The organism is Dyadobacter luteus (assembly GCF_003383615.1).
In the GTDB taxonomy this organism is placed as follows: Bacteria; Bacteroidota; Bacteroidia; order Cytophagales; family Spirosomataceae; genus Dyadobacter; species Dyadobacter luteus.
The window spans coordinates 1-57,671 of sequence record NZ_QNUL01000016.1 but is presented as its reverse complement, the minus strand read 5'-3'; the positions used below and the strand labels follow the sequence as shown (position 1 = coordinate 57,671).

53 protein-coding genes (1 of these 53 running past the window's edge) are annotated in these 57,671 nt (G+C 42.6%); 38 read left to right on the top strand and 15 right to left on the bottom strand.

Going from position 1 to position 57,671, the window contains the following annotated elements; translation table 11 throughout:
• Both porT and ubiE read right to left on the bottom strand, forming a co-directional pair.
• Positions 1–18, bottom strand: the 5' portion of a protein-coding gene (porT, locus tag DSL64_RS18275; RefSeq protein WP_229217137.1) for a type IX secretion/gliding motility protein PorT/SprT. 657 nt of this gene lie to the left of the window's left edge; only the first 18 of its 675 coding nucleotides appear in the window; it begins with the start codon at positions 16–18; its stop codon lies beyond the left edge, outside the window.
• An 8-nt stretch (positions 19–26) separates the two neighbouring features.
• On the bottom strand, positions 27–749 hold the full coding sequence (gene ubiE / locus DSL64_RS18270; RefSeq protein WP_115832366.1) for a bifunctional demethylmenaquinone methyltransferase/2-methoxy-6-polyprenyl-1,4-benzoquinol methylase UbiE: 723 nt from the start codon (positions 747–749) through the stop codon (positions 27–29).
• Between the two features lie 160 nt (positions 750–909).
• Between ubiE and DSL64_RS18265 the strand changes: the two genes are divergently transcribed.
• Positions 910–1,686 (top strand): hypothetical protein, encoded by a 777-nt coding sequence (locus DSL64_RS18265; RefSeq protein WP_115832365.1) that lies wholly within the window; start codon positions 910–912, stop codon positions 1,684–1,686.
• 30 nt (positions 1,687–1,716) lie between these two features.
• The gene (locus DSL64_RS18260; RefSeq protein ID WP_115832364.1) at positions 1,717–2,292 is read left to right on the top strand and encodes a hypothetical protein; all 576 of its coding nucleotides are present in this window, start codon (positions 1,717–1,719) and stop codon (positions 2,290–2,292) included.
• Between the two features lie 6 nt (positions 2,293–2,298).
• Here the strand turns inward: DSL64_RS18260 and DSL64_RS18255 are convergent, their stop codons facing one another.
• Both DSL64_RS18255 and DSL64_RS18250 read right to left on the bottom strand, forming a co-directional pair.
• Complete coding sequence (locus tag DSL64_RS18255) at positions 2,299–2,811, bottom strand: DUF6265 family protein (RefSeq protein WP_115832363.1); 513 nt, start codon at positions 2,809–2,811, stop codon at positions 2,299–2,301.
• 123 nt (positions 2,812–2,934) lie between these two features.
• Positions 2,935–4,827, bottom strand: a complete 1,893-nt coding sequence (locus tag DSL64_RS18250) for an amidophosphoribosyltransferase (protein WP_115832362.1) — start codon at positions 4,825–4,827, stop codon at positions 2,935–2,937.
• Between the two features lie 274 nt (positions 4,828–5,101).
• Between DSL64_RS18250 and recO the strand changes: the two genes are divergently transcribed.
• Both recO and DSL64_RS18240 read left to right on the top strand, forming a co-directional pair.
• Entirely contained in the window at positions 5,102–5,797 is a 696-nt protein-coding gene (recO, locus tag DSL64_RS18245) for a DNA repair protein RecO (RefSeq protein ID WP_115832442.1), read from the top strand.
• Between the two features lie 68 nt (positions 5,798–5,865).
• Positions 5,866–6,570 (top strand): DUF4488 domain-containing protein, encoded by a 705-nt coding sequence (locus tag DSL64_RS18240; protein WP_115832361.1) that lies wholly within the window; start codon positions 5,866–5,868, stop codon positions 6,568–6,570.
• Between the two features lie 365 nt (positions 6,571–6,935).
• Here the strand turns inward: DSL64_RS18240 and lptB are convergent, their stop codons facing one another.
• Positions 6,936–7,670: an LPS export ABC transporter ATP-binding protein gene (lptB, locus tag DSL64_RS18235; protein WP_115832360.1), complete on the bottom strand. Its 735-nt coding sequence runs from the start codon at positions 7,668–7,670 to the stop codon at positions 6,936–6,938.
• A gap of 35 nt (positions 7,671–7,705) precedes the next feature.
• Complete coding sequence (recJ, locus tag DSL64_RS18230; RefSeq protein ID WP_115832359.1) at positions 7,706–9,418, bottom strand: single-stranded-DNA-specific exonuclease RecJ; 1,713 nt, start codon at positions 9,416–9,418, stop codon at positions 7,706–7,708.
• 123 nt (positions 9,419–9,541) lie between these two features.
• Here recJ and ruvX point away from each other — a divergent pair, with 123 nt between their 5' ends.
• The 3 genes from ruvX to DSL64_RS18215 are packed head-to-tail and all read left to right on the top strand — an operon-like array spanning position 9,542 to position 11,390.
• Positions 9,542–9,955 (top strand): Holliday junction resolvase RuvX, encoded by a 414-nt coding sequence (ruvX, locus tag DSL64_RS18225; RefSeq protein ID WP_115832358.1) that lies wholly within the window; start codon positions 9,542–9,544, stop codon positions 9,953–9,955.
• A 49-nt stretch (positions 9,956–10,004) separates the two neighbouring features.
• On the top strand, positions 10,005–10,592 hold the full coding sequence (gene def / locus DSL64_RS18220; RefSeq protein ID WP_115832357.1) for a peptide deformylase: 588 nt from the start codon (positions 10,005–10,007) through the stop codon (positions 10,590–10,592).
• Between the two features lie 12 nt (positions 10,593–10,604).
• Complete coding sequence (locus DSL64_RS18215; RefSeq protein ID WP_115832356.1) at positions 10,605–11,390, top strand: amidohydrolase; 786 nt, start codon at positions 10,605–10,607, stop codon at positions 11,388–11,390.
• On the opposite strand, the gene gatC is transcribed toward DSL64_RS18215, so the two are convergent.
• On the bottom strand, positions 11,380–11,667 hold the full coding sequence (gene gatC / locus DSL64_RS18210; protein ID WP_115832355.1) for an Asp-tRNA(Asn)/Glu-tRNA(Gln) amidotransferase subunit GatC: 288 nt from the start codon (positions 11,665–11,667) through the stop codon (positions 11,380–11,382). The genes DSL64_RS18215 and gatC overlap by 11 nt on opposite strands.
• Before the next feature lie 629 nt (positions 11,668–12,296).
• On the opposite strand from gatC, the gene DSL64_RS18205 reads away from it, so the two are divergent.
• From DSL64_RS18205 to DSL64_RS18175, 7 genes are all read left to right on the top strand, one after another.
• The gene (locus DSL64_RS18205) at positions 12,297–13,136 is read left to right on the top strand and encodes a MotA/TolQ/ExbB proton channel family protein (protein WP_115832354.1); all 840 of its coding nucleotides are present in this window, start codon (positions 12,297–12,299) and stop codon (positions 13,134–13,136) included.
• Between the two features lie 64 nt (positions 13,137–13,200).
• Complete coding sequence (locus DSL64_RS18200; RefSeq protein WP_115832353.1) at positions 13,201–13,812, top strand: ExbD/TolR family protein; 612 nt, start codon at positions 13,201–13,203, stop codon at positions 13,810–13,812.
• Between the two features lie 34 nt (positions 13,813–13,846).
• Entirely contained in the window at positions 13,847–14,428 is a 582-nt protein-coding gene (locus DSL64_RS18195) for an ExbD/TolR family protein (protein ID WP_115832352.1), read from the top strand.
• A 25-nt stretch (positions 14,429–14,453) separates the two neighbouring features.
• On the top strand, positions 14,454–15,278 hold the full coding sequence (locus DSL64_RS18190) for an energy transducer TonB (RefSeq protein ID WP_115832351.1): 825 nt from the start codon (positions 14,454–14,456) through the stop codon (positions 15,276–15,278).
• A 3-nt stretch (positions 15,279–15,281) separates the two neighbouring features.
• Entirely contained in the window at positions 15,282–15,500 is a 219-nt protein-coding gene (locus DSL64_RS18185) for a hypothetical protein (protein WP_115832350.1), read from the top strand.
• Between the two features lie 3 nt (positions 15,501–15,503).
• Positions 15,504–16,460, top strand: coding sequence for a PstS family phosphate ABC transporter substrate-binding protein (locus DSL64_RS18180; RefSeq protein WP_115832349.1), 957 nt, complete (start codon positions 15,504–15,506; stop codon positions 16,458–16,460).
• Between the two features lie 80 nt (positions 16,461–16,540).
• A complete protein-coding gene (locus DSL64_RS18175) occupies positions 16,541–18,265 on the top strand; it encodes a tetratricopeptide repeat protein (protein WP_115832348.1) in 1,725 nt (574 codons plus the stop codon).
• A 74-nt stretch (positions 18,266–18,339) separates the two neighbouring features.
• On the opposite strand, the gene DSL64_RS29305 is transcribed toward DSL64_RS18175, so the two are convergent.
• Entirely contained in the window at positions 18,340–18,546 is a 207-nt protein-coding gene (locus DSL64_RS29305) for a hypothetical protein (protein ID WP_115832347.1), read from the bottom strand.
• 106 nt (positions 18,547–18,652) lie between these two features.
• Between DSL64_RS29305 and DSL64_RS18165 the strand changes: the two genes are divergently transcribed.
• The 3 genes from DSL64_RS18165 (at position 18,653) to DSL64_RS18155 (ending at position 22,123) form a co-directional block, all read left to right on the top strand.
• Positions 18,653–20,050: a BatD family protein gene (locus tag DSL64_RS18165; RefSeq protein ID WP_115832346.1), complete on the top strand. Its 1,398-nt coding sequence runs from the start codon at positions 18,653–18,655 to the stop codon at positions 20,048–20,050.
• 7 nt (positions 20,051–20,057) lie between these two features.
• A complete protein-coding gene (aroC, locus tag DSL64_RS18160; protein WP_115832345.1) occupies positions 20,058–21,137 on the top strand; it encodes a chorismate synthase in 1,080 nt (359 codons plus the stop codon).
• Positions 21,138–21,241: 104 nt separating this feature from the next.
• Positions 21,242–22,123: an FAD:protein FMN transferase gene (locus DSL64_RS18155; protein WP_229217136.1), complete on the top strand. Its 882-nt coding sequence runs from the start codon at positions 21,242–21,244 to the stop codon at positions 22,121–22,123.
• A 50-nt stretch (positions 22,124–22,173) separates the two neighbouring features.
• Here the strand turns inward: DSL64_RS18155 and DSL64_RS18150 are convergent, their stop codons facing one another.
• Entirely contained in the window at positions 22,174–23,517 is a 1,344-nt protein-coding gene (locus DSL64_RS18150) for a Gfo/Idh/MocA family protein (RefSeq protein WP_115832343.1), read from the bottom strand.
• A 32-nt stretch (positions 23,518–23,549) separates the two neighbouring features.
• Positions 23,550–24,533 carry a formylglycine-generating enzyme family protein gene (locus DSL64_RS18145; protein WP_115832342.1) on the bottom strand — a complete coding sequence of 328 codons (984 nt, stop codon included), beginning with the start codon at positions 24,531–24,533 and terminating at the stop codon, positions 23,550–23,552.
• Positions 24,534–24,670: 137 nt separating this feature from the next.
• Between DSL64_RS18145 and DSL64_RS18140 the strand changes: the two genes are divergently transcribed.
• Positions 24,671–26,554 carry an ABC-F family ATP-binding cassette domain-containing protein gene (locus DSL64_RS18140; protein ID WP_115832341.1) on the top strand — a complete coding sequence of 628 codons (1,884 nt, stop codon included), beginning with the start codon at positions 24,671–24,673 and terminating at the stop codon, positions 26,552–26,554.
• 49 nt (positions 26,555–26,603) lie between these two features.
• A complete protein-coding gene (locus DSL64_RS18135; protein WP_115832340.1) occupies positions 26,604–27,233 on the top strand; it encodes a DedA family protein in 630 nt (209 codons plus the stop codon).
• On the opposite strand, the gene DSL64_RS18130 is transcribed toward DSL64_RS18135, so the two are convergent.
• Positions 27,230–27,754, bottom strand: a complete 525-nt coding sequence (locus DSL64_RS18130; RefSeq protein ID WP_115832339.1) for a gamma carbonic anhydrase family protein — start codon at positions 27,752–27,754, stop codon at positions 27,230–27,232. The two genes, DSL64_RS18135 and DSL64_RS18130, sit on opposite strands and share 4 nt — an antisense overlap.
• A 131-nt stretch (positions 27,755–27,885) precedes the next feature.
• Here DSL64_RS18130 and DSL64_RS18125 point away from each other — a divergent pair, with 131 nt between their 5' ends.
• The gene (locus DSL64_RS18125; RefSeq protein ID WP_115832338.1) at positions 27,886–28,446 is read left to right on the top strand and encodes a YqgE/AlgH family protein; all 561 of its coding nucleotides are present in this window, start codon (positions 27,886–27,888) and stop codon (positions 28,444–28,446) included.
• On the opposite strand, the gene DSL64_RS18120 is transcribed toward DSL64_RS18125, so the two are convergent.
• On the bottom strand, positions 28,439–28,660 hold the full coding sequence (locus tag DSL64_RS18120) for a hypothetical protein (protein ID WP_199539438.1): 222 nt from the start codon (positions 28,658–28,660) through the stop codon (positions 28,439–28,441). The genes DSL64_RS18125 and DSL64_RS18120 overlap by 8 nt on opposite strands.
• A 199-nt stretch (positions 28,661–28,859) precedes the next feature.
• Between DSL64_RS18120 and DSL64_RS18115 the strand changes: the two genes are divergently transcribed.
• From DSL64_RS18115 to DSL64_RS18100, 3 genes are all read left to right on the top strand, one after another.
• Positions 28,860–30,116: a metallophosphoesterase gene (locus DSL64_RS18115; protein WP_115832337.1), complete on the top strand. Its 1,257-nt coding sequence runs from the start codon at positions 28,860–28,862 to the stop codon at positions 30,114–30,116.
• A 429-nt stretch (positions 30,117–30,545) separates the two neighbouring features.
• Positions 30,546–33,434: an aminomethyl-transferring glycine dehydrogenase gene (gene gcvP / locus DSL64_RS18105; RefSeq protein ID WP_115832335.1), complete on the top strand. Its 2,889-nt coding sequence runs from the start codon at positions 30,546–30,548 to the stop codon at positions 33,432–33,434.
• 218 nt (positions 33,435–33,652) lie between these two features.
• Positions 33,653–34,351 (top strand): hypothetical protein, encoded by a 699-nt coding sequence (locus DSL64_RS18100; RefSeq protein ID WP_115832334.1) that lies wholly within the window; start codon positions 33,653–33,655, stop codon positions 34,349–34,351.
• A 121-nt stretch (positions 34,352–34,472) separates the two neighbouring features.
• Here the strand turns inward: DSL64_RS18100 and DSL64_RS18095 are convergent, their stop codons facing one another.
• Positions 34,473–37,109 (bottom strand): valine--tRNA ligase, encoded by a 2,637-nt coding sequence (locus DSL64_RS18095; protein WP_115832333.1) that lies wholly within the window; start codon positions 37,107–37,109, stop codon positions 34,473–34,475.
• Between the two features lie 87 nt (positions 37,110–37,196).
• Positions 37,197–39,017, bottom strand: coding sequence for a sensor histidine kinase (locus tag DSL64_RS18090; protein ID WP_115832332.1), 1,821 nt, complete (start codon positions 39,015–39,017; stop codon positions 37,197–37,199).
• Positions 39,018–39,200: 183 nt separating this feature from the next.
• Between DSL64_RS18090 and DSL64_RS18085 the strand changes: the two genes are divergently transcribed.
• The gene (locus DSL64_RS18085; RefSeq protein WP_115832331.1) at positions 39,201–39,995 is read left to right on the top strand and encodes a T9SS type A sorting domain-containing protein; all 795 of its coding nucleotides are present in this window, start codon (positions 39,201–39,203) and stop codon (positions 39,993–39,995) included.
• A 59-nt stretch (positions 39,996–40,054) separates the two neighbouring features.
• Here DSL64_RS18085 and DSL64_RS18080 read toward each other — a convergent pair whose 3' ends face one another.
• On the bottom strand, positions 40,055–41,551 hold the full coding sequence (locus tag DSL64_RS18080) for a glycosyltransferase family protein (protein ID WP_158547945.1): 1,497 nt from the start codon (positions 41,549–41,551) through the stop codon (positions 40,055–40,057).
• 406 nt (positions 41,552–41,957) lie between these two features.
• On the opposite strand from DSL64_RS18080, the gene DSL64_RS18075 reads away from it, so the two are divergent.
• The 14 genes from DSL64_RS18075 (at position 41,958) to DSL64_RS18010 (ending at position 57,563) form a co-directional block, all read left to right on the top strand.
• Complete coding sequence (locus DSL64_RS18075; protein ID WP_115832329.1) at positions 41,958–42,530, top strand: adenylate kinase; 573 nt, start codon at positions 41,958–41,960, stop codon at positions 42,528–42,530.
• Between the two features lie 44 nt (positions 42,531–42,574).
• Positions 42,575–43,579, top strand: coding sequence for a GTPase ObgE (obgE, locus tag DSL64_RS18070; protein WP_115832328.1), 1,005 nt, complete (start codon positions 42,575–42,577; stop codon positions 43,577–43,579).
• A 64-nt stretch (positions 43,580–43,643) separates the two neighbouring features.
• Entirely contained in the window at positions 43,644–46,847 is a 3,204-nt protein-coding gene (locus DSL64_RS18065) for a sialate O-acetylesterase (RefSeq protein ID WP_229217135.1), read from the top strand.
• 167 nt (positions 46,848–47,014) lie between these two features.
• A complete protein-coding gene (locus DSL64_RS18060; protein ID WP_229217134.1) occupies positions 47,015–49,171 on the top strand; it encodes a T9SS type A sorting domain-containing protein in 2,157 nt (718 codons plus the stop codon).
• 165 nt (positions 49,172–49,336) lie between these two features.
• Positions 49,337–49,711, top strand: a complete 375-nt coding sequence (locus tag DSL64_RS18055; RefSeq protein WP_115832327.1) for an NADH-quinone oxidoreductase subunit A — start codon at positions 49,337–49,339, stop codon at positions 49,709–49,711.
• A 110-nt stretch (positions 49,712–49,821) separates the two neighbouring features.
• Complete coding sequence (locus tag DSL64_RS18050; protein ID WP_115832326.1) at positions 49,822–50,364, top strand: NADH-quinone oxidoreductase subunit B; 543 nt, start codon at positions 49,822–49,824, stop codon at positions 50,362–50,364.
• Positions 50,365–50,372: 8 nt separating this feature from the next.
• Positions 50,373–50,873: an NADH-quinone oxidoreductase subunit C gene (locus DSL64_RS18045; RefSeq protein WP_115832325.1), complete on the top strand. Its 501-nt coding sequence runs from the start codon at positions 50,373–50,375 to the stop codon at positions 50,871–50,873.
• Between the two features lie 25 nt (positions 50,874–50,898).
• Complete coding sequence (gene nuoD / locus DSL64_RS18040; RefSeq protein ID WP_115832324.1) at positions 50,899–52,125, top strand: NADH dehydrogenase (quinone) subunit D; 1,227 nt, start codon at positions 50,899–50,901, stop codon at positions 52,123–52,125.
• Positions 52,126–52,220: 95 nt separating this feature from the next.
• The gene (locus tag DSL64_RS18035; protein WP_115832323.1) at positions 52,221–52,718 is read left to right on the top strand and encodes an NADH-quinone oxidoreductase subunit NuoE family protein; all 498 of its coding nucleotides are present in this window, start codon (positions 52,221–52,223) and stop codon (positions 52,716–52,718) included.
• A 27-nt stretch (positions 52,719–52,745) separates the two neighbouring features.
• Entirely contained in the window at positions 52,746–54,083 is a 1,338-nt protein-coding gene (gene nuoF / locus DSL64_RS18030; protein WP_115832322.1) for an NADH-quinone oxidoreductase subunit NuoF, read from the top strand.
• Positions 54,084–54,147: 64 nt separating this feature from the next.
• Positions 54,148–55,263 (top strand): NADH-quinone oxidoreductase subunit G, encoded by a 1,116-nt coding sequence (locus DSL64_RS18025; RefSeq protein ID WP_115832321.1) that lies wholly within the window; start codon positions 54,148–54,150, stop codon positions 55,261–55,263.
• Between the two features lie 48 nt (positions 55,264–55,311).
• Positions 55,312–56,391, top strand: a complete 1,080-nt coding sequence (gene nuoH / locus DSL64_RS18020) for an NADH-quinone oxidoreductase subunit NuoH (protein WP_115832320.1) — start codon at positions 55,312–55,314, stop codon at positions 56,389–56,391.
• Positions 56,392–56,414: 23 nt separating this feature from the next.
• Positions 56,415–57,008 (top strand): NuoI/complex I 23 kDa subunit family protein, encoded by a 594-nt coding sequence (locus tag DSL64_RS18015; RefSeq protein WP_115832319.1) that lies wholly within the window; start codon positions 56,415–56,417, stop codon positions 57,006–57,008.
• Between the two features lie 36 nt (positions 57,009–57,044).
• Positions 57,045–57,563: an NADH-quinone oxidoreductase subunit J family protein gene (locus tag DSL64_RS18010; protein WP_115832318.1), complete on the top strand. Its 519-nt coding sequence runs from the start codon at positions 57,045–57,047 to the stop codon at positions 57,561–57,563.
• The last annotated feature ends 108 nt before the right edge of the window (positions 57,564–57,671 follow it).

Here is a 57,671-nt window from a genome sequence, read left to right as displayed (position 1 = left end):
AACGCTCAATAGGAGCATTACTAAAATTACTTTTGGCCAATGTAAATGGTACAGATCCCGAAGGTAAGTGGTATGCATTTGGTATTGATAAAACCCGCTTTTTTGAAAATATCAAGGAATGCCTCTCTGTCAGGAAATGCCTGTACAGATTCCGGCAAATAGGTATAGGCTGAACTGTCCTTTGAGACTGTCTTTCCTATTAATGGTAATATGTATTTAAAATAAAAATTATAAAGTTGCTTGAAAGGGAAACTCCGGGGCTTTGAAAACTCTACAACTACACAATTGCCCTGCGGCTTCATTACCCTGTTCATTTCAGTCAGCCCGGCAAGCAGATTCTGAAAGTTTCTTACTCCAAACGAAACGATCACCGCGTCGAAATAATTGCTCTCAAATGACAAGTTTTCAGAATCTCCGGTTTGAAGGGTAATGATATCCTGTTTGCCAAGCTTTTTGATCTTTTCACGGCCTACCGCCAACATTCCTTCAGAGATATCCACACCTATGATTTTTTCAGGCTTTAGGGATAATGCTTCAATGGCAAAGTCGCCGGTGCCACTTGCAATATCAAGTATCTTTTTAGGTTGTTGCTTGCGTAGCAGCTTAATCGCTCTTTTACGCCAGTATATATCCACACCTCCGCTCAGTAAATGGTTAAGCAGATCATATTTCGGAGAGATATTGTCGAACATCTCCGCAACCTGCTCTCTTTTACTGCCTTCTTTATCTTTATATGGTACTACGCTCATTGCAAATGGGATCAAAATTAAATATATACAAAACTACTGTAAAATATGATTAACGCAGTTGACAGGAAGATTATAGTTGAGAAGCAAAAAGATCATCCTGATTTTCTATCTGTTTTTTCTGTCTATTTTAATATATTTATGAAACACACTTCATCACACTATGCAATACATCATTCTTACTATGGCGGTCTTTCTGACCGTTGCGCGAGCAAGTTGCGCGCCTCACACTAATCAGGTCGATCAATCAGCACCATCCGATAATGATGCAAAGCCATCTCGTTTCTCTCTTTCTGTACGTGGAGGGCTTTCGCAGTTCTACGGCGAACTAAATGAACAGGATATGAAGGGTTCCTACGGGATAGGAGTTCACGGCAGAATTGCCAGGGGTGTTACGCTTGGCCTGGATTATTCGGCAGGGAAAATCGGAGGAGAGAAAGTACCCTTTTTTAATTCTTACTTTATCAATGAGTACAATGCTGTTGAGTTTATAGGTCGCTGGAATCTTACAAAGCAATTTTCTAAAAGGAAAGAGGATTTGCTTGACATAAGTGTTTATACGGGCGTAGGAGTAATGTTTTTTAGCGCCAATGCTTTTGATCTGAATACCAATGAACTGGTCCGCTTTTCCAACAGCAAAACGAGTAAGCGGAATCAGCTCTTTTTGCGTTGGGGAAATCCGAGAGGACGGGCAGGAATCAAAAGAACGCATGAACGAATTATTCCGGTCGGGGCGATGTTGGATTACAATCTGACAAACAGGTTGAAGTTGGGATTAGACTTCAGATTTTACTTTGTCAGGACAGATAAGTTGGATGCAACATCCGGGCAAAGCCTGGATAATCCCGAGGAAGAGACATCCTATAGTGATACACCTAATGATAAATTCAGTTTGTTTGCTGTTACATTGACCCACTATCTGCGAAAGCGTAGCAAGTAAGGCGAGTAAACTCTAAATCAAAAAACGTTATTGGAAACGATCAGATATAGATTTTATCCGAGTCTTCTCAATCTTTATGGGAGATATCTGGATGGAAAGCTGGAGTACGAAGATTTTATTGCAAGAATCAATCGAGTACCTATCCCCACGACTGAGGCGCAGGCGAGAGGTATCTCGTTTGAAAATGCAGTGATTAAAGGGATTGATGAAGATCTTTATGACTACAGTATTCTTCAGAAAGTACGCGCCTTGTTACCCCGACCTATGATGCGGACGCAGGTATATTGTGAGCATCAGCTGGGCAATGTACTTTTTTATGGTTATGTGGATGTGATCGGAAAGACGCTGGCAGCAGATATCAAGACAACGAGTTTGTATGTTCCGGGTTGTTTCGCGCAGAGTCACCAAAATCTTTATTTACCTGCTTTGAGACAAAAGGGCATTCGGTCGCTCCGCTATATCATCACGGATTTCAAGGGAGTGTATCAGGAAGATTATGACCAGACAGTTGATCTGAGCTTTCAGAAGGAACAAATAGAACTCTTTTGCGGATTTCTGGAAGAGCACCGCAAAAGAATTACTGATATCCGTATTTTTGGTCTGTAGCGCCTATTAAGGAATACGGTTGAAAATAAAGAGGTCTATAAAAGTCCATTTTGGTGAAGCGCCTTCTTCCAGTTTCCCCCGTTGAATGACAAGTTGATTTTGCTTGCGCAGCTCATAAATGATACGAACGGTTGAATCGTCCTTTTCAAACAAAGCCTGGTTCTTTTTAGCTTCAATAAAGTTGTACGTGTCCGACACTTCCTTTTCTTCGAGGGCAATCATGCCTGGTTTGAAATGTTTCACGTGTGCTACCGGTCCTTTTTCAGTTTGTTCAAATGCGAACAGCTCATAAAGTGCGGGCTGATTATCTTTAATCATACGTATGAAGCCAGCAATATTGTTACCCTCGGGAGCAGTCCAGGATGCTTCGATCGGTCCGCCATTGTATGTCCCTTTCCAGCGTCCATTCAGAAAGCTGATGTCATTGAGCGTACCCGTTTTTGTAGTTTGTGCATTGCTTTGTACTGCGATAAAGGCAGAAAATACCGTCAGTAATAGAAATTTTGTAATTCTGGTCATATAGGTTTAGTGATTTTAAATGCTGTGCAAGTTAACAGAATATCTGTTTCGTAGAACCGGTGCTAAATGCAAAAAGCCGCTCATGATAGAACGGCCTTTTGTACAACTTATATTTTTTAGCTACTAATAAGCTCTTTCCAGTTTTCCTTCATGTGAATTAGCAAATGCCTTATTCACTACTTTATTTCCACCCATGGTAGGGTAGTTTCCAGTGAAATACCAGTCCCCCAAGTGATTAGGGCAAGCCTTATGCAGGTTCTCAACTGTCTGGAATATTACAGAAACTTCAGCATTTAAATCTTTCGGACGAATGATCTGAGCTATTTTATCCGATACTTCCTGATCTGTAAAAGGCTCATACAATGCTTTTACGTAGTTGGTATGATATGGATTTTTAGTCGCGATAGAAGTTACACTTTGCGTGTATACGTCTTCCAGAAGGTGATCCAGATCGCGCTCTTCCAATAATTTCAATACTGCACGGAAAGCAACAAAATCCTTCATTCTCGACATATCAATACCGTAGCAGTCAGGGAAGCGGATTTGCGGAGCGGATGATACTACTACAATCTTCTTCGGATTCAGGCGATCCAACATAGTAAGGATACTTTTTTCGAGGGTAGTACCACGTACAATCGAGTCATCAATGATAACAACTGTATCTACGTTTTTCTTTACAACCTCAAATGTAGTATCATATACACTCGACACCATATCGTCACGCAGGGCATCAGCCGTAATGAAGGTCCTTGACTTTACATCCTTTGTAACGAGTTTCTCAATTCTGGGTCGGAAAGACAACACACGTTCCAGGTCTTCTTCAAAAAGAATACCATCCATAATCGCTTGTTTCCGCTTCTTGGCCAGGTATTCTTCCAGTCCTTCAATCATTCCCAAAAATGCTGTTTCGGCAGTATTTGGAATGTAAGAGAAAATGGTGTTTTCCAGATCGTAATTAATTTCTTCCAGAATCTGAGGAATAAGCAATTTACCTAGTTGCTTGCGCTCATAGTATATATCCGGATCGGTTCCTCTTGAAAAATAAATACGTTCGAAGCTACATGAACGCTTTTCAAGACGAGGCAAAATAGGGAATTCGTTATATTCTCCGTGTTTGTCGATAATCAGAGCAGAACCTGGTGTGATTTCCTTGATCTGACCATAATCCACGTTGAACGCCGCTTTGATAGCCTGTTTCTCACTTGCAACTACCACTACTTCGTCGTCCGCATAATAAAATGCAGGGCGAATACCGGCCGGGTCACGTATTACAAAAGAAGCACCATAGCCCGTAAGTCCGCACATTGCATAACCTCCGTCAAAATCGCGGCATGAGCGATGGAGCACACGCTGCAGGTCCAGATTTTCTTCAATTACATCCGACAGTACAGGATTTTCATAAATTCCCTTAAACCTGTCAAATACTCTCTGATTTTCTTCATCAAGGAAATGTCCAATTTTTTCCATGACAGTGACAGTGTCCACCTTTTCTTTCGGATGCTGTCCCAATGAAACGAGCTTTCCGAATAGTTCGTCAACATTTGTCATGTTAAAATTACCTGCCATAACCAGATTCCTGCTGCGCCAGTTGCTCTGACGAAGCATCGGATGACAGTTCTCTACTTCGTTGGTTCCATGTGTACCGTATCGAAGGTGTCCCAGCCATACTTCTCCGGTAAAGGCCAGATTTTCCTGTAGCCATTGTCCGTCAGTTGCACGGTCCCGGTTATTCTTTAATCCTTTGCGGAATTTCTTATGAATTTTGGAAAAAATATCCGTAAGTGCCTGTTGCTCTACGGATCTGTATCTGCTGATGTATCTTTTGCCTGGCGGAACATCAATCTTAATGTTCGCAACACCTGCACCATCCTGACCCCGGTTTACCTGTTTTTCCATCATTACAGACAGTTTATGCACAGCGTATAGTGGTGTGTCATATTTGTCTATGTAATGTTGATAAGGTTTTCGAAGTCTAATCAGTGCAATACCACACTCATGCTTGATAGCGTCGCTCATGGGAAGAATAATATGTTAGAAATAGATCCGTTTGCTGTTTGCAAAGCTTATTCCTTTTTAATATTTGGTTAACGATTTAAAGACCTTTTTTAGTTCGTTAATGCGTGCAAAGATATGAATCCTTTCTCTTAAAAATATTCAAACCAGTCGTATTTTTAAAGGTTCTAAGCCGGTCGCCGACAGGATATAATGAGTATGATTCTTTCTGGCTGTGTTTGAAGAGATAGAAAGGGTAACCACCAATTATCCTAAATTTGATTTTAACCCGAAAACGATGCTACATAAGACCCGGGGTATTGCCCTCAGTTATATTAAATACAAGGAGTCTTCCATCATTGCGAAGATCTACACCGAGTTATTTGGTGTACAGACCTACATCGTAAACGGAGTCAGAAGCAGCAGTGCAAAACATAACCGTATCGCTTTATTTCAACCGCTTACACTCCTTGACCTGGTAGTGTACCACAAAGGTAAGCAGGATGAAATTCATCGTATCTCCGAAATCAAGTGTTACCATCCGTTCAAAACACTTCCTTACCATGTGTTGAAATCAAGTCTGGCACTTTTTATAACAGAGATTCTGGTAAAATCACTCAGAGAGGAAGAGGAGAATCAGCCATTATTTTATTTTCTGGAACAATCTGTGATTTATCTGGATGAAGCAGACGATGGATTTGAAAACTTCCACATTCAATTTATGCTGCAACTGGCCTCTTATCTGGGATTTGGTGTTGAGACACAGGAAGATCTGGAAAGAGAAATCCATCATCATCATTTTCCTCAGATAGGTGATGCAATTGAGCTGACAGCAATGGGTCGAATGATAGCGGAGGATTATGGAACCGTTATTGCGCTGGACAGGACGCGGCGTGTGTCTATTCTTGAAAAGACACTTTTTTTCTTTAAAATACATCTGGAAGGGCTTGGTGAGATTCGTTCCCTCGATGTCTTAAAGGAGGTATTAAAGTAGTGGATTCATCAATGATAAGGGTGGCACAATTTTGATGTATTTTTTAATAAACCAATCAGATCCCAAGAATGAAAAATTTACTGCTATTGATTTTATGTATAGCCTCAGCTGTAGCGTATGGCCAACCGCCAAAAGGTGCCTGGAAATCTCAGGAGCCGACAGGAAGTACTTCCATGCTCATTGTCGCTGATAACTATTTATCTATAGCTTCTTTCAGCGTTGGTAATAAATATTTTGAGCGGGCTGAAGGAGGCGCATTTACTATGGATGGAGATAAGATGACATACACTCCCGAGTTTAACTCGGCAGATACAGCCAAGATTGGCATACCTATAGTATTTACGATAACCAAAAAGGATGGAATTCTTACCATGAAGTACGAAGAGGCGATGGTTTGGATGAAAGTCGATGAAGCTGCCAATGCGCCCATGGCAGGTGCCTGGCACATAACGGAAAGGGCGAATGGCGGAGAAGGTGAATTAGTTAAGATTCATCAGCAGGGAACCAGAAAAACTTTAAAATTACTTTCCGGTACACGGTTCCATTGGTTTGCAATTGATCCTGCTGTAAAAGGATTTTATGCAACAGGGGGAGGTACTTATACAGCGGCTAATGGCAAGTATACAGAAAAGATCGAATTCTTTTCAAAGGATAATAATCGTGTAGGAACTAGTCTTAATTTTGGCTGGAAGCTTGAAAACGGACGTTGGGATCATAGTGGAAAAAGCAGCGACGGTAAGCCTATTCACGAGATCTGGGAGAAAATTCAGTAATGGAAAAATAGGTATTAAGCGATGTTATTTAGATTTTTTCAAAATAATTTCGTCAAATGTTTTGAATGATTCTAAATAGGTCATACATTTGTCTCACTAATTAGATAATAAAGATGAGCGCGTTGATGTGCATTGAGCCGGGTGGTATTATTGGTCAGGAGAGTTGTTTCTCGAAGTCTATTCAAGATGGAGATGAATGCGTATTCAAGAAATGCTGCGAAAAATATAAAAAGAAAGGAAAGCACTGCAAAAAGTGTCCTAAGAAATAGGTTTTCCTTAAAGATAATCTAGTAAATACAGTTCATGGTGAATAATTGTAAGAGAGGGAATGCCGGTGAGCGTTCCCTTTTCTATTTTTATTCCTTTTATACGAACTTGCGTTTCAGCTCGAAATGCTGCCCAAGATAAACACGTCTTACTACCTCATCTTCCGCAAGTTCTTCCGCAGTTCCCTGTTTCAGAATTTTACCTTCGAACAGAAGATATGCTCTGTCTGTAATGGAAAGTGTTTCATTTACATTGTGATCAGTAATAAGGATACCAATGTTCTTATGTTTGAGTTTGGCGACGATGCTCTGTATATCTTCTACCGCAATAGGGTCAACACCCGCAAATGGTTCATCCAGCAAAATAAATTTCGGATCCACAGCAAGAGCCCGGGCAATCTCAGTTCTTCTTCTTTCTCCTCCGGAAAGTACCATGCCTTTGCTTTTCCTTACATGTTGCAGGTGGAACTCTTCCAGTAATTCCTCTACTTTTTCTTTTTGCTTGGTTCTGGGGAGATCAGTCATTTCCAGTACAGCACGGATATTTTCCTCTACGGTTAATGTGCGGAATACCGACGCCTCCTGAGCAAGATAGCCAAGGCCAAGCCGTGCTCTTTTATACATAGGCAGACTTGTGATATCCTTGTCGTCAAGATACACCTTGCCGCTATTCGGTTTCACCAGGCCCACGGCCATATAGAAAGAGGTAGTTTTGCCGGCACCATTAGGTCCAAGTAATCCTACAATCTCACCTTGCTCCACTTGGTAACTGACATTATTATTAACCAGTCTCGGACCGTACTTCTTAACCAGATTCTCTGTTTTTAATATCATTGATTTGTTAGTGCTAATCGCCGGTGAGGGAATGATCAGTTGAACTTGATGTCTTTAAGAAACAATTGTAACGTTTTTTTATCCCGAAAGTTATTCTCTTCAAGATTGTAACATATTGAAAAGTACTTATTATTCAATAATTCTTTGTAGCAAGGTGCCATTCCGAAGCCAATAACAGTAAATGCCGGAGAGTCTTCCTGCTTCACATCAAATTTGATATGCTTCTCCTTCATGATAACTGGATTACCGGATAGCATTACATTGCTGCTCATAAAAACAGGAGTCATATTACCAGGACCAAATGGTCCCATTTGCCGGAGAATATTATAAAACTTTGGCGTAATACTTGCCAGGCTCAGTGGAAGATCAATATTAATCATCGGAACGAGCTGGTCCGGAAGTATACGGCTGCTGACAATCTCATTAAATCTTTTACGGAACGCCTCTATATTTTGAATAGGAAGAGTGAGACCTGCCGCAAAAGTATGCCCGCCGAATTGTTCGAGCAGGTCGGAGCATTCTTCTATTGCTTCGTACACATCGAACCCGGGTACCGAACGGGCGGACCCCGCAGCTTTTCCGTGAGATTGTGTGAGGATGATCGTTGGTCTGTGGTATTTTTCTATGCACCGGCTGGCTACAATACCAATCACACCTTTATGCCAGTCTTCCTTATATAATACGGTACTATTCGCAGTCAGGAACCATTCATCTTTTTCGATCATCAGTAATGCCTCTTCAGTGATACTGCTGTCGAAATTTCTTCTGTCGCTGTTATGCTGATTGATTTCTTCTGCGAACGCATCCGCCTCATCTGTTTCTTCAGAAAGCAAAAGTCTGACAGCCTCTTTGGCATGTTTGATCCTGCCAGCTGCGTTGATGCGTGGACCAAGTCCGAAAACAACATTGGTAATGTCCAGTGTGCCCGACATGCCCGCAATTTTGATTAACGCTTTGATGCCAGGGCGAGGAGCAGCATTGAGTCGTAAAAGACCGTAATGTGCAAGTATCCGGTTTTCACCTGTAATAGGGACAATATCAGCTGCAATGCTGACAACCAGTAAATCCAGATATTCGAAAAGGATATTCTGATCAATTTGCTGATGGATACAAAATGCCTGTAACAGCTTAAAGCCAACCCCGCAGCCTGTAAGTTCTTTATAAGGATAGAGACAGTCTTCACGTTTGGGATCCAGAACCGCCTCGGCAGGAGGAAGTTCATCGCCCGGCCGGTGGTGATCGCATATAATGAAGTCGATTCCCCTTTTCTTTGCTTCTGTTACCTTGTCAACGGATTTTATACCACAGTCCAGTGTCACAATAAGTGTATAGCCATTCTCTTGTGCCCAGTCAATGCTCTGCCACGAAACACCGTATCCTTCATTATATCTGTCGGGTATGTAGTAGTCGAGTTGCTCATATATCCTACTGAGAAAACCGTAGAAGACAGTTACAGACGTCGTGCCGTCAACATCATAATCTCCGTATACCAAAATCTTTTCATTATTCGCAATAGCTTTTGCCAGGCGCTGAACGGCAAGATCCATATCCTGCATCAGGTAAGGATCGTGAAGTTTGGAAAGATCCGGGCGGAAAAACTGTCTGGAATCTTCAAAATCCCGGATACCCCTTTGAGTCAGTAAAGTAGCCAAAGCAGAATCTATTTTTAAGGATTCAGTCAGTTCGTTTACTATATTAATCTGCTCAGGAGTGAGATCGGGGTGGTTTATCCAGCGTTTGTCAATCATGCCACAAAGATAATGTTAATATATAATGTGTGCAGCAAAATATGGCTTAGTGATGCTCATGAGGGAGAAAGCTAGTCGAAAGGTCTTATCTTTGCAAGTAATTAGTTTTAATTAACATATAAGATGCCACGTCTGTTAGCAATCGATTACGGTGCAAAAAGAACAGGTCTTGCTGTAACGGATCCATTGCAAATCATTGCAACGGCGCTCGAAACAGTAAGAACGCACGACCTCATTGATTTTCTTAAAAGTTATAAGGAGAAAGAGGACGTAGAAGGATTTATTGTAGGAATGCCCCGCAAGCTTGACAATACGGATAGCGAGAACGCGGCAAGGGTAAGGGTCTTTGTCAAGCAATTGGAAAAGGTATTTCCCGGCACACCGGTTCACCTTCACGACGAACGATTTACTTCGTCGATGGCTTTGCAATCTATGATAGCCAGTGGCTCAAAAAAAAGTGACAGAAGAGATAAAGGTAATATCGATAAGATTAGCGCTACCATTATTCTCCAGTCTTACATGGAAAGCCGGCGCTAAGGGTCGTGCTCCATCTGTTTTGTTTACAATTAAATAGTATATAAGAAAAATGATTTATCCTGTTGTAGCCTACGGCGATCCGATACTTAGAAAACCAACCCGTTTTATTGAAAAGGACGAGCTGGATCTCAAAAAGCTGTCTGATGATATGTTTGAAACAATGTACTCAGCGAATGGTGTAGGACTTGCTGCACCTCAGATTGGTTTGAACGTTCGCATATTCGTTGTTGATGCAACTCCGTTTAGCGAAAAGGAGGAGGATGATGAGGACGAAGATGTCGATTTGTCGCTTGCCGATTTCAAAAAAACATTTATCAATCCTGAAATATTGGAAGAGAGTGGTAAAGAGTGGGCCTTTGAGGAGGGGTGTCTGAGTATTCCTGGTATCAGAGGCGATGTTTACAGACCTGAGAAATTGGTGATCCGTTACAGAGATACCGATTGGAACGAGTACACTGAGGAATATAGCGGTATGGCAGCAAGAATCATTCAGCATGAATATGATCATTTGTTGGGTAAGTTGTTTGTAGACTATCTGCCAACTTTGAAAAAACAGCTGATTAAAAAGAGATTGTCAGATATAATGAAGGGAAATGTGGATGCTGATTACCGCATGAAATTTCCAGGGCGTAAATAATCCCGATTCATCATGAAAGAATCGCTGGCAATAGCCATAATTCAGGCAGATCTGTACTGGGAAGATGTCACGGCCAATTTAGCTTCCCTGGAAGAAACGATTGCGACCTTTGATAAACCGGTGGATGTGATTGTACTTCCGGAAATGTTCAACACAGGGTTTACCATGAATGTGGCTTTTGCTGAGCCAATGAATCTGACAACAACCCGTTGGATGAAACAAATCGCCCGACAAACGGATGCACTGGTCATTGGTAGTTTCGCTGTAAGAGAAGGTGAAAATTATTTCAACAGGCTTTTGTATGCCTACCCGGATGGTGGCCATGATGTCTATGACAAGCGCCATCTTTTCAGAATGGGTGAAGAGCATAAAACCTATTCAGGGGGTAGCGTCAATAATCAGATTGCCTGGAAGGGTTGGAATATCCGGGCGCTGATATGTTACGATCTCAGATTTCCGGTCTGGAGTCGCAATGCGGCTGCAAATCCATACGACCTGCTTATATATGTAGCCAACTGGCCTGCCAGGAGGGTAAGTGCCTGGAATACATTATTAAAGGCAAGGGCTATCGAGAATCAAAGTTATGTGGTAGGAGTAAACAGGCTGGGGGTTGATGGTCATGGGACTGATCATAACGGGAACTCCGTTGTCAATGATTTTTTAGGAGAATCCATAGCTATGATGGGAGAGTCAGCCGGATACAAAATTATAAGTATATCAAAACAGCATCTGGATAACTATAGGAAATCATTTCCGGCATACCTGGATGCTGACTCATTCGAGTTGCTTACTCAATAACTTTGGGTACCATTATATAGGATGAATTTTTAGTAGGGGCATTTGCAAGAGCCTCGTTGCGGAGGAGCGTATTTTTGCCATCATCCTGGCGCCAGTTGTTTGCTTCATCCATTACGTGAATCAGTGGCTCAACTCCATCTGTATCCACTTCATTCAGCTGTTCCATCCAGGAAAGAACAGAGTCCATGCTTTTTAGTAATGACGCTTCTTCCTCCGGTTTAATTTGTAGCCTGGATAAGTGAGCTATTTTTTGCAAAGATTCCCTATCTATCTTCATTTTCGTGTTAAGAATGTGTTAAGTTCTCGTCAGGTATTATTGTGAAAGTCAAAATTATGACATTTTTGCCAATCCTTAGCCCGGATGGGAAGGAGAATTTAGAAAACAACATACCTTATACGTCCGTAAAAGGCGTTATAAGTATTCATACGAAAAGTACATAATTAAAAGAGTATAATTTTTTAGTGGTGTAATTATAAAAATCGGACACAAAAGAGTGAATCCCGGGGAAATAATATTTGCTTTTAGTGTCCATTATTAAAATTTTTTACGCCTTTTGGGGTGTGTATAAAAAATAAGCTGCACATATCTATTTGAAAGAGTGCAATTTTAGTTTGTTTGAAATATTGCAATATAATGCTGTTTATCAGCGTGAATGATAGCAAGATGGTGATTTGCGTTCTCGTTAACATTCTTCAAAATATACAATTATTAAACGATAAGAAAAAAAACTGACCAAAAAAACAGCTGAAAAGCTTGCTTTTTTTTAAAAGGAAAACTCATACTTTTGTGAAAGTCGATAAGATTAGAGGTCAACCGAAATTTTATTTTACAAAAGTCATTTTAAACCAAAACTTTTATTTAATTCACAACCAATAATCTCAATTTAACCTTTAAAAGTAAGTCTGATGGAAAAGAAAGCTACAAGTCCGGCACCAGCACCAAAAGCTGCAGCAGCAGCATCAAAAGGCTCTGGCGGTTTAAATCCGGCATTGGTAATCCCCCTACTATTTGCAATCGCTTTGGCAGTTTACACGTTCGTTCTTGGTGCTCCTGAGCACTTTGTAGACGGCGATCACACTAAAGGCCCGGTTCAAGGTGATTATTTCGGTATTGTTCACGAGGGAGGACCTATTGTACCTGTCTTAATGACATGTTTCTTGGTTGTACTTGTTTTCACAATCGAGCGTATGATTACAATTGGTAAAGCAAACGGAACAGGAAGTATTGATTCATTCGTTCGCAAAATCAAAAGCCTTTTGGATAAAAACCAAATCGACGAGGCTATCAAAGAATGCGACAAGCAAAAAGGATCAGTTGGTAACGTTATTAAAGCTGGTTTGTTGAAATACAAGCAACTTGCTAACGAAACTCAACTTGACAAAGAGCAAAAACTTGCTGCTCTGCAGAAAGAAGTTGACGAAGCTACTACGCTTGAATTGCCAATGCTTCAGAAAAACCTTACTGTTATTGCAACGCTTGCCGGTGCATCTACACTTATCGCCCTTCTTGGAACTGTACTTGGTATGATCCGTGCATTTGCTGCTCTTGGAGCATCAGGAGCTTCTGATTCAGGTGCACTTGCAGCGGGTATCTCTGAGGCCCTTATCAACACTGCGATTGGTATCGGTACTTCTGCTATTGCAACTATCTCTTATGCTTATTTGAACAGTCGTGTTGACGACTTGACTTATAGTATTGACGAAATCGGTTTGAGCATTCAGCAAAACTTTGCTGCTCATTATTAATAGTTTGAAACTATTAATATATAATTTTCGTTAATATTAAAAAAACTTATATATTTGTAAAACCATGGGAGTAGTTAAGCCTAAGAAACACCCACCGCATACTGATATGACAGCGATGACGGATGTGGCGTTCTTGCTGCTGACCTTCTTTATCATGACGGCGACATTTAAGACGAACGATGCGGAGATTACTACTCCAACATCTATTTCGCAGATCAAGGTGCCAGATGATGAGTTGATGGTTATCAGTATTGATAAAGACGGCAAGGTTTACTTTGGCGTAGATGCAAAGCCGACGCGTATCGCAATGTTGGATAACATTTCTCAAACCAAGGGTATATCATTTACGGATGTTGAGAAGGCAAAGTTTTCTATCCAGACAAGCTTTGGTCTTCCGATCAATCAGATTAAGCCCTGGTTGAATATGCCAAAAGAGCAAATGACTTCTGTAAAGCAACCTGGTATTCCTACCGATTCGACAGGAACCAGCGAACTTGCAGACTGGGTTTATGCCGCAAGAAAGGCCAACCCGGCGTTGAGAATAGCCCTGAAGGGTGATAACATAGCTAAGTTTCCTAAGTTTAAGGATGTGTTGGCTAACCTTCAGTCGCAGAATATCAACAAGTTCTCTCTGATTACTGGTAGCGAGGATGCTCCTGCAGGTTTCAAGGAATAATAAAGTATAACTGTTTCACTTTTAAAGTTATAACATGGCAGCTATTGAAGAATCCGGTGGCGGTGGTGGTAAAGGTGATGGTAAGGTTAGAGGTAAAAAGATGTCAACAAGGGTCGATATGACCCCGATGGTGGATCTTGGATTTCTACTGATAACCTTCTTCATGCTTGCCACTACGATGAGTAAGCCAACGGCAATGTCTGTGTTTTTTCCTGACAAGCAGGATAAGACTGAAGAGGAGCAAACTGAGCCATTGAAAGCATCAAAAGTATTGACACTGTTTATGGGTGCGAACGATGATGTTTACTATCTGGATGGTGTTGCCGCAGACGATGAGAATGCACAGGCTTCTCTTAAAACAACCCGTTATGGTACGGAATTAAGAGATGTAATTTTTGCTTCGCAGAAGCGTATCAACGCTGCGAATCCAAAGGACGATAAGGGGAACGAAGCATTTGTGGTTGTAATTAAACCAACGGATGTATCTTCTTACAAAAACATGGTGGACGTATTGGATGAGATGGCTATCACCAAATCAAAAAGATATGCACTTGTTGACAACCTGACGGATGCGGAGAAGAAAGTTCTTGGAGACAAGATCAAACCTAAAAATTAATTTTAACAATCATAATTAAATCGCCATGGCAGAAGTTAGCCCGAATGCGACACTGGATGATATAGTGTTTGCAAATCGTAATAAGGCGTATGGAGCATTTTCACTTCGCAAGGGTTACCGTGCAGACGTGACAAAAGCTACTTTAATTGGTGCTGCACTCTTTCTTTTGGCGATGTTTTCTCCAGCCATCATTAGCAAATTTGCCAGTGAGGAAAAAGAAGAGTTAGTAGAAGTTGAAGTGGATTTAATGAAAATGCCACCACCGCCTATTGACCCGGCAGAACCACCACCGCCACCGCCGCCGCCAATTGAGCAGCCTAAGGTGAACACGGTGAAGTTCCTTCCTCCTGAAGTTAAGAAGGATGAAGAGGTTCCGGAGGAAACTCCTCCACCAACAGTTGAGGAAATCAAAGAAGCTGTTGTTGCTAACAAAACGATCGAAGGTGATCCTAACGCAAACGAAATCATTGTAGCGCCAGAAGCGGTTGCAGCTCCTAGTAAGGGAACAGTGGTTGAAGCGGCACCAGAGCCTGAGAAAGTATTTACAGTGGTTGAGCAACAGCCTGAATTTCCGGGAGGAACTTCTGAAATGTACAAGTATCTTGGTAAAAATATCAAGTACCCTAGTGCAGCTTCCCGCGCCAACGTATCAGGACGCGTTTTTATGTCTTTCGTTGTTAACGTGGATGGAAGTATTCAGGATGTACAAGTATTGAAAGGACTAGGTTTTGGTTGCGATGAGGAAGCTATTCGCGTTGTGAAAGCAATGCCGAAATGGAAGCCAGGTAAGCAGTCAGGACGTGCAGTTCGTGTAAAATATAACCTTCCTATCAACTTCCAATTGGAGTAACTCATGAAGGAAACACCATTGCATGAGAAGGTCATTGATCTGGTCTCTGTGCTAATGGCTCTGATATACGTGGGAGGAGGGATCTTTTTGATCTTCTCCTCCTCGTCTTTTAACTTCTTACCCATTACAAATGTGCAGAAGTATGCACTGGCTGGCACACTTATTTTGTACGGAATATTTCGTGGCTACCGAGTTTGGAAAAGACAAAAACAATCAGAATAAGCCATGAAAATCGTGTATAAAGCCGCAGCTGTGCTGATTGCGGGAGCGTTCATTTACGCCTGTTCAGGCGGGACGGAAAACAGTCAGGTGGATAATCCTCGCAGGGGCACTGTTACAATAGCAGCCGATGAGTCATTCAGGCCACTGGTGGACGGATTGACGAAGGCTTATGAAGGTATTTATCCGGAATCACATTTCAATGTAAACTATCTTCCTGAGCAGGAAGCAGTACTGCAGCTTTTACAGGATAGTGCAAGGTTGATAATAGCAACCCGTAAGTTGACTGGAAAGGAAAGTGATATCATGAAGCAGCAAAAGGGCTATATCAAATATCAGCATATTGCGATAGATGGTCTTGCGCTGGTGGCGAGTAAAGCGAATTCTGATAGTTTAATCACAATGTCCGAGCTTCGGGCAATATTGGAAGGTAAGATAACAAATTGGTCGCAATTGCCAGGTAGTAATCAGACGGGGTTGATAACGTTGGTATTTGATGATGTAAATGCCAGTAATCTCAACTTTGTCAGAAGTAAATTTGGACTAAAAGACATTAAGAATTTACGCATCATTGCTTCCGGTTCAAATGAAAAAGTGATTGAGGATGTACGAAGTAATCCATTACACCTTGGCTTTATCGGAGTAAATTGGATTAGTGACGGGCACTCACTTAAATCACACGAGTTATCGGAAGGTTTGAATGTGTTTGGGATATCTCAAAAGGATAATCCGGATTCTCTGTCAAATTATTATCAACCATTTCAGGCAGGTCTGGAATTTAAAAATTATCCGCTCTCGCGTGATGTTTACATTATAAGCAGAGAGGAATATTCCGGATTGGGCGGAGGGCTGATGACCTACATCGCCAGAGATGTGGGTGGTTTGATTATTCAGAAAATGGGGTTGATTCCTATGATTCGCTATCCCCGACAAGTGGAGATAAGAACGGGCAAAAATTTTTAATGTATTTCATACAATTTTTCACATTTGGACTTGTTTATTGAGAGACCAAATTTTTTATCATTATATTAACCGGGTAAAAAATGAACAGAAACATGAGAATGAAAGTAATTGCGTTTGTATTCAGTGTCTTAGCATTTATTAATGTGCAGGCACAAACAGTTCAGGATGGGTTGGCTTTGATTCATACTGAAAGATTCAATGAGGCTGGAGAGTTGTTCAAGAAATTGGCTGAGGGGACTCCTTCCGCTGACAATCAGTACTATCTCGGTTATTACTACCTGAAAACTGATAAGTTGGATGAGGCGCAGAAGGCATTTGAAAAAGGACTTCAATTAGATGAAAAATCATATCTGAATCAGGTTGGTTTGGGTGCGATCGCTTTAAGCAAAGGAGATAAAGCAAAAGCAAAGGAGTATTTCGATACTGCGGAAAAGAAAAACAAAAAAAGTGCTGAAACGCTTTATAGAATTGGAGAAGCGTATACATTATTCGAAAAAAATAATGATCCTGCTGAAGCAATCCGTTTATTGGATGAAGCTGTTAAAAGAGACAAAAACCTAGCTGATGCTTACATCGCAAAAGGTGATGCTTTAATGCTTCGTAACGAAGGTGGTCCTGCTGCAACGGCGTATGAGTATGCTTTGACTGCAAAACCAAATTATGCTGTTGCTTATAACCGTATCGGACAGATTTATCTTCGCGGTAAAAACTATAATCTTGCATTAGAGAATTACAAAAAGGCAATTGAAGCAGATCCTAATTTCGGACCAGCATACAAAGATCTTGCTGAGCTGTATTTCTTAGGTCAGAAATATAAGCAAGCTGCTGAGAATTTTGATTTGTTTATACAAAAGAGCGGAACTACAGATCCTGAGGTTGTACTACGTGGTGCAAAATTCGCATTTACTGCAGATGACTATGCAAAAACACTGGAAATTTTGAAAAGTGTTGATGGCAAAATTGACAACCCTATTATCCAACGTATGTATGGATGGGCTTATTTCAAGACTAACGAGGCGGATAAGTCTATTAACAGTCTAAATAATTTTATCAAAGTTGCTCCGGAGAAAATTGTTGGAGATGACTACAAGTATCTTGGTCGTGCGTATAACCTGAAAGCAACAGCTGATGGAAAGCCTTATGATTCAACTGGTGTTGTTTATATCATGAAAGGAGCTGATTTGGATACTAATAAAGCTGACGCAGCTGCAACTTTTAAAGAAGTAGCAATGCTTTACTACGGTGCCAAAGATTATGACAATGCAATTCTTGCTTTCGAAAAAGGTATTCCTTTGGATACAGCTGCGAAATCATTGATCAATGACAACTATTACCTTGGGCTGTCTTACTTCCAGAAAGCAACAAGAACGATTGCAGAAGGTGCTGATAGCGCTAACATCGCAGTTGCCAAAAGAGCACTTAACATGAAGGCGGATTCTATCTTTGGAGTTGTTACTACAAAGTCTCCTGACTGGCCATATGCTTACTATTGGAGAGGTGTTTCTCTATACAATGCTTATGACAGACAAGAAAACATAGACAAAGGTATTTCTGCCCCTCACTACGCGAAGTTTGCTGAGCTTGCAGAAAAAGAAACTGCTGATCAGGCTAAGTACAAAGGATTCTACAAAGTAGTGTACCCATACCTTGCATTCTACTCTCAGACTACACTGAAGGATGAGGCTAAGTCGAAGGAATATTGGAACAAGCTGCTTACAGTTGATCCTGATAATGTAAATGCAAAAGAAGCGTTAGGTTTAGCTGCTGCTGCACAGCCGGCTGCTGCTCCTGCTAAGAAAAAATAAGGATTCAAATAGCTTATAATGAAAGAAGCCTTACCGGATTTCCGGTAAGGCTTCTTTCATTATAAGCTATTAATTTAACCTAAAGGTGGAGATTGCAGAAAACAGTTATTCAGAACTGGGAGATAAACACTGCTATAATGTTCGTAGCACCATAGTTGTAGTCTTTTAACTTCCGCTGGCATCAGCATTCTAATGGCTTTCTTTAACTCCTTTTCAAACAATCTGCGGTCAAAACTTACTTTTTGCAGAATAATTTTAATGTATTCAAGCATGGAGGCCATAGTATTACGTAGTTTTGTGGTTCAGGGGGCCATACTTTAAAGTATAAGCGTTCATAGCATTGGTCATAGTGTGGGATGTTTCTAATAAAGTTAACGAAAAATCTCAATGAAATTATATGTTATATTAAATATATTTTTGTGTTTTTTAAATATCACCTTTGCTCAGGATCAGGCATCACTTGTAAGTGTTGAAATTGGCAAAAGGGAATTGTCTGTTAATGAGCCATTTGTTGTTTCTGTTGTAATCAAAGACGTTGAAAACAGACCACCAGTAATTTTCCCTGATTTCAAAGGATTAGAGAAGAGGAGTAAGTCCGCAACAAGCAGCATTAATACCATAGACGGCAACAAGGTTTTTATTCAAACCATCAGCCAGGAGTATTATGCAGATAAAGTCGGAGTGTATGAGATACCCGATTTTACTGTGTTGATTAATGGAGTAAAAGTAAAATCGGAAGGATTCAGGATCTCTTTTGGCATGTCTGATGGGGTAATGGCTGGGATTGAGAATGAGGAGCAAAATTTACCCGACGTCGATCTGAACGGAGAGGATGTTTTCTTTTCTGTAAAAGCAGACAAAAAAAGTGTTTATGTAAGGGAAGGCTTTTCACTAGGGATTTCGTTATACATTGCAGAATCAGTACCGTTGCAAATGGAGTTTTATGAGTTTAACAGGCAACTCCAGGAGATTCTCAAAAAATTGCGACCTGTAAACTGCTGGGAGGAGAATGTGGGAATAGAGGAGATTGTGAAGCGTCAGGTTCGTATTAAAGGGAAAAAGTATACGGAATATAATATGTACCAGGCTCAGCTCTTTCCAATTACCAGACAGGATATAGTTTTGCCTTCTGTTAGCCTTAATATGCTTGTTGAGGAGAATAGAAGTGCTGTTAATGTCCAGCATAAGGTACTAAGGTCGTTTAAATCAAAAGCATCAATTGTTCGTGTTAAAGGTTTACCACCTCATCCGCTGATGGATCAGGTGGCTGTCGGGAGATATAGCCTTTCAGAAAGGTTGTCCAGTCCTCTGGTTTATCCCGGAGAAAGTGTGAGATACGAATTTAAAATACAGGGGATAGGAAATATTGCTGCGATTCCATCGCCGGTTACAGAGGTGAATTCAGCGCTGGATTTTTACCCTCCGGAAAGAAGCCAGGAGATAAAGCGCAGTTATACGCAGGTTTCTGGTCAGATGACATTTGATTACTTTGTGGTTCCGAGAAAGGATGGTGTTTTCCCTTTGAGCAGGTATTTTCAATGGATTTACTTTGATCCTGTAAGAGAGCGTTACGATACTTTACAATCTGTGAAGAAATTGCAGGTAAAAGGGGAGGACTATAAGCTTGGAAATATATCTTTGAGTGGGTCGGCGGGATTATACGATAATCTTGACGGGTTAGACACAACCCGTGAAAGTTTTAACTATAAAGAATTTTTTAAAAACCTGACCAATGCAATAGTAGTTGTATTGGTACTGGCTATGTTTTGGGTATTCAGAAAGTAGATATAAAATGGGAAGTACGTACGGCAAGATATTTAAAATAGCCACATTTGGAGAGTCTCACGGAGCAGGAATTGGCGTGATTGTAGAAGGATGCCCTGCAGGGGTTCCTTTCGATACTGACTTTATTCAGGCAGAATTGACCAGACGAAAGCCTGGGCAATCAAGAATTACGACCCAGCGAAAAGAAGCTGATGAATTTGAGGTTCTTTCCGGTGTGTTCGATGGAGTAACGACGGGCACACCTATTGCGATGCTGATCAGAAATGAAGATCAGAGAAGTAAGGATTACTCTCATATTGCAGCCCAATTCCGTCCGTCGCATGCGGATTATACTTATCAGGCCAAATATGGGGTACGTGATTACCGCGGAGGAGGTCGTAGTTCGGCGCGGGAAACAGCTGCGCGTGTGGCTGCCGGTGCGCTTGCGAAGCTTATTCTGGCCAATGAGGGTGTGAAAATTCAAGCTTATGTGTCTCAGGTTGGAAAGCTTAAGTTGGAGGCGTCCTACAAGGAATTGGATCTGAATGAGACGGAGAATAACGCAGTGCGATGCCCTGATCCGGAACTGGCTCAAAAAATGTTCGATTACATTGATGGTATCAGAAAGCAGGGTGATTCTGTTGGTGGTGTGGTGAGTTGTGTGGCAGAAGGAGTTCCTGCGGGATGGGGAGAACCTGTTTTTGATAAGCTTCATGCGGAGCTGGGAAAAGCGATGTTGAGCATCAATGCGGTAAAAGGTTTTGAATATGGGAGTGGCTTTGATGGTGTATCCATGCTAGGCTCTGAACACAATGATGCCTTTTTTGTAGGAGATGAGAATGTTGTTCATACCCGTACCAATCACTCAGGAGGAATTCAGGGAGGAATATCAAACGGGGAGGATATTTACTTTAAGGTGGCATTTAAACCTGTTGCTACAATTATGCAGGATCAGGAAAGTGTAGATCAACATGGAGATGTCGCAATCGTACAGGGCAAGGGCCGCCATGATCCTTGCGTTGTTCCGCGTGCAGTACCTATCGTAGAAGCGATGGCGGCTCTGGTGCTGGTTGATTTCTACCTTCGTAATAGAACCAGCAAAGCATGATCATCGGGCAGCTCAAATGCCGGATTTCTCTACTGCTTTCGTTAAGCTGTTTATTGGCGTTAAATTGCTTTTCACAAAGCAGATATACTTTTGAAAGGGGACTGATGGGATCCCCTTTCAAAATCATCTTATATGCCCCAAATGACTCTTTGGCTAATCTTGCTGCTGAAAGTGCTTTCAAAAGAATAGAAGACCTGAATGCTTCTCTGAGCGATTACAGAGATGATAGCGAAATCAATCATATTTCAGCGCAATCCGGTTCGGAAAACTGGCTTTCTGTCAGTAAAGACCTTTTTGATATTCTGTCTATATCAGATGACATCAGCAGAAAGACAGATGGTGCTTTTGATGCCACCCTGGGGCCGATTGTACAGGAATGGCGGCGAGCAACCAGAAAGGGGTATCTCCCTGAAAAAAAGGTGATCAGTGAAGCCCTGGCCAAAACGGGGTATAAGAATATTCATTTTGATAAAAATTCGACAAGGATCAGGCTTTTGAAAAAAGGGATGCGCCTTGATATCGGAGGATTGGGTAAGGGATTTGCTGCCGATGAAGCAGTAAAGGTCTTAAAGCAATTTGGAATTACCAGTGCCATGATAGATGCAGGAGGTAAACTTGCGCTGATGGATCCGCCTCCCGGTGAGGATGGCTGGAAGATCGTAATTTCCACGGGAAGAGATTCTATTCAAACGATCACTTATTCAAACGTAGGTATAGCAACTTCAGGTCCGACTTATCGCTATCTGGAGTATGAAGGCAAAAAGTACTCTCACATTGTTGATCCGAAAACAGGAATAGGGCTGCTATTCCATCTTCGTACCACAGTCATTTCTCCAAATGCTACAGAAGCGGATGCTTTGGCTACGGCCTTTAGCGTATCAGGAATAAAAAAGGGAAAGAAGTACCTGAACAAATTTCCTGATAACAAAGTGTGGCTGGTTGAGCAGAAAGACGGCAAAGAGCAGAGTTGGAATACAATTCAATAAAAAACCGGAAACATGCTAATGCCTCCGGTTCTTTATAATACTTGCTGGTGTTAGATAACCACGGTTTTACCCGGTACCGCTACAGGATATAATCCATCGGCACCTGGCAAAATTTTGGGATTCGCATCCCATGCAAGCTTGTCAGGGAACAGATTGATGTCCGAATTAAGTGCTTCGTCCCATGTAATCAGCTTTCCTGAATAGGTTGCCATACGACCCATAATAGCGGTCATTGTACTCTTGGCAGCGTTTTCAGCATCTGCAAATTTATATTCTCCTTTCGCAAGCGCTGCAAACAACTCATCGTGCTCTACCTGATATGGATTACCGTCTCCTTTGGCGTCGTGCTGATAAATCACGCCACCTTTATAGTCTTTCAGGATTGTTTTGTTTCCATCAAAGCTATCAATGCGTCCTTTCGTTCCTACGAATGCTTCGTCCACACGGTTCCACGTACCCTCGAACTGGCGGCACTGGCTGGATATGGTAGTTCCATCAGCATAAACCATATCAAGTATGTGGTGATCGAAAATCTCTCCATATGCTTTTCCGGTACGTACCTGGCGTCCGCCTGTTCCCTGAATAGACACAGGATAGCTGCCTTTCACCCAGTTGGCTACGTCGATATTGTGTACGTGCTGCTCAGAAATGTGGTCGCCGCAAAGCCAGTTGAAGTAATACCAGTTTCTCATTTGGTATTCCATTTCAGTTTGGTTAGCCTGGCGTTCTTTCATCCATGGACTGTTACCAACCCAGTAAACCTGTCCGCCAACTATATCACCTATAGCTCCATCCTGAATCCTCTTAATCGCCTGCAGATAGTTATTTTGATAGTGACGCTGTAGACCAACAACAACATTCAGTTTTTTCTTTTTAGCCTCTTCGGCAACCTGAAGCACTTTACGGATTCCCGGTGCATCTGTCGCAACCGGTTTTTCCATAAATATATGCTTGTTGTTTTTTACTGCCTCTTCAAAATGAGATGGGCGGAAGCCAGGAGGTGTTGCAAGAATTACAACATCTACATCCTTTAGAGCTATGGCTTTTTTGAAAGCATCAAAACCTACGAACTTACGATCGTCGGGTACATTCACTTTCAATTTGGTATCCACAGCAGCTCCAGCTGCATTTTTATATTTCTTTTGAGTCAGACTGTTATATGCCTGATCAAGTCTGTCCTTGAATGCATCGGCCATAGCAACGATCTGGACATTTTGCGAAGTGCTCAAAGCCTGAGCCGCAGCTCCTGTTCCGCGCCCACCGCATCCGATAAGTGCTACTTTAATTGTTTCGTCCACAGCGCTGTTAAAGCCGTGTCCTTTCAAAGGATTCAATAAAGCGGTTCCGGCAAACAGACTGGAAACTTTAAGGAAATCACGTCGATTTTGTTCCATAATTATCAGGGATTAAGAGTTATTTAGGTTTTTCAATAATCTTCAATCAGTGTTGGATTGTAATACGCCTTAATTTCTTCAGGAGAAGGTACTTTGACAGGTCGTACCAAACGGAATCCCACAAAAGAGGCGCTTGTCATCCACCATTCGCTTTTTGGCAGTTGCGGATCCAGAACTTTCCATTCAGGCTTTGATGGAGTACGCGCTGCACTTCTCAGATTATCCGGTTCGTCATCCCATGAGCCTCCTCTGGCTGAGGTTGGATATAATTCTGTTACGGGTGCAAAAGCTTCTCCTTTCGGCTTTTTAGCATAATAATCAGGTATGTACTGATCCAGCGTCCATTCCATTACATTACCATGCATGTCGTATAGTCCCCATGCATTTGGTTTCTTCTGTCCGATTTTTTTGTAGGAAGCATCACTGTTTTTAGTGAACCAGGCATATTCTCCCAACTTTGAGGCATCGTCTCCAAATGAGTACGCAGTAGTACTTCCTGCACGACAAGCATATTCCCATTCAGCCTCTGTAGGAAGTCGGTAGAAAATGCCTGTTTTTTCATAGAGCCATTTGCAGAAATGAATGGCCGCATATTGTGTCATGTTAATTGCGGGGTAGCCGGCACGACCCATACCGAACGACATGTCTACATAAGGAGGACTAGGTCTTGTACTTGCATCCGTTTTGGCAACGCTTTTTTCAGGATCCGGATGGCGCAAGGCCATTTCCTTTTCCATATTTTTGAAAGCGTACAAATCATATATATCCCAGATCACTTCATACCTGCCAATCCAGAAAGGTTCAATTTTTACTTTGTGCTGAGGCCCTTCATCGTCACGACGATTCTTTTCAGTTTTGGGGCTCCCCATGGTATACTCTCCAGCGGGAATTGCTACCATATCATAAACCTGAGCGCTACCACCAATTTTTTGCGTGTAATTTTTGAAATCAGCTTTTTGGGCAATGGCATTAGAGAAGATCAGAGATGGGATTAGGTAAAGGAATTTTTTGTACATGATTAACAATGCGTTCTATGGAACATTATAACAAAATAGAAGGAGCAATATTATGTTATTTACCGTATGAAACCGAATTTTTTCTCTGATGTTTAATATCTGTTCTAACTTTGTGACACAGAATTATAAAATTGATTATGAATTACCTTTCAGCAGAAAATGTTGCCAAGTCTTTCGGAGATAGATGGCTGTTTAAAAATATAAGTTTTGGTATCAGCAGAGGAGACAAAATTGCATTAATCGGAACAAACGGAACCGGTAAGACAACATTTCTCAACATACTCACGGGAAAGATTCCTACAGACGAAGGATCTGTGAGTATACGGAAGGATATTCGGGTAGGATATCTGGATCAAAGTCCTGCTTTCGATGAGACATTGCCAATTCTGGAAGTGATATTTTCGTCTAATAATCCTGTAGCTCAGACTGTAAAAAAATATGAGCACGCTATCGAAACGGATAACCACGACGAACTGGCGTCCGTAATGGAGGATATGGACAAGTACAATGCCTGGGATTTTGAATACAGAACGAAAGAGGTTTTGGGAAGACTGGGCATACATAACACTGAAAATCTGTACGGAACCCTTTCCGGAGGACAACGTAAGCGGGTAGCTTTGGCAAAAATTCTTCTTGAAGATCCGGAGTTGTTGATTCTTGATGAACCAACCAACCACCTTGACCTGGCAACAGTAGAATGGTTGGAAGAATATCTCAATACTTCAAATACCACCATTCTTGTTGTAACACACGACAGATACTTTCTGGATACCGTATGTAATCAGGTACTGGAATTGGATCACGGATCGGCGTATAGCTATAAAGGGAATTATTCTTATTTCCTTGAAAAGAAGGCTGAGCGTGAAGAAATGGAAGCTGCGGGTATTGAGAAAGCAAGAAACCTGATGCGTAAGGAGCTGGATTGGATCCGTCGTCAGCCTAAGGCGAGGGGAACGAAGGCAAAATACCGGGTAGATGCTTTTGAAGAACTGAAGGAAAAAGCGAGCCAGAAAAAGTTTGATGTACAGATGGAGCTCAATGTTCGTACTTCAAGATTGGGAAGTAAGATCATTGAGATGGAGAACGTCAGCAAAGGATTTGGTGACCGCCAACTGATCAAAAATTTCGAATATACTTTCCGCAGAGGTGACAGAATCGGAATTGTAGGTCAAAACGGTATGGGTAAATCGACTCTGCTGAATATGATCACGGGAGAGTTGCAGCCGGATTCAGGTAAAATTGATACCGGAGAAACTGTTCAGTTTGGCTATTACAAGCAGTCTGACCTTGTTTTTAATGAAAGTCAGCGTGTGATTGATATAGTTAAAGATGTGGCGGAAGTCGTTCAGCTCGGTACAGGAGAAACGGTAACTGTAACGAACCTGCTTCAGGCATTTTTGTTCTCGCCGTCCAAGCAATATGATTTTATTTCGAAGTTGAGCGGAGGAGAAAAGCGTAGATTACAGCTTCTTCTGATATTGATCAAACAGCCTAATTTCCTGATTCTGGATGAGCCTACCAATGATCTGGATATCGCGACGTTGAACGTACTGGAAGAGTTCCTTTTTAATTTTTCAGGATGTTTGCTCATCGTTTCCCACGACAGGTATTTCCTTGACAGACTTGTAGAGCATATCTTCGTATTTGAAGGAGAGGGGCGTATCAGTGATTTTCCGGGGAATTATACTGAACTGAGAGACTATCAGGATATACAGGAAGCAGAAAAAAAACTCGCTGAATCAGGAAAAGCTTCCAAGCCAGAACCGGTTGCTGCACCAGTAGCAGCTCCAAAAGTTGAGGCACCTGCAAAAAAGAAACTGAGTTTCAAAGAGCAGCGCGAATTGGAAACGCTGGAGGCTGAAATGGCTCAGATTGAAAAGAAAAAGACGCAGTTACTGGATAAGATCAACAATGGAGGATCACATGTGGAAGTGACAAACTGGTCTATGGAAATTGAGGCACTGACGAGCAGCCAGTCGGAGAAGGAAATGCGTTGGCTGGAACTTTCGGAAAATCTGTAGTGAATTCCGACTGGCCGGCAAAAAGAGTTAACCCATAATACCTCACAATATGAATTCGATAACAGAGTTTTTTCAATATATACTCAATTCTGAAGAGATCATCCGTACCGGTGGGTTACTGGTGATCACCTTCATCGTTTTTGCTGAAAACGGTCTGTTTTTTGCTTTTTTTCTTCCAGGGGACTATCTGGTTTTTCTGGCGGGCGTATTTTGTGGTACCGGCATTTTAGACGTACCCATCGGAATTTTACTGGTTTCGATGATTACTGCCGCGATTCTGGGCTCACTGGTAGGATATATTTTTGGGAAATATTTTGGAGATATGTTCGAAAACCGGCCGGATTCTCTGTTTTTTAAGAAAAAGCACCTCGAAACTACCAGAAAATATTTCGATAAATATGGGAGCAGAACTTTGATCGTAAGTCGTTTTCTTCCGATCGTGAGAACTTTTGCTCCCATTTTGGCAGGGCTTGTGCGTATGCCTTTTGTGTCATTTCTAATCAACAATGTCTCCGGTGGAGCTATCTGGATACTTCTTTTAACAGGCGGAGGTTACCTGTTCGGTGAGCGCTTCCCTGGGATTGTCAACTACGTGGAATACATCGTTCTTTTCTTCCTTGCTATTACAACTTTCACAGTCATTAAGGCCTATCTGAACGCAAGAAAGGAAGTGAACTAGCTTTGTTCTTCCTCTTTGAACCAACCTGAATAGGTAATATAGTTATTCGCGGTTCGATCAATAGCCGCATTTAATTCTGGTGAAACATCTTTCAGATACCTGGCTGGATTGCCAGCATAAATGGTGCCCGGCGGAACTTTGGTTCCCTGGGTAACAATTGCTCCGGCTGCCACAATTGAGCCTGTACCTATTACCGCGCCATCCATCACGATAGAACCCATTCCGATCAATACGTGATCCTCAATGGTGCAGCCATGAACAATAGCGTTGTGTGCGACAGATACATAATTACCAATAGTCGTTGCAAACCGCTGGTAAGTACAATGAATTACAGCACCATCCTGCACATTGGAATAGTTTCCGATCCGGATGCTGTTGACGTCGCCGCGTATTACCGCATTGAACCAAACTGTACAATTTGTTCCCATTTCTACATCCCCTACAATGGTAGCATTTTCCGCAAACCAGCAATCGCTGCCAAAGACAGGACTCTTTCCCCGAACGGATTTAATTAACGGCATAATTTTTATTGGTTATCTGTCGGTGACAGTTGTTTCAGAGCTCTGAAAGCAGTTGAGTGATGAATGAAAACTAACAAATGTTACCGAAATTAAATATATTTAGTTGATGAATTAAACATATTCTACTGATTATGCCATCTTCCAAATCTGTTACAAAAGGCAGCTTGCTGATTGCCAAACCTTTTCTCGGAGATCCCAATTTTGAAAGGGGAGTGATATTGATGTGTGAACATGAATCTCCCGGAAGTTTTGGCTTTGTACTGAATCAGGTAACAGATCTGTTTTTAGGTGATGTGCTGGAAGAAACAATCTATCAGGATATTCCACTTCACCTGGGAGGACCGGTGGAGAAAAACACGCTACATTTTATTCACCGGCGTCCTGATCTTATTTCAGGAGGCGCCGAGATTATGGATGGTGTTTTCTGGGGCGGAGATTTTGCGCATCTTCAAACGCTCATCAACATGAATACCATACTACAGGACGATCTGCGTTTTTTTATAGGATATTCCGGATGGAGTGCCGGACAGCTTGTGGACGAGTTGAGCCAGGATTCCTGGATTGTCACCAATACATCCTCTGACTTCATTTTTGATACACCCCCCGGAGATTTCTGGAGAGAAATATTAAGAAGTATGGGTGGTGAATACCGCTCCATTGCTCATTATCCTACCGATCCGAGGCTCAATTAGGCTGGTTTAAACCATGTACTGATTCGTAATCAGACTTGATACGCCCCACTTCTGTGGCAAGGAACTTCTGCAATTGGATATTAAATGCTTCTTTGTCCTCTTCGGACAAGCTGCTATACAAGTCTTTCAATTCCTGGTTTATTTCGGCGCGCTCCAGTTCGGAACCTGCGTTCATAGATCTGATGTGGTATCTTTTGAAATCAAATTCGGGCATAATCTATTCGGTTTAACAATACTCAGTGATATTTCCTTCGGCACAAATTTACGCACTTTACCATTTACATCCGTATTTTCTCCGTTTGAAGCTCTTCTCCGACCACTTATGCAAGATGGTTTCAGAATTGAATGTGACGGTGAACGGGAAAATAAACGTAAGTGTTAGGCAATGATATACATAGATTTTTTTCTTTAAAATGAACCGAGCATTCTTCTTTATATTACTGACATTTATCCTTGTTGCAATTGACTGGTATGTGTGGCAGGGACTCCGATTAGCAATCCGTAATTTTTCCCCCGGCCTCCAGCGCTACATAGGAGGTGCCTACTGGATCTTCACCGCACTCACTCTAGTCGCTTACGTGGCCATGCAACTGCTGCCGCCCGATTATTTCGGACGTACCGCGCGCACTTTCGTATTTGCGTTCATTGCCATTCCCTATTTGTCCAAATTGCTTGCAGTACTGGTGCTGCTCGTTGATGATATACGCCGTTTTTTTCAATGGATTGTCAGTTTCTTTTATCCGGCAGCGGCAACTCCTTCTCCGGTAATGGGCGAGCCAACCATTCCGCGTTCGGAATTTCTGGCGCAGACAGCCGTTGTAGCGGGTGCTGGTTTGATGGGAACTTTTGCATTTGGAATTATATCAGGAGCACATGATTACAGGATTCGCAGAGTACGTGTTCCTCTGGCAAATTTGCCAAGACAATTTGATGGAATTAAGATAGCGCAACTTTCGGATATTCATTCAGGAAGCTTTTTCAACAAAACAGCTGTAAAAGGAGGGGTTGAAATGCTCATGAAAGAAAAGCCGGATATTGCTTTTTTTACAGGTGACCTGGTAAACGACCGTGCGAGCGAGGTAAAGGACTACATCAATATTTTTGATAAAGTAAAAGCACCGCTGGGCGTTCATTCGGTTTTAGGAAACCACGATTACGGAGATTATTTCCAATGGGCAACTCCTCAGGAAAAAATGCAGAATCTTAACGATTTGAAAAGAGCACATCAATTACTTGGATGGAATCTGATGCTGGACGAAAATCGCGCTGTTAAGGTGGACGGTGAAGAAATCGGGTTGATCGGAATTCAGAACTGGGGAGCGGGGAATTTTGCCAAATATGGTAATCTGGAAAAGGCTTACCAGAACACAGAAGATTACCCTGTAAAAATATTACTTTCCCATGATCCGAGCCACTGGCAGGCGCAGGTGCTTCCTAAATACAAAGACATTGATATTGCTTTTGCGGGTCATACGCACGGGATGCAGTTTGGCGTAGAAATCGGAAAACTAAAATGGAGCCCTGTTCAGTATCGCTATAAGCAATGGGCAGGTTTGTATGAGGAAAATAACCAGTATCTTTATGTGAACAGGGGCTTCGGTTATCTGGGTTATCCGGGAAGGGTAGGGATTTTGCCTGAGATTACTATTCTTGAATTGGTAAAAGCATAAATTTCTTCTGTCTTAGACTCAGATACATACTGTGTCAGGATTAATTGCGTTAAAAAGTATATCTGCCATTACGTACAAGAACAGGATTATGAAAAAAAATATCTGTCTCCTCTTATTGCTGGTGTTTTCAGTGAGCCTATCCGGAATTAATACGGTGAATGCAGCTCCGGCTGGCACCAAGTCTGAACTTTTCGGAAAAAAGAGAAAGAAATTTAAAGGTTATAAAAAGCCCAAATCCAAAAAAATACTTGGAATATTCAAGCGGAAGAGTGACTGCGGATGCCCAAATCACTAATCCGCAGAATTTATATCTTTTTTGTACAAATTCAAGAGTAAGCATTACCATCAATCTCTGAAAGATTTGATTGGTTTTGCTTACTTTTGTACTTTATAACCACTTATTAACGGCCTTGTTAGACCACAAGTTAGATGAAAATTAATCTTCGCAGCCAAGACAAATTCGAAAGCCGTCATCATGGAAAAGATGAATCGGAGTTACAGGAAATGTTGTCTACTGTTGGGGTGGCTTCTCTGGATGAACTGATAGACCAGACGCTTCCATCAGCTATCCGTTTGCCTAAACCACTTAATTTACCAAAAGCCAAGACTGAGCAGGAATTCCTGCAGGGAATCAGAAAAATTGCACGCAAGAACGCAATTCTGAAATCTTACATCGGTACTGGCTACTACGACACCATTACGCCTAATGTAATTCTTCGCAACATTCTTGAGAACCCGGCCTGGTACACAGCTTATACGCCGTATCAAGCTGAAATAGCACAGGGTAGGCTTGAAATGTTGTTGAACTTTCAGACCGTGATAACGGATCTAACCGGGATGGAAATCGCGAATGCTTCCCTTTTGGATGAAGCTACAGCTGCTGCTGAAGCGATGACCATGTTGCATGGACTACGTCCTGCTTCGAGAAAGAAGGCAAATACATTTTTTGTTTCTGAATTATGTCATCCGCAAACCATCGACCTGATCTATACAAGGGCTAAGCCTATTGGGATTGATGTGGTAATTGGTAACCATGCAACCGTAGACCTTACCGATGAAAATCTGTATGGTATATTGGTGCAGTATCCTGCTACAAACGGAGAAGTTATAGATTATACTGATTTCATTGCTGCTGCTCACGACGAAAATCTGTCGGTTGCCGTTGCTGCTGATTTGCTGGCTCTTGCATTGCTGAAATCACCGGGAGAAATGGGGGCAGATGTAGTTGTAGGCTCTTCTCAGCGTTTCGGAGTTCCGATGGGCTACGGTGGACCGCACGCTGCATATTTTGCTACAAAGGAGTCTTTCAAAAGAAATATTCCGGGACGTATCATTGGTATTTCTGTTGATGCAGAAGGAAATTCAGCATTGAGAATGGCGCTTCAGACGCGTGAACAACACATCCGTCGTGAAAAAGCTACTTCCAATATTTGTACTGCTCAGGTGTTGCTGGCTGTGATTGCCGGAGCCTATTCTGTATACCACGGACCTGAGGGAGTGAAAGCAATTGCAGCCCGTATTCACGGATTGACGCATTTGTTTGTGGAAACACTTCGTAAGTTCAATTATACCGTATTAACTGACCGCTATTTTGATACGGTTACCATTCAGACTCCGCTTAGCAAGAAAGTAAGAGAGCAGGCAGAGAAATGGGGTATTAATCTTCGTTACAACAAAGACGAAACGATTGGTGTGTCATTTGACGAAGCGAAGTCATTTGATGACGTTATCGCACTTTTGAATGTATTTGCTGAAGTGTCAGGATTCCAGGGAGAATTGGTGATTGATGAAGAAGCTGAATTGTTGATTCCTGAGGATATCGCAAGAGTTTCTGAGTACTTGACGCATCCTGTTTTCAACGAGCACCACACAGAGCATGAAATGCTGCGTTACCTGAAAATGTTGGAGAACAAGGATCTCTCTCTTGTTCATTCCATGATTTCATTGGGAAGCTGCACGATGAAGCTGAATGCTACTGCCGAAATGATACCGCTTACCTGGCCGGAATTTGGTGCCATACATCCATTTGCTCCAACGAACCAAGTGGGAGGTTATGCACAATTGGTAAGTGAGCTGAATATCTGGTTGTGTGAAATCACAGGTTTTGCTGCCATGTCGTTCCAGCCAAACTCTGGCGCACAGGGAGAATATGCCGGTTTGATGGCGATCAGAGCTTACCATGAAAGCCGTGGTGATTTCCACCGTAATGTAGTACTTATTCCTTCATCTGCACACGGAACGAACCCTGCATCTGCTGTCATGGCCGGTATGAAGGTAGTGGTTACCAAATGCGATGAACGCGGAAATATTGATGTTGCTGATTTGACTGCAAAAGCAGAGCAATACAGCAACGAATTGTCTTGTCTGATGGTAACTTATCCATCAACACACGGTGTGTATGAAGAAAGCATCATTGAAATCTGTTCGATGATACACTCGCACGGTGGACAGGTTTATATGGATGGCGCGAATATGAACGCACAGGTAGGGCTTACAAGTCCTGCAACAATTGGTGCTGACGTTTGCCACCTGAACCTGCACAAAACTTTCTGTATTCCTCACGGTGGAGGAGGTCCTGGTGTAGGCCCAATCGGTGTTGCAGAACACCTGATGCCGTTCCTGCCAGGTCACGTTAATTTCAGCATTCAGCCTGAACATCTTCCTGCTGGTGAAGCGGGTGCGGTTTCGGCAGCTCCTTATGGTAGCGCAAGTATCCTGACAATCTCTCACGCCTATATCGCTATGATGGGTGGGGATGGACTGACGAACGCGACCAAATACGCGATTCTGAACGCGAATTACGTGAAAGGGCGTTTGAACGGACACTACGATGTACTTTACACCGGTACGAATGGCCGTTGTGCGCACGAAATGATCCTTGATTGCAGACCGTTCAAAGCAGCTGGTGTTGAGGCAGAAGATATTGCGAAACGTTTGATGGATTATGGGTTCCATGCTCCTACATTATCTTTCCCGGTAGCAGGTACATTGATGATCGAACCTACCGAATCAGAATCAAAAGCGGAGCTGGATCGCTTCTGTGACACAATGATTTCGATCAGAAATGAAATCAGAGAAGTAGAAGAAGGCACAGCGAACCGTGTGGATAATGTGTTGAAAAATGCACCTCATACTTCACGTGTAGTGATGAGCGAAGACTGGAGCCGTTCTTACAGCCGTGAAAAAGCAGTTTTCCCGCTTCCTCATTTGCGCTTCAACAAGTTCTGGCCGAGCGTAAGCCGTGTGGACAGTGCTTACGGTGATCGTAATCTGATCTGTTCTTGTATTCCTGTGGAAGCTTATGCAGATGCGGAGTAGAACTTAAATATTCTTTTTGAAGGTGTCGGTTTCTTTGGAAGCCGGCACCTTTGTTTTTTGTGCCAGGTAGAATTTAACGGGAATCGTTAAAAATAGTTGTAAACGATAATATGTAACCGAAATACTTTTTTCGTTATATTGATGTATGTGGCATAACAAGAGATATTGAAAATTAAAATATTCTGCTCTTTCGCTTTACGGCATAAACCCCTGACAATATGAGATATCTGGCTATTTTCTTATTCCTTTTGCCTTTCTGTGCAAATGCTCAAAATGCCGGTGATGAGATGAAAGTTAAAAATGGCTCAGACATTACAAAATCACTAAAGTATTCTGACAGATTCAGCTATCCTTCCTTTCTTGACGGAAAAGTGTATTTCAGGAATGGTCGTGTTGTAAACGCGAAATTGAATTATAGTCTTCCGCATGGAGAGGTTCAGTTTGTGGATGCAAAGAAAGACACGCTCATCTTAAATGATAAGAACTTTATAGACAAAATAACAATTGCTGCTGATACCTTTTACTATTACCAACACCATGGTCATGTGAGGAAAGTGGCAGGTTACAATCGGGTAAGTCTCGCAGAGAAGCAGATTTTGGGAACAAATGGTGTTGAGCGTTACGCTGCCTACAATCAATATAGCTCTACCTCAGCGATATCCACTTATTCTTCATTTGTCAACAGTAACGGACAACCGCAGACATTAGAGGGAAGTGATAGGATAGCTCTGAAAAAGCGTTTTGTTTACTTTTTTCTGGATCAGAACAGAGATATATACCTGGCTACGAAAGGGAATTTGGTCAAGGTGTTTCCACGACACAAAAAAGCCTTACATACCTATTTCAAAGAAAATAAAGTGGAATTTGCCAATCCGGAAGAGATTGTTAAAACTTTGGAATTTGCCAGTAGTTTGTGATGTCTTGCTCTCTATTGTATAAAGTTGGGCGGGAAACTAAAATATATTGGTACATCTGTTAAACAAAAAGGTGTACCGAAAATAATTCCGATACACCCCAGTTTATAAGTCAGAATTGTTGTTACCCCAACCTGATCAAAGCCTCTTTCAGCGTTACAATTTTTGCTTCAGCGTCAGCTTGTTTCTGGCGTTCTTTTTCAACGATATCGCCTTTTGCATTCTGAACAAAACGCTCGTTTGAAAGCTTTTTGATCACAGAGTTCAGGAAGCCTTGTGTATATTCCAGCTCTCTTTGTAGATTCTCACGTTCAGTTTCTACATCGATCTCATCAGCAAGATTTACAAAGAACTCGTCAGACTTCACACGGAACGAAGTGCCCTCTGCATCTTCAGTTACATAACCAATTGATTCAATTACTGCCAGTTTGGTAATCAGCTCTGCAAGGTTATCATATCTTGCTTTTGAATCTGTACGGATCGCTAATGGTAATGCAATTTTAGGACTGATATTTTTCGAGTTTCTCAGGTTACGAACACCGGAAATCAGCTCAAATAATATTTCAAAATCAGCCAGTAAACCTGCGTCCGATGCTCCGGCCTGCGGGAATGGCGCGATACAGATTGAATCATTTGCAGCTCTCTCGCGGATATTTTGCCAGATTTCCTCGCTGATAAATGGCATAAACGGATGCGCCAGTCTCATCAGACGATCAAAAAAATCCAATGTCGCTTCAAAAGTTTGCTGATCAATAGGCTGTTCATAACCCGGCTTGATCATTTCCAGATACTGCGCGCAGAAATCATCCCAAATCAGCTTGTATACCGAGTTCAGCGCATCGGAAATACGGAATTTCGAGAAATGATCCTGAACCTCGGTAATAGTAACATTCAGTTTGCTTTCAAACCAGGCTACGGCTAGCGAAGAACCTTGTGGAGCAGTAAGATTTGCATCAACTTCCCATCCTTTCACAAGTCGGAATGCATTCCAAACCTTGTTACAGAAGTTACGTCCCTGTTCTACCAGTTTATCATCATATGGTAAATCATTACCCGCCTGCGAACTGAAAAGCATACCCGTACGTACTCCATCCGCTCCATGCTGGTTAATCAGGTCGATCGGGTCAGGTGAGTTACCCAGAGATTTAGACATTTTACGTCCCTGTTTATCTCGTACAATTCCGGTGAGGTATACGTTTTTGAAAGGATACGTGCCTTTGTATTCATAACCTGCAATGATCATACGTGCTACCCAGAAGAAAAGAATTTCGGGAGCCGTCACCAGGTCATTAGTCGGATAATAATAATTTACATCTTCGTTCTCGGGTTCTTTGATACCGTTGAAAACAGAGATAGGCCACAACCATGACGAGAACCAGGTATCAAGTACATCAGGATCCTGCGCGATATCTTCTTCCGTAAGTGCGAAAAGCTGGTATTCATGCTGCGCCTTGCGTAATGCTTCGCGTTTGTTTTTAGCAACAATCAGTGTTCCGTCTTTCAGGTAAAATGCAGGAATACGGTGTCCCCACCAAAGCTGACGACTGATGTTCCAGTCGCGCACATTTTCCATCCAGTGACGGTAAGTGTTTTTGAATTTGGCAGGAATAAGCTGAACGGTGTCGTTCATGACATTTTCCAGAGCAGGTTTGCTGATTTTATCCATTTTCAAAAACCATTGCTCCGATAGGCGCGGTTCGATCACAGAATCAGTTCTTTCCGAATGACCTACATTCGAGCGGTATTCTTCTACTTTGATCAGATCTCCTGATTCTTCCAGAAGTTTGATGATTTTCTTACGGGCAACAAAACGCTCTTCACCCACAAGAATCTGTGCCTTTTCATTCAGCGTTCCATCCTCATTCAGCAAGTCGATGATTGGAAGATTATGACGTTTGCCCAACTCATAGTCATTGGTATCGTGAGCTGGCGTCACTTTCAAGCAGCCCGTACCGAATTCAATTTCTACATAATCATCAGCAATAACCGGAATCGCTCTTTTGACCAACGGGATCAAAACCTGCTTCCCGATCAGATGCTGGTAGCGCTCGTCATTCGGGTTCACGCATATCGCAACATCAGCCATAATTGTTTCCGGACGTGTAGTAGCTACAACTACTCCTGAGCCCTCTGCCCCCTGCCCGTCAACCAACTCATATTTAAGATAAACCAACTTCTGGTTCACCTCTTTCATGATCACCTCTTCGTCGGATACAGTCGTGCGTGCCTGAGGATCCCAGTTCACCATACGGTGTCCGCGGTATATATCTCCTTTGTTGAAAAGGTCAATGAAAACATCAATAACAGAATCGTACAGATCCGGCTCCATCGTGAAACGTGTGCGATCCCAGTCGCAGGAAGCGCCCAGTTTGCGGAGCTGTTGTAAAATGATACCTCCGTATTTATGCGTCCATTCCCAGCAATATTCCAGGAATTCTTCACGGGACAAATCTCTCTTATTGATTCCACGCTCCTTTAGCATTGCCACCACCTTTGCTTCAGTTGCAATAGAGGCATGGTCGGTACCCGGCACCCAGCATGCTTCTTTGCCCTCCATACGCGCTTTTCTGACCAGAATATCCTGGATCGTATTGTTAAGCATATGACCCATGTGCAACACACCTGTTACGTTAGGCGGAGGAATGACGATCGTATAAGGTTCCTTGTCAGGATTAGGTTGGGAGTTGAAAAAGCGGTTTTCCAGCCAATAGGAGTACCATTTATCCTCTATTTCCTGGGGAGCATAAGTTTTGGAAATCATTATTATAGGTATAAAATGCGACTACGCGCGGTTTGCTGTCTTAAAAAGACGGCAAGTTAGGATTTGCAGACGAAATTTTCTAACGTTTTATGCCTCAGCAGCAATAGGGAGCCATATAATAAAGGTACTTCCTTCACCCGGTTTGCTGTCAGCGGTCACAGTTCCACCATGTGCTTCTACCATCGTTTTGACGTAGCTCAGTCCCAGTCCGAAACCTTTCACATCATGGACATTGCCTGTCGGGACTCTGTAGAAAGTGTCGAAAATCCGGTGAAGTTGCTCCCGCTTCATGCCAATCCCCTTGTCAGTGATTGCCAATTCCAGACCGTTATTCGTATTACTTGTCCGGATTGTGAGGTGAAGTTGTTCAGGAGAATATTTAATAGCATTATCAATCAGGTTATTGAGTACGTTTGCTAAATGCACTTCGTCTCCCAGTACCTGTTCGTTTTCTGCTTCAAATTCCAGATCAACAATGCCATTCTGATTCTCAATCTGCACACTCAGACTATTTAATGCATTGGTGGTCAGATCAGTCATATTCACCAACGTTTTCTTAAGTTTTACCTCGCCTTTGTCCAGAAGTGCCATTTGTAACACTTTTTCAACATGGGTACCAAGCCTTCGGTTTTCTTCACGAATAATACCGAGATATCTCGAAAGGCGTGGGAGATTCAATGAGGCTGTTCCGCTGGCCGAATTTTCCTGAGCCATCTCTGCTGCGAGCGCTATTGTGGAAATAGGTGTTTTGAATTCGTGCGTCATGTTGTTGATGAAGTCATTCTTAATGTCCGACAGTTTTTTCTGGCGTAGAATGGTGGTCACTGCGAGATAAAAACAGATCATTACCACCAGAATAAGCACACCAGACCCTCCGAACATTACACCCATTCCGCTCATGATATGCCTCTGCTGATCGGGGAAATAGACAAATAGAGAATTTTGTCCTTGTGTGGTTTCATTGGGAAACAAAGAAGCTTTGTATGACTTTTGCTGCCAGTCGGTAGGTTGCAGATTGGCCGTTGAAAACAGTAGGTTGCCCGGGTTGTTTCCCTGAACAGCGAATTCATAAGGAAGTGTGATTCCGTTCTCTTCAAATTCCTTTTTCAATAACGTATCAAGTAAAAAGCGATTGACTCTTTCCTGAATAGGTCTTTTCGTATACAACAGGTCTTGCATTACCTCACGCAATATCTCTGCTTTATCCGCACCGCCTCTTGCAGTGAGCGGAAGATTCTTAGCGTTGGCAAGCGCTGCCTTATCCTGATTTTCCTTCTTAGCTTTCAGATACGAGGGCTGCTGAATATTGCCGGTTGCTGCGGATTGCTTCTTTGTATTGTCTTTCTGACCATTCATTTGGTTAAAAACTTTCCCCAGTCCTTTTTCTTCTTCCATCCGTCTGCGCATGAACTCATCAATGCCAGCCATACCAAATTGCTGCGCCTGGAAAAATTCCTCCATGATTTTTTGCTGATGGTCAGCAATTATCCGGAAATTGGGACTCAGTACATCTGTGGGTACACTCTCCGAAGAAATACGGTAATGAATTTCCTCACCGTTAGGACCAATGAAAACCTCTATATTATGTGGTGTGCGGGCAGCTGTTTCCCGGCTCGCTTCCTGAACCGCAGCTGGTTTGGCTTTCCTGACCGGAGCGTTTCTGAGCTGAGTGATGCGTTCCAGCTTGCTTTTTTGTTGCTCCCGCTCTATCCTCTGCTGAAGAAGATACATCATCTCCTGTTTTTCAAGACGATGCACCACTTCCTGCACCGATTCCGATACTTTATGGTTGAATTGCTCATTTCTGATCGCAATAGCTTCGCGTATCCAGTACCATTGCAATCCTATCAATCCGATGAGTGCAATGCACATTAAGCCTACAATGATCTGAATTTTTCTTTTTGTCATTTTTCTCGTTTCACCTCATGCAACGTTTCACCTCCTGCTTCCGACATTGGTGGGTACCTATCCGGAGAGAAAGCAAATTTAACCTTTCTCATTCGCCTGAAATTGTTTTTAACAAAATTTAACAGGGACATGAAAATACAGTCGATAATTTTGTAACTGATTCATTCACATAACATAAATGCCATGAAAAACATTTTTTCGAAGAAGGTATTAGTACCTTGTCTCATTGCTTCAGCTTGTCTGATTACAGCTCAGACATTTGCTCAGAATAAAGAAAAGGATAAAAAAACGACTGTTAAAGTCAGGGTGTCTGATCAGGAAAAGGGTAAGGATGTTGAAAAAGAATACAAACTTGATCCTATGAGCGAGAAAGAGCGGAAGGATTTTGTTGACAAAGTGCTGGATTCTCTGGATGCTAAATCCGGCAAAGGGTCTAAGGTTGTTTCCGTCACAGTCGACGACGGTGAGGGTGACCAACAAATCATGACCAGGAAACGCCGTAACGTAATCATTGATCATCGTGACGAAAGCGAACCGCTGGTGTTTAACTGGAAGGACGATTTTTCAAAAGATTTTAATTTTGAGACTGAAAAATTCCGTAATCACATGCGCAATTTCGAAAGAGATTTTAAGCCGAAAGCGCGGGTAATGATCCGTGATATGGAAAATTTTGGAGAAAGAATGGGAGACATGTGGGGCAGGGAGTCGGTGAAAGCCGCTACTGTTCGTGACCTGAATGTATACTCCAATAATCCTGACAACGGCGTATTGAATCTGCGATTTCAGGTTCCTCAGAAAGGTGATCTGAGCATTGTGGTTACCGACGTGAAAGGAAAAGAAGTTGGTAAAAAGGACATAAAAGATTTCAGCGGCAATTTCGTAGGACAAATTGATCTGAAGAAAAACACAAAAGGAACCGTATTCGTAACGGTCGTGCAGAATGAAGACGGGGCTGTCAAAAGGGTTGTGATTCCGTAATTGTCATTGACTGAAATAAAAAGACCTTTGCCGGAATGTATGGCAAAGGTCTTTTCATTTTAATATCCCTGGTAAACGTCAAGACGCTCAGTGGAGTAAATCTTATTCAGCTTTGTGAATGGCTGGCCCAGAATAGTCACGGGCTCCTTATGTTTTTCCGAAACTACGTACTTGATCCGATTTGTAGCGACCAGTTTGTTTAGTTCTTTAAAATCGAATGTCTTGTTTTTATCGGCCAGATAGACAATGTCAGGAAATGGAACGAGCGAATTCTTGTAAAGGAAGTGGTTAAGATAATAGCCATTGAAATTATCCGGCTGGCATATGTAAACGTATTCACTGTCTTTCAAATTTTTCTCTTCACTCAAAAAGCGGGCAATATCACGTTGTTCGATATACTGAGCTGTAAAGAAGTTAAGATTCGATTTTGTATATCTGTCATAAACGAATAGGATACAGTGGACTGCCACAAGTACGAGGTAAGTGTTTACGACAGAAATGTTAAGGATGTTTTTGAGCTGGAATTCATCCTTCTTCTCATGAATAAACATCGTGATGAGAATCACCGATGCAACCAGGTAAGTCTGAAAATAACCCACTCCCGCACCTACTTTGAATGCTGCTGAACTTGAAAGAATGAATAAAAGAATACTACAAATGGCCAAAAACTGATAATAAAGATTGTCGCGGCGGGTAAGCGAGATGCCTGCTATTGCGAAGTTGATAGCCAGTAGGGGTGCAAATTGCAAAAGAAGCTTTTCCAGTGTCCAGTCGTAGAACCAGCCCCAGCTCACGGAATTTGCAACTCCACCAATGATATTGGTAAAGAAGACGTCCATTGAGGATGTGGGTAATACAAAAAGATAAGCGGTAAAAAACAGTATCCCGAAACCAAGGACCTTTAAAAAAATCTTCCATTGCTTCGTATAGATCAGGAACAAGCCTAAACTTATAGCATGAATAGCCCCGCTTTGTTTGATAAAAAATGAGGTTACTGCAAAGAAAATGGCGGCGATCCACCAGAGACTTTTATCGTTTTTCTGATCAAGCGCTTTGAAAGCAGAGCAGACAAAAAGAGAAAAACTTAAAACCAAGAGGCTATCAGGTCGTGAGCTCGTGAGAAACCAGAATGCAAGTACCTGATAGATAAAGAACGTAGCCAGGCTGGATAACAGCACATTCTTATTTGTTCTCTTGTATAGCACGTACCAAACAACTGCACAGGCAAGCAGGGTGAATGTAATGGAGATAAGCCTGCTTAGCAGAAAAATTTTGTGAACTTCGTGCCCTTCAAAACCCAGCAGATTGACAAAAAATGACCCGATAACAAAATAAATGGGTGTATACTGAGTCATCAGGAAAGTGGGTTCTTCAGGATCTGTATAGATAGGCAGACCGTCGGAAAGGCGCTGAATCGGAAGTATCGCGCTTGTTTCACTTCCTGATATATCCGGCAAATAACTTATTGATATGTAGACTTTAATCAGTAATAAAACGAGGCAAATTAGTCCGCTGATACAAGCGGCGAGTACTGTCAATTTTTTGTTAGTAACCACTATTAATTATTTAAGTGTGCAGCTCAAAACAATGAATGTGTTTCATACAATGTCTACCCTCATAACGAGTAAGACTACTGAACCCATACAATTTGTTTATACACTGGCAGCAATTGGAGGGAATATGATTCTGTGCAAAATACACCGGAAAGTGAAATGTAACTGCTATTGTATAAATTTTTATTTATTTCTTAATCTTGTTCTTATTGGTCTCTAATAGGTATAAAAAAATAAAAGTGTTTTCTAATGTCTATTTGGTAACCGAGGCGTATATTTTGATTTAGTTGTTATAACATTTATCATCTTTTATTGAAAATAATCCAATTAATTAGACAGACATCTGTTAAGAATCGTAAATTTGCGGAAAAACACCAATCGTCCGCGACATCCAATTAAATAAGCGACTATGCTGAATCTTATACTGTTTGGCCCTCCTGGTGCTGGAAAGGGCACTCAAAGTGAAAAAATCATTGCAAAGTACAATTTGATTCACCTCTCGACCGGAGATCTTTTACGTTCTGAGATTCAGGCCGGATCAGAGTTGGGACTGAAAGCAAAGACACTAATGGATCAGGGATTACTTGTGCCTGATGAAGTAGTGATTGGAATGATTGATCATAAACTAAGCGCACACAGAGATGCTGCCGGGTTTATTTTTGACGGATTTCCCCGCACTGTGAAGCAAGCTGAAGCATTGGATACGCTTTTGGCCAGCCATAACGAGAATATCTCGGTAATGGTGGCTTTGGTCGTTGAAGACGATGAGTTACTAGCGCGATTGCTGAACCGCGGGAAGACATCAGGACGTCCTGATGATCAGAATGAAGAGCTTATCAGCAAGCGTATTCAGGAATATAACAGCAAAACCAAACCTGTAGCGGATTACTATCAGCAGCAGGAAAAATTCGTACCTATAAATGGTATCGGAGAGATTGAAACCATATTTGAAGAAATAAATAAAGCAATTGCGGCGGTATAACTGCAGCTTAGCTTTTTGAGTCCGAATTCATCAACACCATAGCCATGGCATCTTCTAACTTTATCGATTACGTAAAAATCAATGTGAAATCCGGTTCGGGTGGAGCGGGGTCGCTTCATTTTCGCCGAGAAAAACACGTTGAAAAAGGAGGTCCTGATGGTGGTGATGGAGGAAGAGGCGGCCACGTTATTTTGAAAGGCAGCTCTCAGCTCTGGACACTTTTACACCTGAAATATACCAAACACATCAAGGCATTTGATGGCAAGGGCGGAGAAGGTGGAAGAAGAACAGGAGCGATAGGAAAGGATATTACGCTGGAGGTTCCCCTGGGTACCGTAGCAAGAGATGCTGAAACCGGAGAGCAACTTTTTGAAATCACAGAAGACGGCCAGGAAATTATATTGCTGAAAGGTGGAAGAGGAGGTTTGGGAAATGATCATTTCAAATCTGCGACGAACCAAACGCCACAGCACGCACAGCGCGGAGAGGCTGGCCTGGAGTCATGGGTCATACTGGAACTTAAAGTATTGGCAGATGTAGGTTTGGTAGGTTTCCCCAATGCAGGGAAATCTACCTTGCTTGCGGCCGTGTCAGCAGCAAAGCCCGAAATAGCGGACTATCCTTTTACAACACTCGTGCCCAATCTGGGTGTGGTGGCCTACCGCGATTACAAGTCCTTTGTGATGGCGGATATCCCTGGTATTATCGAAGGAGCCAGTCAGGGGAAAGGTCTCGGGCTTCGTTTCCTGAGACATATTGAAAGAAATTCCATTTTGTTATTCCTGGTACCCGCTACCAGTGAAGATGTTAATGCGGAGTATGAGACGCTCCTGAATGAACTTACCATTTACAATCCCTCCCTTTTAGATAAGAATCGTATACTGGCGATTTCCAAAACTGATATTCTTTCAGAAGAAGAAAGAAATGATTTGGCAAAAACAATTCCCGCCGGAATTCCTCATCTGTTTATTTCCTCTGTAACTCAGGAAGGTATAGAGCAATTGAAAGACAGGATTTGGAATGCGATTAATAATCCGCTTTCCGCTTAATAATTTTTTTGTTGATAGAGGCAACCTTTTGATGCGTATAATGTGTCGATAGAGTTACTTTGGAATGAAAAACTATCCGGTTTCGATGAGGTATTGTACTACGTTTATAGTCTGTTTACTATCTTTTTTTGCATTCACTTATGTTGAAGCTCAGGTCAATATTGACTACCCTTCATCTAGAGCGATTTTTCAGCGAGATAAAAATAATTCGGCAATCATCTACATTTCCGGTAGTTATACCAAAAATGTAGATAGAATAGAGGCAAAACTTACAGCCATTAATGGTGGCGGTAACGTGGATTGGAGGACTATCCATTCAAATCCTCAGGGCGGTTTCTATTCAGGTAGTATTAATTCGTCTGGTGGTTGGTATGAGCTTCAGGTAAGAGGAATGCTGGGGGACCAGCAAGTCGGGATCCAGACCATATCACCAATTGGTATAGGTGAGGTTTTTCTCATCGCCGGACAATCCAATGCACAGGGATTTATTAATAACAGAAATGAAAATGATAACTTTGATTACGGCGTACAGAGAGCAAACGATGACCGTGTAAACTGCATTGACTTCAGTACAACAGGAAAGGGATCATTTGATTTGCCTTACCCTTCATTCACACACCTGGAGTCTGATACGCAAGTGTCTCCGAGAGGAGAGGGTGCCTGGAGTTGGGGGAAACTTGGCGACCTATTGGCTAACCGCTTGCAGGTGCCTATTTTGTTTTACAACGTGGCATGGTCAGGAACGATTGTGCGTAGTTGGAGGGAAAGTATTAACGGAACGGCCTATTCTCCCTATTCGCCTACAGAGTTCTATGCGCCTTCGGGAGCACCTTATGGTAATATGAGATCGGTCATGCAATACTATGTGCCTATCACAGGTATCAGAGGGGTATTGTGGCTTCAGGGAGAGGGTGATAATCAATGGGAAACTTCGATGGATTCTTATGTCAACGATTTACAGACTGTTATCAATACAAACAGAAGCGAGTCGGGAAAAAATGTATCGTGGATGGTCTCTCTCACTTCTTATAACGGAGAAACAGCGTCGAGAATTACGAATGCACAGCAAAAGGTGATCAGTACTTTACCCAATATGTTTACGGGGCCTAATACTGATGTTATTCAGATTCCAAGAACGGATTTTGCGCGTATCCATTTTCATCATGAAGGGCTTACTTCATTGGCAGAGGCATGGAATAATCAGTTGAATGATGATTTCTTTAACAGGTCAGAACCCTATTCCGGCGTGCAACCTTTACAAATTACTGCCAGTTGTGCAGGAGGTAATGTGAATCTGGCAGTGAATACAGACGGTTTTGCCTCCATTAACTGGAGTAATGGAGGAAACTCAGCGAGTATTCAGGTAGGGAACGGTACTTACAGAGTAACTGCCAGAGACGGAAACGGAAATTTGAGATTCTCTCCGGAAATCAGAATTCACGAATCAATCATTCCTGCGCAGCCTCAGGTTACTTTACAGGGAAGTAATCCTGTTTGTCTGGGCAATACCGCCACATTGATATCCAATACTTCTGAAAACATACGCTGGAACAATGGATCAACGAACAGTCAGCTTACAGTTACGCAGGGCGGTGAATACTTTGTAACAACAAGAAATGTTTATGGATGTGAGTCATCTTCATCCAGGGTAAATATTACAATTCTTACGTCTCCACTACCTGAAAAACCTACGATTACAGCAGCCAGTGCTACCACATTTTGCGATGGTGGTGTAGTAAGCCTCAGATCCAACTCTACAGTGAATAATCGCTGGTCCAATGGTGAAACTTCCGGTGCTATCGATGTCCGGAATTCGGGTGAGTTCAGAGTGCAGGCGGTTGATAACTTTGGTTGCTATTCTCCAGCTTCAGAGCCGGTCAATGTACGTGTAAATCCTTTGCCTGGTAAGCCGTCTATTTCGTTGAACGGACCTGCAAATTTCTGTGAAGGTGGAAATATCGTGTTGACATCGGATTACGACAACGGAAATATCTGGAGTAATGCTGCGACCAGCAAAGCAATTACTTCAACCCAGTCGGGTACATTCAGCCTGCTACAGAGAGATTCAAACGGATGTGAGTCTATGTCGGATCCTGTTACTGTCACAGTTCATCCTTTGCCGGCGACTCCGTCCATTACCACGCTAAGGCCCTTGACATTCTGTGAAAGGGATTATACCACGCTCAGAAGTAGTGCAGCTTATCAGTATGTGTGGAGTAACGGGGGCGGTTCTCAGGAAATAGATGTACGCTCATCCGGTGATTACACGATCTCAGCCAGAGATCAGAACGGATGTGTTTCTCCGGCTTCTCCTGCAGTACGTGTCACTGTCAATCCTTTGCCGGACACTCCGGTGATTACAGCCAATGGCCCTACTACTTTCTGTGCAGATTTGAGTGTTACGCTGCAATCTACCATCGCAACTGGTTTCTTATGGAGTGATGGTTCTAATGGTCAAAATATCAGGGTTACAAGAGCAGGGACTTTCAGTGTTCAGACCATCAATCAGTTTCAATGTTATTCGGACCGCAGTAACGAAATCAGAACAAGTACGCTGGCGCTGCCTCCGGCTCCTTCGGTAGTCGCTCTTGGTGCTACAATGATTTGTGACGGAGACTTTGTTGCCTTGCAGGCTTCCCGTGGAAGTAATTTTATCTGGAACAGCGGGCAGGAAAAAGATTCTATTCATGTGACTGCTTCGGGGGCTTATTCGGCCAGGGTAAGAGATGCACAGGGATGTTTCTCTCCCTATTCGCCTGAAGTAGCTGTGGATGTGAAACCGACACCAACTTCGCCTGTGATCAGGAAAGTGGGTGTATTTACCTTACTGGCAGAAAACAACCTGAATGATGGCGATCACGTCTGGAGATTGAATCAGACTGTGTTGAGTGAAAACAGTGCCACTTTGAAAGCAACCGTTGCTGGAACGTATTCTGTGAACAATACAATCGTGTACAGCCCTACGCTTACCTGCTATTCCGACTATTCTGAGCCGTTTGTCTTTGTGCCGGAAGAGTTGGGTAACGGATTGATTGTATACCCGAATCCGCTAACAGACGGAAAAATAGCTCTTGAAACCGTGCAAGATCTGGTGAATGCAGAGGTGCAAGTGATTGACAGCCGAGGCATTATTCATAAAACCTATCGCGTTGCAAGGTTCGACTCCAGACAATTTTTTGATATCTCAGATCTGAGGTCAGGGGTGTATATTATCAGGGTTGTAGCCGGTTCTTTTACAGGAACGCAGAAAATTGTTGTTGTAAGGTAGCTATCTGAATTTGACGGGTAGTCAAAAAAACGGAATAGTTATATTATTGGCGAAATAATTGTTTTAAATTTGTCGTTGATTTGCTGGACATGAACGGTCTGGCAAATCCAAATCTGATCACATTTTCTTTCTGACTATGAGAGACTATACCTGTATTACTAAACAAAATGCATAGCAAATTTACTACCAGTGTTTTGGTCAAAACTTTACTATTGCTCTGTATTTTACAGTCAACAGTATTTTCACAAACTCTTCCACCGGCCATCACAATCACTTCCCCGATTACGAATGCGGTTTATCAGAGAGATGTAAGTGGCCAGCGTGACGTGACCATTTCAGGAACGTTCTCTGTGCCTGTAGATAAGATTGAAGCGCGGGTAGTGCCTGCGGTTGCTGGTCAGGGGATCGACGTTCCCTGGACAGAAATTCAATCAGCCCCTAAGGGTGGAGTTTTTCAGGGAAAACTCAAAATATATGCCGGTTGGTATACACTTGAAGTACGTGGTACACTGGGTGGGCAAATCGTTGGAAGAGCTGTATTACAGCGTTTGGGTGTGGGTGAGGTTTTTCTTATTGCAGGTCAATCCAATGCGCAAGGGCTGAAAAAGTTTCCTGGTCCCTCCGCGGTAGATGAACGGGTGCAGTATATTTCGAACTACATCAATGACGATATAGATAAACTGGATGATCCTCCTGCACCAGTTTTTTCAAAGATTACAGCAAATACCAATTTTATTGCTCCACGTGGCCAAACTGCCTGGTGCTGGGGAATTTTGGGTGATCTTTTGGTAAGCAAGCTCAATATGCCTGTGGTATTTATCAATAATGCCTGGGAGGGAACTTCGGTAATGGACTGGTCTTTAAGCGCACAAGGGTTGCCGACAACCACAAAGTATGGATATAAAATGCCGCCTCAGATGCCATACGCTAACCTGCGGATATCTGCCCGCAATTATGCCAGTCAATATGGGGTGAGAGCCATACTTTGGATGCAGGGAGAAACGGATGGAATATATGGTACGCCTTCTGCTACTTATCGTGACAATCTTCAGTTATTAATGAACCAGCTTGGAGCTGATACTGGTAAGCGGATTACTTGGGTAATTGCCAGAACGAGTAGAATTTCTGCGGATGAAATAAATCCTCCTAAAACTTACCCTGCAATCATTGCTGCACAAAATGCCGTGATTGACCAGAGTTTTAATCCAACGTGGGGTGGCCCACAGACAGATGCCCTGGATCCGGAAAGAAATGGTGATGAAACCATAAAAGGAGACAGAACACACTTTGTCGGTGTCAAGGCATTGACATTATTGGCAAATGCATGGAATGAAAGTCTGAATGCCAGCTTCTTTTCCCAGGTGCCACCGATAGTATCAGAAGAAGTGCCAGCCTTATCAGCGATTTGTACTACTGGCAATAATGGTGTTACCATATCTTTGCCTACTACCTACAGCTCGTACAAATGGAGTACAGGCGCTACAACGAGTTCCATTACTGTTACAAAGGCGGGTACCTACAGTGCCGTTGTAAAAAACAGTCTTGGTAATACAGTTATCGTTTCTGCAGTTGTTCTGGAGAAAGATGCCAAACCGGCTAAACCGCTTATTACACAGCAGGGAACACAACAGGCTTGTGCCGACTCCACATTTGATTTCTCAGTTGCTGCAGACAATGTTGTGTACTCCTGGTTCAAAACGGGCAACCAGGCAGTGCTGGGTACAGGCAATACTATTGCAGTAGGCGAGACAGGCGACTATCAGGTAAGAGCGCAAAATATTTTTGGATGTGTATCCGATAATTCTGATGCCGCTTCACTTATTATCCGTCCGGAAGTGAGCAAGCCAATCATTGAGTCTGGTGGTCCTTTCAGCGTAACTGCAAGCATTCCTGAGACAGGCTTGAATGAGAAATATCTGTGGCGTATACCGGGAAGTGAGAAAGATACGCTAGCTCCTGTGATCAAAATCCTTAAATCAGGTATTTATTCGGCGCGTACGCAGGTGGTTTACACTATCGGTAGTAATGCACTTACTTGTGTTTCGGATACTTCAGCACGTGAATTCAAAACCAATGATTCCAATGAGATTGTGGTTTATCCTAATCCAAGTCAGGGGGCATATGTATACGTCGAATCACGTGATGATATAAGAAACGCATCTGTAACGCTTTATGACATTTTCGGAAGAGTTATCCGGATTACCCCGCCAGTCATTCTGAACAGCCGGTTAGAGCTGGATGTATCCAATCTCGCATCAGGAAAATACATCCTGAGGGTGACTGGTGAGAATACCTCTTTAACCAAGCAGATTGTTGTAAGATAAATATTTTTTATTTTAATAGTTATAAATAAGCCCCGGGAGATCGGGGCTTATTTAGTATGATACTAATTAGATAAAAGATAAAGTCAAGAAGTTGATTGATAAATTTGCATAGGCTAATTTTGACTGTTACAGGAAGAATTGCTTTATAACGACAGACAAATTTTCATGAAAGATTCTTATCTCCCTTCAGACTACCTGCCTATTATTGTACAGTTTATACTTGCAGTAGGATTTATCGGCGGTACAATGATTGTTACCCACCTTATAGGCCCAAGCCGCAAGAGTAAGCTGAAAGACGATCCATTTGAGTGCGGGATCGAATCTGTAGGTGATGCACGTACGCCAATTTCCGTAAAATACTTTCTCGTAGCGATCCTGTTTGTGCTTTTCGATGTGGAAGTGATTTTTATGTACCCATGGGCAGTTAACTTCAAGGAACTTGGTATGTTTGGATTCGTGGAGATGTTGGTGTTTATGGCGCTGTTGTTATCAGGATTCTATTATGTGATCCGCAAGGGCGTATTGAATTGGGAAGAATAACAAGCGGTTTCCATGTTAGAGAGCACCTTGTTTATTCATTGAGAGAGAAGAGGATAAAACTGAAAACGTGAGCTAAAAGCTGCATGCTAATAGCCAAAAGCTAATAAATCATGAAAGAAGTAACCATCGCGGAAGCACCGCAAGGACATAGTGGAGCAGGATTTTTTGCCACTTCATTCGATGAAGCAATCGGTCTTGCCAGAAGTTATTCGTTGTGGCCATTGCCATTTGCCACTTCATGCTGCGGTATCGAGTTTATGGCGACCATGGGTGCGCATTACGATATCTCACGTTTTGGTTCTGAGCGACCAAGCTTTTCCCCACGCCAGGCAGATTTGCTGATGGTGATGGGAACAATCGCTAAGAAAATGGCACCAGTTGTGAAGCAGGTATATCTTCAGATGGCTGAGCCTCGTTGGGTTTTGGCGGTAGGAGCCTGTGCATCAAGCGGAGGTATTTTTGATACATACAGCGTACTCCAGGGGATAGACAGAATTATCCCGGTTGACTGCTATGTACCAGGATGCCCACCTCGTCCGGAACAAATCATTGACGGATTAATGCATATCCAATATCTGGCGCAGAACGAAAAGTTGCGCAGAAGAAATACCGACGAATACCAACACTTGTTAGCTTCTTACAATATTCAATAATTACCCTTATGCTAAGTAACCAGGAGGTAGCAGAAGAGCTTTTGGGAAAATACGGCGATCAGGTTTTTGACTTTGAAGAGCCATACGGATTGCTGACGCTTTCCACTACTAGAGAAAATATTATTCCTGTTCTGGAGTTTCTGAGAGACCATAAGTCGTATCAGGTTAATTTCCTTACGGATTTGACGGGAGTTCAATACCCGGAAAATAAAGGGAAGGAATTTATGGTAGTGTATCATATGCACAGCTTTATTCATAATTTCCGTATCCGTATTAAAGTGTCCATTCCCGAAGCGGATATACACATTCCTACTGCTACAGGATTGTTTGCCAGTGCCAACTGGATGGAACGCGAGACTTACGATTTCTATGGTATATTATTCGACGGACATCCTAATCTGATCAGGATATTGAACATTGAGGAAATGGATTATTTCCCGATGCGTAAAGAATATCCATTGGAGGATGCTACCCGCGAGGACAAGATCGATGCCCTGTTTGGCCGATAAACCCTTTACTGATTTTTAGTAAGCTATGGCAGAAATTGAATTATTACCACATAATGTACCATCTCAGGCTGAACTTCCTGAGCTTGTAGAGGAGTTAACCACCCTCAATCTCGGACCTACTCACCCGGCAACACACGGTATTTTTCAGAACATCCTTAAAATGGATGGTGAAAAAATCGTATCCGGCGAGCAGACCATAGGTTATATACACAGAGCTTTTGAAAAAATTGCGGAAAGACGTCCTTTCTATCAGATTACGACGCTTACCGACCGCATGAACTACTGTTCATCCCCGATCAATAATTTCGGTTGGCATATGACGGTGGAGAAATTGCTTCAGATCGAAGTTCCTAAACGCGCACAGTACATCCGTGTGATCATGATGGAGCTGGCTCGTATTTCCGATCACTTGATTTGTAACAGTATCCTTGGCGTTGATACCGGCGCATTCTCTGGATTCCTTTACGTAATGCAAAAACGTGAGGATATCTATGAGATATATGAAGAAGTTTGCGGTGCCCGTCTTACAACCAACATGGGGCGTATCGGCGGCATGGAGCGTGACCTTTCCACAACTGCCATTCGTAAAATCCGTGATTTCATCAAAACTTTCCCTCCTGTATTGCAGGAATTCGAAAAGCTGATGAGCCGTAACAGGATCTTCATGGACCGTACGATCAACGTGGGAGGAATATCACTGGAGCGTGCACTTTCTTATGGCTTTACCGGCCCTAACCTGAGAGCTGCCGGACTTGACTACGACGTACGGGTAATGAATCCTTATTCTTCCTATGAAGATTTTGATTTCAGTATTCCGATCGGGCAGAGCGGTGATACTTTCGACAGATACAATGTACGCATAGAGGAAATGTGGCAAAGCCTAAAGATTGTAGAGCAGGCGCTTAACAATCTTCCGGAAGGTCCTTACTATGCAGATGCTCCTGAGTATTATCTGCCTCCGAAGAAAGAGGTTTATAACAATATGGAAGCGTTGATCTACCATTTCAAAATTGTGATGGGAGAGATTGATGCTCCGGCTGGTGAAGTATACCATGCTGTAGAAGGTGGAAACGGAGAATTAGGTTTCTATCTGATCAGCGATGGAGGACGTGCTCCGTATCGTCTGCACTTCCGTCGCCCAAGCTTTATTTATTACCAGGCTTATCCTGAAATGTGTAAGGGAAGTACACTTTCAGATGCGATTTTAACAATGAGTAGCCTCAATGTAATCGCAGGAGAGCTCGATGCTTAATATCTGATGACTCAGATGAATAGATTTACCGGCATATATACTCTTTTAAGTAACTGTTGGCCGGTTTTGATTCATGAAGATACTATAATAAAAAAATGACCGAAACATCTAATCCCGTTGCGTTTACTCCCGAACGACTTGAAAAAGTAAAGGAGATTATAGACCGCTATCCGGCAGGACGTCAGAAATCAGCTTTATTACCTGTTTTACACATTGCGCAGGAGCAGTGGGGATGGGTAAGCAGCGAGGTAATGGATTACGTGGCCGGGCTGCTTGATATCCTTCCTGTAGAAGTATATGAGGTTGCAACGTTCTACACTATGTATCACCTTGATGCAGTGGGCAAACACGTGATTGAATATTGCCGTACAGGGCCTTGCTGCCTGATGGGTGGAGAAGATATTTACGATTACCTGAAAGAAAAACTGGGCATTAATGCGGGTGAAACTACACCTGACGGGTTGTTTACACTCAAAGAAGTGGAATGTCTGGCTGCTTGCGGATGGGGGCCTGTGTTCCAGATCCGTGAGAAGTTTTATATGAATCTGACCCGTGAAAAGGTAGATCAAATTATTGAAGAATTAAGCAAATAGGCTTTTAAGGCTGAAACCTGATCAGTAATGGCTAGAAAAATATTAACAGAGCATATCAACGTTCCCGGAATCGAAACTTTCGATGTATATCGCAAGCATGGAGGTTACACGGCTGTTGAGAAGGTGATAAAAACCATGACTCCTGAGGAAGTTGTGGAAGAGGCAAAAAAGTCGGGTGTGCGTGGTAGAGGAGGAGCGGGCTTTCCAATGGGAATGAAATGGGGGTTTCTAGCCAAACCTGAGGGAGTTCCCCGTTATCTGGTTTGCAACGCAGATGAGTCGGAGCCAGGTACCTTTAAAGATCACCATTTGATGAAATCTATCCCTCACTTACTCATTGAGGGAATGATCGTTTCCAGTTTTGCACTGGGTGCGAATAAATCTTTTATATACGTTCGCGGTGAGCTGATGTATGTAATCCGCATTCTGGAAAAGGCGATTGAAGAAGCCAAAGCAAAAGGTTTTCTTGGTAAAAACATCCTTGGAAGTGGCTATGATCTTGAATTGGTAGTACAGCCGGGTGGTGGAGCTTATATATGCGGTGAAGAAACAGCGTTGCTTGAATCACTCGAAGGAAAACGTGGAAATCCTAGAAATAAACCTCCTTTCCCTGCTGTAAAAGGACTTTACCAGTCTCCAACGGTAGTTAACAATGTGGAGTCGATTTCCAATATGCCATGGATCATCAACAATGGTGGTGATGCTTATGCGGCAATTGGTATAGGAAGAAGCACAGGTACCAAGCTGATTTCAGCTTCAGGGCATATCAGAAAACCCGGGGTATATGAAATTGAACTGGGTGTGAGTGTAGATGAATTCCTTAACTCAGACGAATATTGCGGAGGTATCCGTGACGGGCACTATCTGAAAGCACTCGTTGCCGGAGGTTCTTCTGTCCCTATTCTACCTGCGCATTTGATTACGAAAACTGCCAATGGCGAAGACAGGCTTATGAGCTACGAGTCGCTGTCGGACGGAAGTTTTGCAACCGGTACTATGCTGGGATCAGGAGGTTTTATCGTATTTGATGAAACAGCCTGTATCGTTCGCAATACCTGGAATTTCTCCCGTTTCTATCATCATGAGTCATGTGGACAATGCAGCCCATGCCGCGAAGGAACCGGATGGATGGAGAAAGTACTTCACCGTATAGAGCATGGTCATGGCAATATGCATGATATTGATCTTCTGGTAGATATATCGAAAAAAATTGAAGGTAATACAATTTGTCCGCTTGGAGATGCGGCTGCATGGCCTGTTGCCAGCGCAATTCGCCATTTCCGTGATGAATTCGTATGGCATATTACTCACCCTCACGAAGCTTCACAACCGGGAGCTGTTTACCGCGATGCTGTGTTGGCATAGTCGTTGGTAAATGAATGAAGGAGAGGTATTAAAAGATTTTTAAAAAGACGATTACAGCGGTCTTATGGAAGAAGTAAAGCCACAATTGATAAAAATTACTTTCGACGGAATTGAAGTCGAGGTAGCACCGGGAACGACCATCATGCAGGCTGCACGTAAAATTGCAGAAGCGGATGAATCTCAGGCAGGACTTGTTCCTCCGGCAATGTGTTACTACAAGCCACTTCCTTCCTCGGGAGGTAAATGCCGTGCATGTCTGGTAAGAGTAGCTCAGGGATCTGCAAAAGATCCTCGCCCTATGCCTAAACTGGTTCCTTCATGTATCACGCAGGTTCAGGAAGGGATGGTTGTGGAAAATACAACCAACGATGCTGTACTTGAGACGCGTAAAAGCATTGTTGAGTTCTTGTTGATCAATCACCCGCTTGATTGCCCTATTTGTGACCAGGCTGGAGAATGTCATCTTCAGGATTTTGCTTTTGAACACGGTTCAGCAAAAACCCGCTACGAAGAAGAAAGAAGGACTTTTGACAAAATAGATATCGGCCCGAATATCCAGCTTCACATGACGCGCTGCATCTTGTGCTACCGTTGTGTATATACCGCCGACCAGATCACCAACAAGCGTGAGCACGGTGTAATGGGTCGTGGTGATGCAGCTGAGATCAGTACTTATATCTCTAACGCGATCGATAACGAATTCTCAGGAAACGTGATTGATGTGTGCCCTGTAGGAGCATTGACTGATAAAACCTTCCGCTTCAAAAACCGTGTTTGGTTCTCCAAACCTGAAGATGCACATTGCGAATGCGATAAATGCTCTGGTAAAGCCATCGTTTGGTACCGTGGTGATGAGGTGATCCGTGTAACTGCCAGGAAAAACGTTTGGGGTGAAGTAAATGAATTCATCTGCAATACCTGCCGTTTCGACAGAAAGAAAACCAGCGACTGGGTTCTGGAAGGGCCAACCAAGGTGAAGCGCAGTTCTGTAATTTCAGCGAATAAATACCGCGCAAATCTGGTTCCAAAGCCTGATTTCGCAATGAAGCTGGCTGCAACGCAGTTTAAGCCTATCGATGATTCTCGCCCGTACGTTACTGACACGGAGACTATCAGAGAGCAGAGCATTGAGAACAATGACAAAGCGAACCACCGCTCATTGCTGTCACAAAATAATTAACAGCCGGCAATAACCGGATTGAGTCAATACAAAATTTGAGTTAAACAAATGGAATTAACGGAGTTCGTCATCAAGACCATCACCATCGTAGTGGTTTTTGCTCTTACCCTGGTTATCGCTATGTACTCCACATGGGGCGAGCGTAAGGTTGCGGGTTTTATCCAGGATCGTATGGGGCCGAACCGTGCGGGACCAGGCGGATTACTGCAACCATTGGCAGATGCCGGAAAAATGTTTTTCAAAGAGGATTTTATTCCTGCATTGGCTAACAAATGGTTGTTTATAGCCGGACCAAGTTTGGCGATGCTTACCGCGCTTCTTGCAAGTGCTGTAATTCCATTCGGAAGTACGATTAAATGGGATGGAGCAGAAGTGGTGTTACAAGGTGTTGAATCCAACATTGGGATTTTGTATGTATTTGGTGTGGTTGCACTGGGTGTATATGGAATCATGGTTGGGGGATGGGCATCTAACAACAAATTCTCCCTGCTTGGAGCGATCCGTGCGGCATCTCAGAATATCAGTTACGAAGTGGCAATGGGACTTTCCCTGATCGCGATTCTGATGATGAGCAGTTCACTTTCACTGGGTGAGATTGTTGCTCAGCAGCATGGCGGTAACTGGAATATCTTCTACCAACCGCTGGGTTTCATTATTTTCATTACCTGTTCCTTTGCAGAATGTAATCGTGTACCTTTCGATTTGCCTGAATGTGAAACGGAACTTGTCGGTGGGTACCATACAGAATACGGAAGTATGAAGCTTGGTTTTTACCTGTTTGCTGAATACATCAACATGTTCATTTCATCAGCCATTATATCTGTGCTTTATTTCGGTGGATACAACTATCCGGGGATGGATTGGGTATATACGCAGTTGACAGGTTCTTTTGGTCCTGAAACAGGTCACAATATTGCCACATTGATAGGAACGGCTGTATTCTTCGGAAAAGCATTATTCTTCGTATTCTTCTACATGTGGGTACGCTGGACAATCCCTCGCTTCCGTTATGACCAGCTGATGAACCTGGGTTGGAAGAAACTGATCCCATTAGCTATCTTTAACATCATTATCACAGGTGCAGCAGTGCTTTTCCTTAAGCCGCTCATCACAGCCTGGTTGAATTAAGAAACTATATAATACGTATTGCCATGCAATTAACCAATCGATCTAAGCAAGTAAGCAACAAAGAAATGACGCTGATGGAACGCGCCTACCTTCCCGCTATTGCGACCGGTCTGGCAATTACCATCAAGCACTTTTTTGCAAAAAAAGTAACCATACAATATCCTGAAGTAAAGCGTTATCTGGGTCCTGTTTTCCGTGGTCGTCACATTCTGAAAAGAGATGAAGATGGGCGTGAGAGATGTACTGCATGCGGACTTTGCGCTGTAGCATGCCCCGCAGAAGCGATTTCAATGGTGGCTGCTGAACGTGTAAAAGGAGAAGAACAATTGTATCGTGAAGAAAAATATGCGGCGGTGTATGAGGTAAATATGCTTCGTTGTATATTCTGCGGATTGTGTGAGGAAGCTTGTCCTAAGCAGGCGGTTTATCTTCGTCACGACGAATTTGTCCCTGTATTTTCAGACCGCGATCAGGTGATCTGGGGTAAGGATCTTTTGGTAGAAGACATGAACAGTCGTTATACCCGCGAAGCCTGGACCAAAGAAGAAGCCCGCGCGCTGGATAACAAAAGAGCGAATGGCGAAGTAACCAACGTTGTTCCAAGAGCAATTCCCTGAATCAGATAAAGCAAAGTAGCAGTAACAATTATACGTATGAATCCAACGCTGTCATTTTTTTACTTTTTGTCATTTCTGACGGTACTGAGTGCCCTCATGGTGATTCTTTCCCGCAACCCTATTCATAGTGTATTATACCTGATTCTGACGTTCTTTACGCTTTCAGGGCATTATATCCTTTTGAATGCACAGTTTCTTGCGGCGGTGAATATCATCGTGTATGCGGGGGCCATTATGGTACTTTTCCTTTTTGTGATAATGTTCCTCAATATCAAGCAGGACCACGAGGAAGCCAAAACCAATATTGCCAAAATAGCAGGTGCTATTGTAGGAGGGACGTTATTTGTGATCCTTTTCGGGGCTTACAAGAAAACACTGATTCCATCTTACGATCCCAATACTTTTGATTCTCAGATTGGTATGATTGAAAATCTGGGTAAAATGCTTTTCCGCGATTATCTGTTGCCATTTGAGCTTGCTTCTGTTCTTTTGCTGGTTGCAATGGTAGGTGCGGTAATGCTTGGAAAGAGAGAGATTGGAGAGAGACATTTCTAGTATTGATCTCTGATTCAAGATTGTGTCATCCTGAGATAGCTAAGACAAAGTCAAGGAAAACGTATGATTTACGCTGCCCTTTTATGAACAAACTCGTTATCGTATGCT

Bases quoted from the DNA above. Each gene is read 5' to 3' on its own strand.
- DSL64_RS18200 (WP_115832353.1), top strand. From the start codon at position 13,201: ATGGGAGTAGTTAAGCCTAAGAAACACCCACCGCATACTGATATGACA.
- DSL64_RS18025 (WP_115832321.1), top strand. From the start codon at position 54,148: ATGGAAGAAGTAAAGCCACAATTGATAAAAATTACTTTCGACGGAATT.
- DSL64_RS18130 (WP_115832339.1), bottom strand. From the start codon at position 27,754: ATGCCGTTAATTAAATCCGTTCGGGGAAAGAGTCCTGTCTTTGGCAGC.
- DSL64_RS29305 (WP_115832347.1), bottom strand. From the start codon at position 18,546: ATGGCCTCCATGCTTGAATACATTAAAATTATTCTGCAAAAAGTAAGT.
- DSL64_RS18100 (WP_115832334.1), top strand. From the start codon at position 33,653: ATGAGATATCTGGCTATTTTCTTATTCCTTTTGCCTTTCTGTGCAAAT.
- DSL64_RS18135 (WP_115832340.1), top strand. From the start codon at position 26,604: ATGAATTCGATAACAGAGTTTTTTCAATATATACTCAATTCTGAAGAG.
- gatC (WP_115832355.1), bottom strand. From the start codon at position 11,667: ATGAAGATAGATAGGGAATCTTTGCAAAAAATAGCTCACTTATCCAGG.
- lptB (WP_115832360.1), bottom strand. From the start codon at position 7,670: ATGATATTAAAAACAGAGAATCTGGTTAAGAAGTACGGTCCGAGACTG.
- DSL64_RS18115 (WP_115832337.1), top strand. From the start codon at position 28,860: ATGAACCGAGCATTCTTCTTTATATTACTGACATTTATCCTTGTTGCA.
- aroC (WP_115832345.1), top strand. From the start codon at position 20,058: ATGGGAAGTACGTACGGCAAGATATTTAAAATAGCCACATTTGGAGAG.
- ruvX (WP_115832358.1), top strand. From the start codon at position 9,542: ATGCCACGTCTGTTAGCAATCGATTACGGTGCAAAAAGAACAGGTCTT.
- DSL64_RS18015 (WP_115832319.1), top strand. From the start codon at position 56,415: ATGCAATTAACCAATCGATCTAAGCAAGTAAGCAACAAAGAAATGACG.
- DSL64_RS18195 (WP_115832352.1), top strand. From the start codon at position 13,847: ATGGCAGCTATTGAAGAATCCGGTGGCGGTGGTGGTAAAGGTGATGGT.
- DSL64_RS18250 (WP_115832362.1), bottom strand. From the start codon at position 4,827: ATGAGCGACGCTATCAAGCATGAGTGTGGTATTGCACTGATTAGACTT.
- DSL64_RS18190 (WP_115832351.1), top strand. From the start codon at position 14,454: ATGGCAGAAGTTAGCCCGAATGCGACACTGGATGATATAGTGTTTGCA.
- gcvP (WP_115832335.1), top strand. From the start codon at position 30,546: ATGAAAATTAATCTTCGCAGCCAAGACAAATTCGAAAGCCGTCATCAT.
- DSL64_RS18175 (WP_115832348.1), top strand. From the start codon at position 16,541: ATGAACAGAAACATGAGAATGAAAGTAATTGCGTTTGTATTCAGTGTC.
- DSL64_RS18060 (WP_229217134.1), top strand. From the start codon at position 47,015: ATGCATAGCAAATTTACTACCAGTGTTTTGGTCAAAACTTTACTATTG.
- DSL64_RS18145 (WP_115832342.1), bottom strand. From the start codon at position 24,533: ATGTACAAAAAATTCCTTTACCTAATCCCATCTCTGATCTTCTCTAAT.
- nuoF (WP_115832322.1), top strand. From the start codon at position 52,746: ATGGCTAGAAAAATATTAACAGAGCATATCAACGTTCCCGGAATCGAA.
- nuoD (WP_115832324.1), top strand. From the start codon at position 50,899: ATGGCAGAAATTGAATTATTACCACATAATGTACCATCTCAGGCTGAA.
- DSL64_RS18255 (WP_115832363.1), bottom strand. From the start codon at position 2,811: ATGACCAGAATTACAAAATTTCTATTACTGACGGTATTTTCTGCCTTT.
- DSL64_RS18125 (WP_115832338.1), top strand. From the start codon at position 27,886: ATGCCATCTTCCAAATCTGTTACAAAAGGCAGCTTGCTGATTGCCAAA.
- DSL64_RS18120 (WP_199539438.1), bottom strand. From the start codon at position 28,660: ATGCCCGAATTTGATTTCAAAAGATACCACATCAGATCTATGAACGCA.
- obgE (WP_115832328.1), top strand. From the start codon at position 42,575: ATGGCATCTTCTAACTTTATCGATTACGTAAAAATCAATGTGAAATCC.
- recO (WP_115832442.1), top strand. From the start codon at position 5,102: ATGCTACATAAGACCCGGGGTATTGCCCTCAGTTATATTAAATACAAG.
- DSL64_RS18075 (WP_115832329.1), top strand. From the start codon at position 41,958: ATGCTGAATCTTATACTGTTTGGCCCTCCTGGTGCTGGAAAGGGCACT.
- DSL64_RS18050 (WP_115832326.1), top strand. From the start codon at position 49,822: ATGAAAGAAGTAACCATCGCGGAAGCACCGCAAGGACATAGTGGAGCA.
- DSL64_RS18185 (WP_115832350.1), top strand. From the start codon at position 15,282: ATGAAGGAAACACCATTGCATGAGAAGGTCATTGATCTGGTCTCTGTG.
- DSL64_RS18085 (WP_115832331.1), top strand. From the start codon at position 39,201: ATGAAAAACATTTTTTCGAAGAAGGTATTAGTACCTTGTCTCATTGCT.
- DSL64_RS18215 (WP_115832356.1), top strand. From the start codon at position 10,605: ATGAAAGAATCGCTGGCAATAGCCATAATTCAGGCAGATCTGTACTGG.
- DSL64_RS18180 (WP_115832349.1), top strand. From the start codon at position 15,504: ATGAAAATCGTGTATAAAGCCGCAGCTGTGCTGATTGCGGGAGCGTTC.
- DSL64_RS18155 (WP_229217136.1), top strand. From the start codon at position 21,242: ATGGGATCCCCTTTCAAAATCATCTTATATGCCCCAAATGACTCTTTG.
- DSL64_RS18140 (WP_115832341.1), top strand. From the start codon at position 24,671: ATGAATTACCTTTCAGCAGAAAATGTTGCCAAGTCTTTCGGAGATAGA.
- DSL64_RS18035 (WP_115832323.1), top strand. From the start codon at position 52,221: ATGACCGAAACATCTAATCCCGTTGCGTTTACTCCCGAACGACTTGAA.
- DSL64_RS18205 (WP_115832354.1), top strand. From the start codon at position 12,297: ATGGAAAAGAAAGCTACAAGTCCGGCACCAGCACCAAAAGCTGCAGCA.
- DSL64_RS18010 (WP_115832318.1), top strand. From the start codon at position 57,045: ATGAATCCAACGCTGTCATTTTTTTACTTTTTGTCATTTCTGACGGTA.
- DSL64_RS18165 (WP_115832346.1), top strand. From the start codon at position 18,653: ATGAAATTATATGTTATATTAAATATATTTTTGTGTTTTTTAAATATC.
- DSL64_RS18095 (WP_115832333.1), bottom strand. From the start codon at position 37,109: ATGATTTCCAAAACTTATGCTCCCCAGGAAATAGAGGATAAATGGTAC.
- recJ (WP_115832359.1), bottom strand. From the start codon at position 9,418: ATGATTGACAAACGCTGGATAAACCACCCCGATCTCACTCCTGAGCAG.
- def (WP_115832357.1), top strand. From the start codon at position 10,005: ATGATTTATCCTGTTGTAGCCTACGGCGATCCGATACTTAGAAAACCA.
- DSL64_RS18265 (WP_115832365.1), top strand. From the start codon at position 910: ATGCAATACATCATTCTTACTATGGCGGTCTTTCTGACCGTTGCGCGA.
- DSL64_RS18090 (WP_115832332.1), bottom strand. From the start codon at position 39,017: ATGACAAAAAGAAAAATTCAGATCATTGTAGGCTTAATGTGCATTGCA.
- DSL64_RS18150 (WP_115832343.1), bottom strand. From the start codon at position 23,517: ATGGAACAAAATCGACGTGATTTCCTTAAAGTTTCCAGTCTGTTTGCC.
- ubiE (WP_115832366.1), bottom strand. From the start codon at position 749: ATGAGCGTAGTACCATATAAAGATAAAGAAGGCAGTAAAAGAGAGCAG.
- DSL64_RS18240 (WP_115832361.1), top strand. From the start codon at position 5,866: ATGAAAAATTTACTGCTATTGATTTTATGTATAGCCTCAGCTGTAGCG.
- DSL64_RS18045 (WP_115832325.1), top strand. From the start codon at position 50,373: ATGCTAAGTAACCAGGAGGTAGCAGAAGAGCTTTTGGGAAAATACGGC.
- DSL64_RS18065 (WP_229217135.1), top strand. From the start codon at position 43,644: ATGAAAAACTATCCGGTTTCGATGAGGTATTGTACTACGTTTATAGTC.
- DSL64_RS18055 (WP_115832327.1), top strand. From the start codon at position 49,337: ATGAAAGATTCTTATCTCCCTTCAGACTACCTGCCTATTATTGTACAG.
- nuoH (WP_115832320.1), top strand. From the start codon at position 55,312: ATGGAATTAACGGAGTTCGTCATCAAGACCATCACCATCGTAGTGGTT.